Here is a 57,671-nt window from a genome sequence, read left to right as displayed (position 1 = left end):
CCTTGAACTCGGCCAGCGTCCTAAGGCTATAGAAATATTTCTTTGCGTTGGTGTTCTGCAACATCACCGCGCCGCGTTTGTCATCGGCGTTGGAGATGGCAAAGGCATCGGAGGGTAAGGAGTCGAAGAAGGATTTCTTCACCCGGATATACTCTTCAAAAGTCTTGTGATAGTCGAGGTGGTCCTGGGTGATATTGCTGAAGAGGCCTCCGGCGTACCGGAGTCCGGCGATGCGGTGCTGGTGGATGGCGTGAGAGCTCGTCTCCATAAATACATGGGTGCAGCCTTCGTCCACCATTTGTTTCAGCAGGGCGTTGAGATGCAGCGCATCGGGCGTGGTATGGGTAGCCTGGAGGACGCGTTCGCCGATATGGTTCTGGACCGTGCTGAGGAGACCGCATTTATACCCCAGGCCGGAAAAGAGCTTAAACAATAAGGTCGCGATGGTCGTCTTTCCGTTGGTGCCGGTGACGCCGACCAGCTTCAGCTTTTCGGAAGGCTGGCCATTGAAGTTATGAGCGATGATGCCGGCCGATGCGGCGCTGTCTTCCACCTGGATGTAGGTGATGTCCTCTCTTTGTTCGGCGGGAAGGTCTTCGCAGACGATGGCGACAGCCCCGGCAGCGATCACGGCGGGGATATATTGGTGTCCGTCCGTGAGCGTACCCCTGAGGGCGATGAACAGGGTACCGGGTCCCGCCAGCCGGGAGTCGGTCTGGATATTGTCGATGGTCCTGTCCCGGGGGCCGAGAATGCTCCGGATGCTTACCTTATATAATATGTCCTGTATATTAGTCAAGTTGAATTAGTATGGTTTCACGTCGTTGTAATGGGCTTCCCGGTTCCAGGCTTTGGGATCGTACTCTTCCGCTGCCCCGTACCGCCACCTTCAGGTCCATCCTTTCAAGGGCATACAGTGCATCCTTTAAACCCATCCCTTTTACGTCAGGCACCGTTCTTTGCCCGGCGGCCTGGGGGTTGGGTGTTGCCGCGGGAACGGATGCAATGAGGGCATTGGGGTTCACGGGCCCTGCCGAATCCGCGTAGTTCAGGCCCTGTTCCACACTGGCGCTCATCAGGTGGTCGGCCACTTCGCGGAAGACGGGACCCGCCACTTTGGCGCCCAGATAATTCTTTGCAAAGGGTTTATTCTTGATCACCACGATGCAGGTGTACTTCGGCGCCGCGGCGGGGAAATAACCGACAAAGGAGGACTGGTAGATATGATCGGCATAGCCCCGGCCTTTGTTAGCGACGAGGGCGGTGCCGGTTTTACCGGCCACATTATAAAAGGCGTCTTTGAATAGTTTTGCGGCGGTCCCTCCCTGTTCCTGGCAGACGCCGTTGAGACAGTCCCTGAGTTGCCGGAGGGTTTCGTCGCTGCAGATCTTCTCCACGATGGCAGTGGGGCGGGTCTCTTTTATCCGGGTGCCGTTCTCCTGGATGGCGCTCACCAGATAGGGTTTCATCATGCGGCCGTTGTTGGCAACGGCGTTATAGAGAGTGAGCGTCTGAAGCGGCGAGATCAGCACCGAATAGCCAAAAGCCATCCAGGGGAGGGCCGTGGCGCTCCAGGTGCGGGATCTTGGAGTAACGATCAGGGGGTTGGCTTCACCGGCGAGATCGATACCCGTGGGGCGATCCAGGTGAAGCTTTCGGAGGTGATCGATGAATTGTCCGGGATTATTGGAGTAGTGAGCAACGGCCAGTTTTGCCATACCGACATTGGAGCTGATCTCAAAGGCTTGTTTTACGGTGAAGAGCCGGTTGTCATGAGGTTCGGCATCGTAAACGGTGCGGTTGGCGATCTTCCAGTGGCCGCCTTCCAGGTTTAGCGTTTCGTCCAGGGAGACCTTTTTGTCTTCGAGCAGGGACAAGAGGGTTGCCAGCTTGAAGGTCGAGCCTGGCTCGGTCGCGCGGATGGCATAGTTGAGGTCTTCCCAGTAGCTGCCGTCGGACTGGCGGCCGAGGTTGGCGATGGCCTTGATCTTGCCGGTGGCCACTTCCATGACGATGCAGGTGCCGTGTTCGGCCTCATTTTCGATCAGCTCTTTTTGCAGGGCGTTCTCGACGATGTCCTGGATGTTGACGTCGATAGTGGTGACGATGTCCTTACCGTTCTCCGATTCGATCTCATAGCCTTCGACGGGGATATAGGCGCCCCCGGCGATATAGCGGACGAGGCGGCGGCCGGTCTCCCCCTTCAGCAGGGTGTCATAGGTGCGTTCGATGCCGACGTTCTGGGCATTCGCTCTTGCCAGGCCAATGGTACGATTGGCCAGCAAGCCGAACGGATTCAATCTTTTATTATTCACTTCCGCGATGAAGCCGCTTTTGTTCCGGCCCTGGCGGACGAGGGGGAAGTCGCGAAGTTTTTGATATTTTTCAAAGGATACATTGGATTGCAGCTCGTAATAGCGATCGACGGTCTTGTAGCCTTTCTGGAGGATCTTCTTATAAGCGGCGGCGGATCCGTCGCCGAACAGGGTGGCGAGGCAACCGGAGAGCGAGTCGAGATTCTCGAAGAAGCGTTTGCCGTTCTTTTCGCGAAGACCGTCGGCGCCGAAGTCGATATAGATGTTGAAATAGGGGATGGACGTGCTGAGCATGCTGCTGTCTTCGCTGTAGATGGTGCCGCGTTCGGCATCCAGCTCGATGAATTTCTGGTGCAGGCTGTCGCTGAGTCCCTTCCAGTAGGAGCCCTGGACGCGTTGGATATACACGACTTTCCCCAGCACCACGAGCGACAGCGCTACGATGCCGAGAAAGCAGAGGTATACCCTCCATAATATATCGCGTTTGACTTCCATTCTTGTTTTATTTCACACTATCCTTTAGCACGTAGGGAGGCCGGATCAGTTCTTTCAATCCAAAGGGTTCGACGGCTTTTGCGAGTTCGCTCTGCTTGCTGCGGAACATCACTTCGCTCTTCAGGGTTTTGTATTCATATTGTAGTTCCTTCAGCTGTTTGTTGGTCCGGGTGATATCCCGGGATATTTTGTCGGCGTAGTGGCCGTTGTAGATGTATACGACTGCCAATGCGGCGAGGAAGAGGAAGAATCCGATGTTCCTCATGATCCAGCGGTAGCCCAGCAGGGATGGTTTCCATTTGCTCATAACTTGTTCACTTTTTATCTGCGCGGATAGGGCTTTGCCCCATCCGTATTGGGCTAATGTTTGCCCTTCGGGCGATCCGCCTCCGGCGGCTCTTGGCGTTCGGCTACCCGCAGCTTGGCGCTGCGGGATCTTGGGTTTTGGCGTAATTCAGATTCGCCGGGGACCACCGGTTTTTTGGTAATTACTTTTAATAGGGGAGGTGCCGTGCTTTGTCCGAAGGGATCCGACAGGTCTTCGTCTTCGAACGATCCTTTTTTGAAGAAGTTCTTGACGATCCTGTCTTCCAGGGAATGAAAGGTGATGATCGCTGCGCGTCCGCCTATAGAGAGGAGGCCGGGCACCTGTTGCAACATTTCTTTTAATGCTCCCAACTCATCGTTTACCTCGATACGAAGGGCCTGAAATACCTGGGCAAAGTATTTATTGGGATTTCCTTTCACCACGCTATTCAGCGCTGATCTGAAGTTGGGGATGGTCTTTAGCGATACCGTCTTTCGTACTCCGACGATGGTGCGGGCCAGCGTTCTGGCATTGGTAACCTCGCCATACTGTTCGAACAGCTTATGCAGTTGCTGTTCGGACCAGGTATTGACGACATCGTATGCCGTGAGTGTCTGACGCCGATCCATTCGCATATCCATATCCCCTTCAAACCGGAAGGAGAAGCCGCGCTGCCCTTCGTCGAACTGATGGCTGCTCACCCCCAGGTCGGCCAGGATCCCGTCGACGGGAATCGCTTCATGCAAGCGCAGGAAGCGGCCCACGTGGCGGAAGTTGTGCGGCAGGAAGGTGATGCGGGCGTCATCGGGCAGATTTCGGCGCGCATCGCTGTCCTGGTCAAAGGCGAACAGTTTGCCTTTTGGCCCCAGTCTTTCGAGGATGCCGCGGGAATGTCCGCCGCCGCCGAAGGTCAGGTCGACATAGATGCCGTCGGGTCTGATGGCAAGCGCGTCGAGCGTTTCCTTTAGAAGGACCGGCAGGTGGTAGGCGTTCGGCTCCTGCGAGTCCTGGCTAGTCGGGGTACTCATGACGTGAGCCCTCCGGGGTTCATCACCTGTTTTGCCAGGCTGCTGAATGCTTCCGGTGAAAAAGATTCAAAGAACTGTTGGTACTTACTTTTATCCCAGATTTCGATCTTGTCTACTCCTGCTGCCAGGACGATGTCCTTGTCCAGACCTGCGTATTCCTTCAGGTTTTGGGGGATCAACAACCGCCCGGCGGAATCCAACTCAGCCATTATCGCTCCGTTCAGGAAATATCTCCTGAATTGCCGAACTTCGGGTTCAAAATCATTTAATTGGCTTACCCTGGCGAAGATGGGTTCCCAGCTTTTCATCGGATAGAGGCTCAGGCATTTTTCAAATCCGCGATTGATGACAAACTGGGTGGGACCCTCTTCCGGCAGCTGCTTTTTGAAGCCGACCGGAAGCAGGAAGCGACCTTTCGAGTCCAAAGTAGCTTCGTATTCGCCCAGAAAACCAATCATTTATGAGGAGTTGAATCAACCTTTATTAAAACTAACACAAAATAACACTTTTTCCCACTTTTTTAGGGGAAATCGGAAAATTTAATTTTTCCACAATAGTGCATTGGGTCTCTGTGTGTTGTCTATCTTTCAGTTGGACTGGTATGGATGGCCGTGAGGGTGTTTTCGTCCGTGAAATGGGCGTGAATTGCGGTGGATAAGCAGTGGATAAGCGGCTTTTTGCTGTGCATAACCTAAATTAGCCATAATGAAACATGTTATCGTCAAGGCCAAGGTCAATTCCGAAACAATCAAAGGGTTAGACGACGAGCAGCTGGAAGCGCTTGTTTATGAGAAAGCCTGTCAACTGGATTCAGGGACCTTCGGAGAGCGCTTTACCCGGAGTGAGGGTCACGTTCTCTTGTGCGAAATTTTTGCCACAGCCGTTCTGGATGGGGAGGTCCATAACGGCGGTTTCGACCAGTTTTTTTATCAAGACAGCAGGCTTTTGCCCTTCGCCGTTGAAGGATTGAAGAAGATAGGTGCGGGCGCCCATGCCGAGCTGCTGGCCAGGGCTGCAAATATCTATGCAGAGAATGAAGGCAGAAAAGAACCGGCGAACGATACCGATGAAGGTGATAGCGGTCGCATCCATGAATTGGATCCGCTTGATGATGAATATTATGCATTGGAAGAAACTTTTCCACTGCGGGTACGATTCGTTCGCGCGAACATCGAAAAATTCTTTGATTAACTATGGCGGCTGCAGGTTATTCCGGAACCCCGCTGGTCCGGAAGTTGGGGATCAAACCCGGATGGAAGATCCGGCTGATCGGGGCGCCGGCCGATTATTTCCGCTGGCTGGAGACCGACCTTTCGGGTCAGGTCTGTGGGGCGCGGGAGGTGCCGGACTATGTGCATTTGTTTGCGGCTTCGGTGAAGGAATTCGAGAAAGGGATGGGAGTTGCGCTGCCATTGGCGGCGAAGAACCCGCAGCTGGTGATTTGGGTCTCCTGGTATAAGAAAAGCAGCGGCAAGGCAACTGATCTGACCGAGAATATCATCCGCGATCATGCACTGGCCAATGGGCTGGTGGATATTAAGGTTTGCGCCGTCAGCGAGGAATGGAGCGGGTTGAAACTGGTGGTGCCGGTGGCGAAGCGATAGAATTGTACCTTTGCGGTCAGATGCAGCCTCAAGATATTCCCATCACGGATTACACTTACGATCTCCCTTCTGACAGAATAGCTTTTCATCCCCTCGCGGAGCGGGATGCCAGCCGGCTGCTGATCTATCGTGGCGGTGGTATCGACGAAGACATTTACAGGAGCATCGCTGCGTACCTGCCCGCGGAAAGTCTGTTGGTGTTCAACAATACAAAGGTCGTCGAGGCGCGGATCGAGTTCCAGAAGCCGACGGGCGCGCGAATCGAGATCTTCTGCCTGGAACCGCCGCCGGAATATGGCGGTATCGCCAATGCGCTGACACAGACGGGACGGGTGAACTGGCGTTGCCTGATCGGCGGCGCCTCGAAGTGGAAACCGGGACAGGTGCTGCGAAAGGAGATGCCGGGTGGACTTGTGCTGGAGGCCCGCTATATAGAGAAGCAGGGTGACAGTTTTCTCATTGCATTGTCCTGGACGCCGGCGGAGCTGTCCTTTGCGGAACTGCTGCACCGGGCCGGCTTCATCCCTCTCCCACCCTATATTCATCGTCAGGCGGAGGCGGCCGACAGCCAGCGATATCAAACGATCTATGCGCAGCAAGACGGGTCGGTAGCCGCGCCGACGGCGGGGCTTCATTTCACCGAGGCGATCTTTCAGTCGCTGTCGGCAGCGAAGATCCATCACGACTTCGTTACCCTGCATGTCGGCGCAGGAACGTTCCTGCCGGTGAAGTCGGCAACCCTGGGCGGTCACATCATGCACGTCGAATTTATCGATGTGAGCCGGGAGTTGATCCTGCGGCTCCGCGATACCCTTGCGGCGGGGCGGCCGGTGATCGCGGTTGGGACGACATCGGCGAGAACGCTTGAAAGCCTGTATTGGCTTGGGATTGGCGGCGAAGACCTTGTCGTCAGGCAGTGGGACGCATATGGGGGACAGGATCGCGGGATCGCCGCGACGGAAGCGCTTGCACGGCTTTTGGACAGGATGGAGAAGAACGGCGTCCAACGGCTGGTAACGACGACCCAATTGTTGATCAGCCCGGGATATGAATGGAAGATAGTGAGCGGCCTGGTGACGAACTTTCACCAGCCGGAATCGACGCTATTGCTGCTGATCGCCTCGTTGATCGGGGAGGACTGGAGGAGAGTGTATGCCTATGCGCTGGAACATGGATTCCGTTTCCTCAGTTATGGGGATGGTTGCCTGCTGTTCAATCGAGCTTCAACGGGAATTCGAGTGTAAAGCTGGTGCCTTTGCCGATGGTGCTGTCCACTTTTATACGGCCTTCGTGGGCTTCGACAATGGTCTTTACATAACTAAGTCCCAACCCGAATCCTTTTACGTTGTGCAGATTGCCGGTGTGTGCACGGTAGAATTTCTCAAAGATGCGGCGCTGGGTCTCCTTGCTCATCCCGATACCGTTGTCTTCGATACGGATCACCAGGTTCTTCGGCGTGCTATGGGTGGTGATCTTTATGAAAAGATTCTCTTTCGAATATTTTACGGCATTGTCGATCAGGTTGGTAATTATGTTCGTAAAATGCACTTCATCGGCAAAGATCTGATCGTCTTTTGCATTGAGCTGCAGTTCTGACCTTCCGCCTTTTCCTTCCAGCTGCAGCTCGAAATTCTCCAGGGCTTCCTGGATGATGACGTGCGCATGCAGGGATTTCCGGTTCAACTGTTGTTCCTGCCGGTCGAGCAGCGATGCCTGCAGGATGGTTTCCACCTGTTTGTTCATCCGCTTGTTCTCTTCCTTGATGATGCCCGTGAAATATTCGGACTTGGTACGGTCCTGCACTACTTTCTCATTGCGCAAGGCGTCCACGGCCAGGGAGATGGTCGCGAGGGGCGTCTTGAACTCATGGGTCATATTGTTGATGAAGTCGTTCTTTATCTCGCTGAGCTTTTTTTGCCGGACCAGGGCGTTTACCGTCACATAGAATGCGGCGATGATCACTAAGGTGAAGAATATCGCGCCGGCGATCATTACCTGCATTTCTCCGAGCACGGTCTTTTTATAATCCGGCACGACGACGACGAGCAGCTCGTCCGGAAGCGTGCTGCTGGCGTCCGCGTTCTCGGGGGCCAGCAAGGGCATGATCACGGAAAAGTTGTTGGAAGTATCGAGTATCTCTCTGAGGAAGTTGCGGGACCGCAGCTCCAACGGATGTATGTTCAATGGGGAGCCGCCTGGATCGGACGAGACCGAGAACTCGAAGCGGGTGTTCTTCATGCCGACCAGGTTGAAGGCTTTCCGCAACTTATCGCCGATATCTTCCACCGTATAGCGTTCGGCGACGGTAGGTACCCGCATCAGCTCGGTTGTAAAGGGATCGGAGGGTCTGAAGAACCCGGGTTTGAGTCTCAATACTTTCCCCGCAGGTGAACTCCGCTGCGATACAAGTTCCTGCGCTACGTAGTTCGTGGCATCCCGGAGCTTGTGCTTAAACTCTTCCTGTTTGTTTTCCAGCATCGTCAATATCCAATTGATCTGGATATAGATGCTGCCGATCAGGGAGAGGGAGATCAATACAAAAATGACAGGGAAGATCTTTTTCAAACCCATAGTAGATTTTGGTCCATCTGTAAAATTATTCAAAAGGGTGGAGGCTGCCCGATTTCATGTTTTTGTGGGGGACGATTTAACGAAGCTTTCACAAAGAAAGGGGATTTCAGGGGAAAAAATGCTATATTTAGATGATTGCCATTGAAGAAACTCATTTTTTGCGGAGGCCTTTTGAATTCCACAGGATTCTTTAATTTAGACGGTATGGAGAGCCCGGCACCTGGCATATTATTGATCGCTGATCCCTTTTTGAAAGACCCGAATTTCATGCGCACGGTGGTGTTCCTCTGCGAGCATCAAGATGAGGGGAGCTTTGGTTTTGTACTGAATAAGAATTACGAATATACTCTCGACGAGCTGGTCAGCGGACTGGACGATCTGAAGAAGATCCCCGTGTACCTGGGCGGCCCCGTCCAAATGGACACCATTCATTTCCTCCATCAATACCCGGACAAGATCGCCGGCGGTTACGAGATCATCGACGGCGTGTTTTGGGGCGGCAACTTCGAAACTGCGATCGACCTGATCCGCAACGGGGAGATCGATATGACGAAGATCCGCTTCTATATCGGCTATTCCGGCTGGGGCAGCGGACAGCTGGACGACGAGCTGAAAGAGAAATCCTGGCTAACGGTCCCTGCCAGCCGGCCACTTGTCTTTCACAAGAAGCCCTCGGAGGTGTGGAAGGATGCGCTGCGCCATCTTGGCGGAGAATATGAGATGATGGTCAACTTCCCGATCGATCCTCAACTGAACTAATGCAACGGGACGCTGATGCCGGCGTGCACGCCCCAATTGTTGAGATTTTTAAAGCCATATTCTTTGAACGGCGCATAATTGTAGCTGCCGCCGATGCGCAGCGCGGTAGTGCTATAATTACTCAGCGGGATGAGTATTCCCAATTCTCCGCGGGCGGCCAGTTTGGTAAAGTTAACCGGGTTGTCAAATTCCCCAAGGTATTGGTCGAAGCCGATGAAATTGATGCCAATGCCTGCACCGGCGTATGGCCGGACAAACCCTTCCTTTAGTATCGTGTAGTCGACGGTTGCCAACAGAGGCAATTGCTGAATGGAGTTGCTCAGTACGGCGGAGATGTCGGAGCCCGGTCCATTGGAATATACCTGCCGGGGATATTTCTGGTAATAATCGTTGTACCCGAAACTGACCCCAATGCGTAGCCGGTCCATAACCGGCCAGGCGAAGCCGGCGGTAAACCCTTTGTAGGCGGGCTTGTTGACCAGGTCCTTGAAGTCGGTGCTTGCGGGGAAGTTGATGTTATAGTTGAAATTGAACTCGAGGCTATGCTGTGCCATGGCTCCGGTGGCGGTGATCGCGACCAGGGTGAGAGCGAGCGTCAGTTTCCGTATCGATTGCATGGCTATTCAAATTATTTTTTAAGATAGGCGGATTGTGAGAACAACATGGATACCTCGCTGGATGCATTGTTTGGGCTGAAGACCTGCTCGCCTCTTGCAAGGCCGGTCCAGACGCCCACCAGCTTGTTCCCATTGGCGGAGGCGTTCTTCAGGTCGAGCAGATCGATCTCCAGGCCGCCGCTGTTGACTGTATAGGCGCCGACCGCGTAGGGGTCGTAGTATCCATAACCGGGGTAACCCCAGTAATAGGGGTCATAATAGCTTCCGTAGTAATCCCAGTAATCGGTGTAGCTGAAGAGCACGGTTGAAGACGAATACACGCGGGAGATGTTGATGGCGAGGTCGGGGCTTGCCGACTTGTTCACCAGTTGGTAGCCGCGCTGGGTCATCGTCTGGGTCATTGCGTTGACGATGTTGGCGTCATAGGCATCATAGCTGCGACCGGCGAACTGGTTATCCTGGACGATGGTCACGCTGTCGGTAATGCTGAAAGTGGTGTAGGCGGAGAAATTCGCGGTGGTGTCGTAGTTGGTGATATAGATGCGGCTTTCCCCGTTCGTGAGATTGTTGAGAGGATCTTTCTTGCAGCTGTCGAGCAGCAGCATCAGCAGTGGCGCCCCGATCAACAGCAAGCGTTTCAATCTGTCCATAAAGAAGGGTATTTGACAAAATCACTGCAAATTAAGTGCCGCCCAAACGAAAAACCCCGGCGGAAGCCAGGGTTTAACTAACATTTCGTCTTCTGAGGCTCGTCTGTGGTGCGTGTTATGATCTGCCTTCGACAGGTACTGCGCCTTCAACCAATACGGTTACCTTATTATGGATCACTTCCACGAATCCGCTTTGGATCGTGAAAAATGCCAGGTGATTGCTTTTATCTTTCAGGACCTTTACCTGGCCGGCCTTCAGCGCGCTCACCAACGGGGCGTGGCGATCGAGGACCTCGAACAGGCCGTCCACTCCGGGCAGCTGCACGCCGTAGACATCGGCGCTGAACAGTTTCTTTTCGGGAGTTAATATCTCTAGGTTCATTTTTCCTTTGTTTAACCTTTGGACCCTAGCCGCGCGCCTGGGCGAGAAGCTTCTTACCTTTTTCGATAGCGTCGTCGATGGTTCCGACCAGGTTGAAGGCTGCCTCGGGATATTCATCTACTTCGCCGTCCATGATCATATTGAAGCCGCGGATGGTCTCGTCGATGGGAACCAGCACACCCTTCAGACCGGTGAACTGTTCGGCCACGTGGAAGGGCTGGGACAGGAAGCGCTGTACTTTACGTGCGCGCGCGACGGTCATCTTATCTTCGTCGCTCAGCTCATCCAGACCGAGGATGGCGATGATATCCTGCAGCTCTTTATAGCGCTGAAGGATCAGCTTCACGCGGTTTGCGGTGTTGTAGTGAGAGTCACCGACGATCTTTGGAGTTAGGATACGGGATGTAGAGTCGAGGGGATCCACCGCGGGGTAGATACCCAAGTCAGCGATCTTACGGCTCAATACCGTCGTCGCGTCGAGGTGGGCGAAGGTGGTAGCGGGCGCGGGGTCGGTCAGGTCATCCGCGGGCACGTATACGGCCTGAACGGAAGTGATGGAGCCGTTCTTTGTAGAGGTGATCCGCTCCTGCATGAGACCCATTTCCGTTGCGAGAGTGGGTTGATATCCCACGGCGGAGGGCATCCGGCCGAGCAGCGCCGATACTTCGGAACCTGCCTGGGTGAAGCGGAAGATGTTGTCGACGAAGAAGAGGATATCGCGACCCTGGCCTTTGCCGTCGCCGTCACGATAGTACTCGGCGATGGTGAGACCGCTGAGGGCCACGCGGGCGCGGGCGCCGGGAGGCTCGTTCATCTGGCCGAAGACGAAGGTGGCTTTGGATTCGGACAGCTCCTGCATGTTCACCTTGTTCAGGTCCCAGCCGCCATGCTCCATGCTATGTTTGAAATCGTCGCCGTATTTCATAATACCGGCTTCGATCATTTCACGCATCAGGTCGTTCCCTTCGCGGGTACGTTCCCCTACGCCGGCGAATACGGACAAACCGGAATAGGCCTTTGCGATGTTATTGATCAGTTCCTGGATGAGTACGGTCTTCCCTACGCCGGCGCCGCCGAACAGACCGATCTTACCGCCCTTTGCATAGGGTTCGATCAGATCGATGACCTTGATCCCGGTGAACAGCACTTCGGTGCTTGTGCTCAGGTTCTCGAATGCCGGGGGCTTGGCGTGGATGGGGCGGCCATTGGTCTTGGAAACGGGAGGCAGGCCGTCGATCGGATCACCCGTTACGTTGAACAGGCGGCCCTTGATCCCTTCACCCGTAGGCATGGCAATCGCGGCGCCGGTGTCGACGACATCAAGTCCGCGGACGAGGCCTTCGGTACCGTCCATGGCGATACAGCGTACGCTGTCTTCCCCGAGGTGCTGCTGAACTTCCAATACGAGGGTTTCGCCGTTGGACTTCTTCAGTTCCAGTGCGTTATATATCTCAGGGAGTTTGCCTTCAAACTGCACATCGATAACCGCGCCGATGATTTGTTTGATCTTACCGTTACTTGCCATATTCGTATTTGTCAATTTTGCCGCAAAGGTAAGGGGACGAGAGGAAAGTTAAAAATACTATATTTGATGTTTTACGACCAACAGCAAGGCTATGCAACTGATCGAAGTGACCACTGCGGAACAGGCGAAGGAATTCATCCGGGTGAATGTGGAGCTGAACCGGACCGTCCCGGGTTATATTCGCCCTATCGACAAGGAAATCAACGAAGTATTCGACAAGAAAATAAACAAGGCCTTCCGCCATGGGGAGGTGACCCGATGGATCCTCCAATCGGAGGATGGGCGCCTGATCGGCCGGATAGCGGCCTTTGTGAACAAGAAATACAGGAATAAGGGGGATGATGTTCCCGTTGGTGGGATGGGCTTTTTTGATTGCATTGATAATCAAGAAGCTGCGGATATGCTGCTGGATGTTGCCCGGCATTGGCTGGGGCAACGAGGGATGGAGGCGATGGACGGGCCGATCAATTTTGGGGAGCGGGACAAATGGTGGGGGCTACTGGTCGAGGGTTTCCGCGACCCACTCTGGTCGATGAATTTCAATCCACCTTATTATAAGGAGTTGCTGGAGAATTATGGTTTCAAGCCTTATTTCCACCAGTTATGCTTCGGACTGGACCCGATGAAACCGTTGACCGCAAAGATCAAGCAGCGGCATGACGCCGTGGCGGCGGACCCCATGTACAGCACGCGGAAGATCGAGAAGAACAATCTTGAAAAATATGCCGGCGATTTCGTCGAGATCTATAATGCGGCTTATGCCGGTCACGGTGGCCTCAAAGAAATGAAAAAGGACCAGGCCCTGCAGCTGTTCAAGAAGATGAAGCCGTTGATCGATGAGGACATCACCCTGTTTGCTTACTATGGCGAGCGGCCGATCGCGCTCTTCCTGAATATCCCTGAGCTGAATCAATACTACAAACACTTCAATGGGAAGGTCGGCTTGTTGCAAATGCTGCAGTTTGTCTGGCTCAAGTGGCGGGGCGCCTGCCGGCATTTCACCGGGGTCGTCTTTGCGCTGGTCCCGGACTTCCAGGGAAAGGGGGTGGATTCCTATATCATTCAAGAACTGGCCGATATCGTTCAGCCCGCGGGATTCTACGTTCACTATGAGATGCAGTGGATCGGGGACTTCAATGTGAAGATGGTCAATGTCGCGAAATCGCTTGGGGAGACGTATGTGAGCCGGAAGTTGACGACCTACCGGTATCTCTTTGATCGAAGCAAAGAGTTCAAGCGGCATCCGATGGTGGGGGTGTAAGAGAAAGACCGGCTTACGCTGGTCTTTCTCTTTTATTGAGGAGCTTGTAAAGCACCGGCGTCACGACGCGGGTAAGGATGGTGGAGCTAAGCAGGCCGCCGATGATGACCAAGGCGAGTGGCGAATAGAGGGGATTGTTCTCTGCCACAAGAGGAATGAGGCCGCCAATGGCAGTGAGCGTGGTGAGGATGATGGGGACGAAGCGGGTTTCGCCGGCTTCCTGGATGGCTTCGTCGAGGCCCATCCCGCCCTTTCGCAACTGATCGGTGTAATCCACGAGCAGGATCGAGTTCTTTACCTCTATGCCGACGAGGGCGATGAGGCCGATGACCGCCACGAAGGAGAAGGTGTTGCCGGTGGCCAGGAGCATCAGCACCGCGCCGATGATGCCGAGGGGCACGACGGAGAGCACGATGAGGGTGCCGCGGAAGGTTTTGAACTCGAGGATGAGGATACCGAGAATACCGAACACCGTAATGAGGATGATGGGCCCGAGTCCGCCGAAGCTCTGCTCCTTGCTTTCCACCTCGCCCGCGGCCTTGTAGCCTGCGCCTGCAGGAAAGCGCATGGTGTCAAGATCCTTTAGGATGCCTTCGGTCATCCGGGTCGTATTGTAGCCGCTGCGCACAAAGGCGGTGACGGTCGTATAGCGATCTTTATCATAGTGCCGGATGCTGGTAGGGCTGCTCTGGAAGCCGATATCGGCAATGTTGCTGAGCGGAACGGAGGCGCCGGTGGCCGTATTGACATATACTTTGTTCAGGGCGTCGAGGGTTTGCCGCTGATGGCGGGGCAGGCAAACGTTGATATTATAGTCATCGCCTTTCTCGTCCTCCTTCCGGAATTTGCCGATGTCCAATCCCGCGACGGCGAGGCGAACCGTGCGGTCAATCTCGTTGACCGGTACACCGAGTATACCCGCCTTCTCTTTATTGACCCGGACCTTGATATCGGTTTTGAGCGTCGTCAGCTCGTTATTGACGTACATTGTCCCATCTGTCTTTTTCAGCAGCTCTTCCACGCGGAAGGCGAGGCTGCGCAGCGTGTCGAGGTTTTCGCTGAAGACGCGGATGGCGATGGGCGCTTCTATTGGCGGGCCTTGCTCGAAGTCCTTGACCTCGATCCTGGCTCCGGGATAGTCCTTAAAGCGCTGCCGCAGGCTGTCGATCATCTGGCGCTTCCGGAAAGATGGTGTCTCTTTCAACTGGATGAAGATCTGGGCATAGTTGCTGACCTCGTTCTGAGGGATCACGTTGTAATAGATGCGGGGGTTTCCGCGGCCGACGTTGGTGGCATAGTTCTTCAGATCAGGCAGGTGGTCGATCTGGGCTTCTACATAGCGGGCCACCGAATCGGTTGCGGGAAGGCTTGTGCCCAGTGGCGTGGAAATATTGATCAGGAACATCGGCTTTTCCGATGACGGGAAGACGCTGAAGCCTACGCGCGGGATCAGTGCGAGGCAACCGATAAAGATGCCGAAGGCCACCAGAAGGGTCAGGATGGGCCTGGCGATGGCGGCATGCAGCAGGCGGCGATAGCTGCCGTTGATAAATCGCCGAAGTCCGCGGAGGAAGAAATTGCCTTCCGGATGTTCATGCCCGCTGAGAATGCGGCTCGAAAGGAAGGGGACGATCGTCAGGGACACGAAGAGCGATGCCAGTACGGTGGCGACCACGGCGGCAGGCAGGCTGCGGATAAAGTCACCGGGCGCTTCCGGCAGGAACATCAGCGGAAGGAAGGCGAAGATCAGCGTCGCGGTGCAACCCAATACGGCCAGGCCGATCTGGCGTGTGGCCGCGATAGCGGCCTCCTTTTTCGAATAGCCCATCCGCAGATAACGTTCAATATTCTCCACTACGACGATGCTGTCATCCACCAGCAAACCGAGCGCGACGACCATGCCGACGATGCTCAATTGATTGATGGTAAAGTGAAAAAGGTCGAGGAGGAACAGGCCTATCAGCAGCGACAGCGGGATGGAGACCATGACCACGATCGAGGCCCGGGGTCCCAGCGGAAGCAGGGTAAGCAGGACCAGAAAGATGGCGATCGCGAAGTCGCGGGCGAAATGACCGAGCCGGGTGTGGACGCTTTCGGCGTTGTTGAAGCTCTGCTCAAATGCGATGGCCGGCGGCAGCTCGCGTTTGAACTGAGCGATCACGGGGTCCATTGCCTGTTCTACGGCGAAGATATTGGTGCCGGATTTGCGGCTGGCGGTGACGAAGACGCCGCGCTTGCCGTTCAGCCGGCCGATGTAATTCTGCTCTTCGTAACTGAAGGAGACGTCGGCGAGGTCTTTTATATAGATGATCTTGCCGCCGGCGCTGCTGACGATGGTGTTCTTTATCTCTTCTACGCTCTTATAGTCGCCGCTGGTCTTTACATTGAACTTGCGGGTACCCATTTCGACGCTTCCGGCGGGAATATTTACATTCTCGCGCTGGATGGCCTGGAGGACGGCGTTGAGGGGAATATGGTTCTGCGCCAGCTTCTCCAGGTTCAGGGAGACGCGGACCTGTTGCCGGGGGAAGGCCCAGTTATCGACGTTTTTCAGGGTCTTGATCTTTTCCAGTCTTTCTTTCAGCTTCTTGCTCCACTCTTCCAATTGGCTATAGGGGGCAGTCTCGCTGAGCAGGGCCACCTGCAGGATATTGACGTCGGAGGGCGAGAAACGCTGGATCTCGGTGCTGAGGATATCCGCGGGCAGTTCCGGCCGAACGGCATTCAATTCCCGGATCACATCCTGGTACTTCTTATCGGGATCGGTCTCGTATTTGAATTCGATCTGGATGACGGCGAGGCCGTCGTCGATGGATGAACGGATGCGTTTGACATCGTCCATCTCGTTGAATCGCTTCTCGATGGGATTGACCACCAACTCTTCCATGTCTTTTGGACTGGTGCCGGGATAGATCACGATGGCCGAGAAGGTCGGCGCCTCCGTGTCGGGGTCCTCTCCGCGGGGCATATTGAAGAGGGAGCTGACCCCGATAAGCGCCAGCATCACGAACACGATGAGCGTGAACTGGTAGTTGCGAACGGAAAAACTCGTAATGTTCATGGCCGTGATTTTATTTGTTGATCAATTTTACCACGGACTTTTCGGTGAGATAGCCAACGCCGTCGGCGATCACTTCCCCGACCGTGTCCAGGCCGGTGCTGATTGCGATCCGATCGCCCTGCAGGTAGGCGATGTGAACGGGAATGCGCCGTACCGTGTGTTTGTCTGCGTTTAGCGTGTATACGAATCCGTTATTTCCGTCGCCTTCGGCGAGGGCCGAGGCCGGGATAAAGGCCAGGGAGCGTTTGCCGGGAGGCTGCAGTTGCAGAGTGCAGAACAGGCCGGGGGCCAGTTTCCTGCCTGCGGCGGCAACGGTCACCTCAACAGCATAAGTGCCTCCGCTGGCATCCGCGCCTTCGGCCAGCTTTGTGATCACACCCGTGAACCGCTCATCGGGGTAAGCGTCGATGGTGATGGAAGCTTTGTCGCCCTTGTGCAGGACGGCCCAGTCTTTGTCTGAGACCCCAAACCTCACCACCCAGTCGTTTTGGGCGGCGCCATTGAATACCAGCACTGCGGTTCCGGCGGAAGCATATTCCCCTTCGTTCATCAGCTTTTGAAGAATGGTTCCTCCGGCGGTGGCGCGGATCTGGGCGTACTGTTGGTTGAAACGGGCGATACGGAGGGCTTCTGTCGATACCGTTGTCTGGGTATGGGCGTTCTGCACCTGTTCGAGGGAGGCGACGGTGTCGCGGTAGAGGTTATTGGCGCGGGTCTCGTCGCGCTGTGCTTTCTGCAGATTTTGCGAAGCTTGTTGCACCTGGGCGTTGATCTCCGTCAGATCGAGGGTTGCCAGCAGCTGGCCGGCGACGACATGGTCGCCCTCTTTTACATAGATGCGGGAGATGATGCCGCCGATCTTGAAAGAAAGACGGGCTTCGGAATTGGAGGCGATGAGCCCGGAATATTGAAGGGTCTTGCCTTCGCTGGCGGTAATCACCGGCTGTATCTTTACCGGGATCGGTTCGTCCGCGGGCGGTGTGGTGGCGGCGTGGTTCTCTCCGCACCGGACCAGGCTGAAGGCGATCAGCACTGCGAGCGGGAAGCGGAGTGAAGAGAGAATTCGCGTATTCATAACGTTATTTTTGGATGTGGAGGAATAAGTGTCAGAATTTATATGTGGCATTGGCTCTTTCGAGATCGGCAGCCCGGTTGAGCGCCGCCAGGCGGCCGAGGGAATAGCGGATCTCGGCGTTGGTCATCTGGGTGCGGGCGTCGATCAGTTCCACCTGCAGGGCCTGGCCTTCATTGTATCTTCTTTCGGCCAGGCGGTAGGCTTCTCTTGCGCTCCCAGTCTCGTCGGCCAGCGCCCTGAGAGCCTGGAGTGCGGAGCGATAGTTGTTGGCAGCGGTTTGCTGTTCGAGTGTCAGCTGTTGGGTCAGTTGCCGGTATTGTTCGTCGACGGCGTCGATATCGATCTGCGCCTGGCGGATCTTGTATCTGTTGTCGTTTGCTTTGAAGAGCGTCCAGTTGAGCTGGATGCCGCCCAATTGATAGAACTGCGTGGAGTTGAGATGGATGCCAAAGCCCTGGTAGCCGATGTCATAAAAGGCGGTGAGCTTTGGGATGAGGTAGTTGCGATCCCATTTCAGGTTGGATTGAAGGATGCGTTGGTAACCTTTGAGGCGGCTGAGCTCTTCCCGGTTTGTGATGGCGCCCGAGGCAGGGCCGTTCTCTTGAGTGGGCTCATTGACCAGGGAGGAGTCGGTGTCGATGGGGTAATCGAGGCTGCGGTTGAGGAGGAAATTGAAATAAGCCGCGGCGTTTTGCCTGTCGTTCTCCGCTTCGATGAGTGAGGATTCGACCTGGCTTACCTGTGCCTGGCTGCGTAGGACGATCTCGCGGGTTGCGATGCGGTTCTCTACAAATTTTTCGCTGACGCGGCGGTTCTCCTTTACCAGCACCAGGGCCGTGGTATAGATCTCGACGGCTTTTCCTGCCTGCAAATATTGATAGTAGGCCTGGCGGATGCTGCGGACGAGATCGCGGCGATAGACCTCATAGTCGGCCCGGCGCACGTTGACCGTGGCATCGGAGACCTCTTTGTTATGCAGCAGATCGGTGTTGAGGATGGGCAGGGAGACTTCCAGTTTGGTATCGTGGAAATCGTTTGGAAGGAACTGGATGGACTGGTTGCTCACCTGCGGGAACTTGTTGCTTGCCGTGAGCTGGTTGAGTGTCGAATAGACATTGTTGAGCAGGTCGCCGACGGGTATCGCCTGGGTGCGGCCGCCGTTCGCCAGGGTATACTGGGAGCTGAAGCCTGCCTGGGGATAGAAGAATGACCTTGCGCGTTTGAGATCGAGCCCGGCGCGTTGCCAGTCGAAGTTGCGTTGATGAAGAGCGAGGTTGCTATCGAGGCCAATGCGGATGTACGTATCGAGAACGGTCTGCGCCGATACCCGGGTGGCGACGGCCATCAGCAGCAGGAAAAAAATTCGTTTTGGCATGATGTTCTATTTGTTAATTATATAAATAAACTTAACATTGTTCATTTCAACGGCAAAAAAAACGCCCTTTTGGGCTGCCGTGCCGGGCATGCGGCTGAATTATTCTTTTGCAGACGTATTACCGGCCTCTATATTATTGACAAACCAGTTGAGACTCGCTTTCATGGTGGGCAGGAGCATTTCTTTATGGGGTATGAACTTCTCCAGCCGGCAGCGGATGGACAGGGACATCAGGCCATGGACAAAGCTCCAGATCGAGAGGCTGACGACCAGGGGGTCGTCCTGTTGGAGATAGCCTTTTTCCATGCATTCGATGACGGTGGCCTTTAGCCGGTTGATGGCGGCGTCGCCGGGTCTCCACTCCTCGCAGCCTTCCTCGGCGAGTTTGTCCATGGGCTCGGTATCAATGAACATCAGGCTGTAGTATTCGGGGTTCTCCATCCCGAACTGGAGGTAGTTCTCCCCCATCTTATGCAGGCGTAGCAGTGGGTTTCGGATGGTATCGAGATCCTTGTTGAACTCCGCCATTTTCTGAAAACCGATATCATGCAGGGCGGCGAAGATCTCGTCCTTGTCCTTAAAATACAGGTAGACGGTGGTGGGGCTGTACTCGATGAGCTCGGCGATGCGCCGGATCGTGACGTTTTCAAACCCCTCTTCCACAAAGAGTTTCATGGACGCATCCAGGATCAGCTTCCTGATCTCCAGCTTTTGTTTCTCTTTTCTTTCCTGAATTCCCATGATTGATTCAATTAACAATACAAATTTACTTAACAACGTTAATAATCCAAATTTTCCCGGGATTATTTTTTCGAAGGTACGAAATCGCGGGTGGGCCGGGCGGCGGAAAAAATCGTACGTTTGCCATAGGAGATGCAAATGGATAAATTTATCGTTTCGGCCAGAAAATACAGGCCCCAGGATTTTTCGACGGTGGTGGGGCAGTCTCATATTACAACAACTTTAAAGAATGCTATCAGGAACAAGCAGTTAGCGCATGCTTTCCTGTTCTGTGGTCCGCGTGGGGTGGGCAAGACAACCTGTGCCCGTATCCTTGCAAAGACGATCAACTGCGAGAACATTACGCCGGACGGCGAGGCCTGCAACCGGTGTTCTTCCTGCGTATCCTTTAATGATGGGGCGTCCCTGAACATCCATGAGCTGGATGCCGCCAGCAACAACTCGGTGGACGATATCCGGACGCTGGTGGAGCAGGTACGATTTGCACCCCAGGCCGGTAAATACAAGGTATATATCATCGATGAGGTGCATATGCTCAGCACCTCGGCCTTCAATGCCTTTCTGAAAACGCTGGAGGAGCCGCCTCCTTATGCGATATTCATCCTGGCGACGACGGAAAAACATAAGATATTGCCCACGATCCTGTCGCGATGCCAGATCTTCGACTTCAAGCGGATCACCCCTGCCGATACGGTCGAGCATCTGCAGGACATCTGCACCAAGGAGGAGATCACGGCCGACAAGACCGCGCTGCAGGTGATCGCACAGAAGAGCGAGGGTTGTATGCGGGATGCGCTGAGCATTCTCGACAAGATCGTCAGCTTTACCAACGGCGAGCTTACCTATTCCAATACGCTGGAGCATTTGAATATCCTGGATGCGGACTATTATTTCCGGATTTTGGACGCCATGCAGCAGCAGGACCTTTCGGAGGCCCTGCTGGTCTACGATTCGATCAACCGGAAGGGATTTGAGGGCGACCTGGTGCTCAACGGGCTGGCCGAGTTCATCCGGAACCTGCTGGTCTGTAAGGATGAAAAAGTGGCGATGTTGCTGGAAGTGGTGGAGAGTTTCCGGGACCGGTATATTGCCGCGGGACGGGGAGCCGATGCGGGCTACCTGGTGAGCGCGCTGAATGTATTGAACGAAGCCGAGATCAATTATAAGTCCGCCCGAAATAAGCGCCTGCATGTGGAGCTGGCGCTGATCAAGCTGTGCTACCTGGCTCAGGCTTTGCAGGTGGTAGACGGCGGGAAAAAAAAACCTGAGACGGTGAGAGCGGTGTCCTTCCGGAATATCCCGGCGATGGAACTGGTTGTGCCGCGTGGTGGCGCGAAGCTGATGGTGGAGACCGGGATTGCGGAGCCGCAAGCGGCCCCGGTGAAGGAACCCGTCCGGGAACCGGAACCGGCGGCAGCAAAGAAGGCTATCCCCGGAACGGGGGCGGCTTCGGGGGCGGCTTCGGCGGCGCCATCGCTGGGGGCCCTTTCGAAGATCCGGCAGCAATTCAGCTCGAAGCAAGGGGGTGACGGGGCGGTGAGCATCCGGCCGTTGGAGCCGGAGGCACTTCAGAAGGCCTGGCAGCAATATGCCGATCAGCTACGGGAGAACCGAAATCCGGCGGTTCAGTCGCTGGAACTGGCCACCCTGCGGATCGTCGACGGGAACAGCTTTGAGGTGATCACGAACAATCCCCTCGAACAGAAGTTCGTTGAACACGAGAAACGAACCTTGTCCGAGCACCTTCAGAACGTCTTTTCGAACAAAATGATCTCTTTTACGGTGGTCGTCGTCGAAAGGGAAGATACGGAGGAGGGGCCGGCGGATCGACCACTGAACAAGCGGGAACAGTTCATTCAGATCGTGGAGCAATACCCGCTGGTGAAGGAACTTAAAGATAGGTTAAAGCTGGAACTGGATTACTGACAACTACCTGATTGGCGGGGATTTTGCCAATATGTACTGTATCTAAATCTATGACAGGCAACTCGACACCTCCTTCTACAACCCAGATCTTCCAAACAAATTCATCAGGCCGCTGGCAGCGGCTAAAGTGGGGTGGCAGGATCCTGCTGTTCTTCCTGGTCCTTGGGGTAGTCATCTTTTCGATCGCGGTCTCCCGGGACTATAAGCCCGCCCTTCCGCGGATGAAGGAGCAAAGCCAACTGTACAAGAAGGTGTTGGACACCAATAAGAGCATCCTTTTCAAGAACACCCTTATCGAACAATACGGAGGATTCCGGAAATATATTAACGAGAAGGTACCCTATCGGGGAGGGGCTTATCCCGGTGAATCCAAAAAGGATTCCGAGAAACTGGCCCAGCAACGGTCCAAAAAGGCCGATACCAGTTTCCGGTCGTTTACAAAATTCCCTACCGGGATCAGGGCCGCCTTCTATGTAGACTGGGATGCCCAGTCCTTTCTTTCGCTTCAACAGTATATCGACAAGATGAACCTGGTGATCCCCGAATGGATCTTTGTCGATCCGACCGCGGACACGATCTATACCGATATCGATTCCCGGGCCTGGGGAGTGATGAAGAAATCGGGGGTGAAGATCCTGCCGATCCTTTCCAACAACTATAAGGAGCTGTTCCGGGGTGACGCGGTGCACCGGATCATCAACGATCCGGCCAAGAAGCAGCGGCTCATCAACGACCTGATCAGGATCCTGGAGAGGAACAATTTCATCGGGGTGAATGTGGACTTTGAAGAGCTGGAGGAGAAAAGCGACGAGAAGCTGGTGGAATTCCAGAAGGACCTCTATGAGCAGCTCCATGCCCGGCACCTGCTGGTGACCCAGGATATCATTCCATTCAACGAAGATTACAACGTCAAGCAGTTGTCAAAATACAACGACTATGTACTCCTGATGGCCTATGACCAGTATTCCGACAATTCGGGTCCGGGGCCTATTGCCCACCAAAAATGGATCGAGGGCGCGGTCGATGCCGCCGTGAAATATGTTCCGGAGAGCAAGTTGATCCTTTGCCTGGCGGCCTATGGCTATGACTGGCGGCTGGGTAAGGAGATGTCGAGCCGTACGGTGAGCTATCAGCAGGCGTTGTTCACGGCAAAGGATAACGACGCCAAGATCGATTTCGACAATGACTCTTACAATCTGCACTACGATTATGACGACGAGGACAATGTGCGTCACCAGGTGCAGTTCACGGATGCGGCAACGACCTTCAATGCCTTGCGGTTTGCCACGGAATACGGGCTGGCTGGGACATCCCTTTGGCGGCTGGGGGATGAGGACCCGCGGGTGTGGGATTTCTATGACCAGGACATGCAGAAGTCGTCGGTGGCGCATTTCAACTTCGCCGCGTTCAGCAAGGTGGATGCGATGGCCAATGCGGATTTTGTGGACTATGAGGGGAGTGGAGAGGTGTTGGATGTCATTGGGACGCCGACCAACGGGCGGATCACGCCGGAGGTGAATACGGGAGAGATGCTGATCAGTGAGGAGAGCTATGACAGTCTGCCGTCGCGATTCGTTGCCCGGAAGTACGGAACCACCGACAGCATGAAGCTGGTGCTGACGTTTGACGATGGCCCCGATCCCGACTATACGCCCAAGATACTCGATATCCTCAGCCGGTACCATGTCCCGGCAACTTTCTTTGTCGTGGGCATCAATGCGGAGAACAATATTCCCATCGTGAAGCGGGAGTTCAAGGAGGGGCATGAGATCGGCAACCATACGTTCACCCATCCGAATATCGCCAAGGTCAGTACGCGGCGGGCCATCCTGGAGATGGAGTCGACGCGGCTGCTGATAGAGTGTATCACGGGCCGGAGCACTATCATGTTCCGGGCGCCCTACAATGCGGATTTCGAGCCGGAGAAATGGGAGGAGCTGATCCCCGTGGCCATTGCGCGGAAGAAGAACTACCTGGACATCGGGGAGTCCATCGATCCGTTGGACTGGGAGCCGGGCACCCCGGCCGACAGCATCGTTGAACGGGTGATCCGGCGCAAGAACGAGATGACGAAGGCGGGTCTCAGCGGGAATATCATTTTGCTGCATGATGCGGGTGGCGAGGGCCGGGAATCGACAGTCGAGGCGCTGCCCCGGATCATCGACTATTTTCAGAAGCGGGGCTTCCGGTTCACCACGGTGGCGGATATCCTCGGCAAGACGAAGGACGAGATGATGCCGCCCGTGCCGAAGGGAAGCGGTTATTACCTGTTGCAGATAAACTATTACTTTGCGGAGATCGGCTATTGGGGAAGTCATATCCTGTTCTCCGCCTTTGTCGTGTTCATGATCCTGTCGGTGAGCCGGGTTCTGTTCATCGCCGTTATTGCCACGAAGGAGCATTTCCGGGAAAAGAAATATGGCTACCAGCCCTTCTGGTCGGTGAGTGGGAAAGACGCGCCGCTGGTGAGCATCATCGTGCCGGCCTATAACGAAGAGGTCAATGCCGTCGGCAGTGTGCAGAGTCTGCTGAAGGGGAATTATCCGAATATCGAGATCATCTTTGTCAATGATGGCAGCCAGGATGCGACCTATGAACGGGTGCGGGAAGTCTTTGCCGGCAATCCCAAGGTGAAGGTGTATACAAAGCCCAACGGCGGGAAGGCTTCGGCGCTGAATTTCGGTATCAGCCGGAGCGAGGCGGAGTTCGTCATCTGTATCGATGCCGATACGAAGCTGCTGCCCAATGCCGTGTCGCTGATGATGGAGCATTTTGGCGAGCGTTCGGGGAAACCGAACCGGAATGAAGGGCCGGTGGGTGCGGTGGCCGGCAATGTTAAGGTGGGTAACCAGGTGAACCTGCTGACACGCTGGCAGGCCATCGAATATATCAGCAGCCAGAACTTCGACCGGAAGGCGTTCTCTTATTTAAACGCCATCACGGTGGTGCCAGGGGCTATCGGTGCGTTCAGAAAGCAAGCTATCGAAGAAGCGGGTGGATTTACGACCGACACTCTGGCGGAGGACTGCGACCTGACCATCCGGATCCTGCGTTGCGGGTATGTCATCGAGAACGACAACCGGGCCATTGCGATGACGGAGGCGCCGGAGACGCTGAAACAGTTCTTCAAACAGCGGTTCCGGTGGAGCTATGGGGTGATGCAAACCTTCTGGAAGAACCGGGATGCGCTGATGAACTGGAAATACCGGTGGCTGGGCTGGGCAGCGTTACCGAATATCCTGATCTTTCAATATGTCATCCCCTTTGTCATTCCGTTGGCCGATTTCTTTATGATCGTGGGGCTGCTGACGGGCAATGCTTCGAAGATCGGTGGTTATTACCTCGTCTTTATGCTGGTGGATCTCGCCGTGGCGCTGCTGGCTTTCTCCTTTGAGCGGGAGAACCTGGCGCGGCTGGTCTGGCTGATCCCGCAGCGGTTGATCTGGCGCTGGCTGACCTGGCTGGTGTTATTCAGGGCCGTTCGCCGGGCGTTGAAAGGCGAGCTGCAGCATTGGGGTGTGCTGAAACGCACGGGCAATGTACAAGTGGTGTAGGCGGAGGATGCGGTTGATGGGCTAATTTTGCCCAGGCCGTCAACCGCAACCAAAATTGTGTTAATTTCACGGCTCCAAATACTAAAATTTTTTATGGCTGAAGTTATTTTAATGCCCCGGTTGAGCGATACGATGACGGAAGGGGTCATCGCGGCATGGCATAAGAAAGTGGGCGAATCCGTCAAGAAAGGCGAGCTGCTGGCGGAAGTAGAAACGGACAAGGCGACGATGGACCTGGAGAGTTATAAGGACGGTACGTTATTATATACAGGTACGGATAAAGGCGGCAAGATCCAGGTAAACGATCTGCTGGCCATTATCGGCGCTCCGGGGGAAGATATCAGCAGTTTGGTCAAGGGTGGTGGTGCAGCGCCTGCGCCCAGGTCTTCGACTGTTCCGGCGGCGGCACCTGCGCCGGCGGCGGCTCCGGCCGGCGGCGGCATCGATGTTTCCAAACAGGAAGAGGTGATCCTGATGCCCCGCCTGAGCGATACGATGACGGAAGGGGTCATTGCCGACTGGCATAAGAAAGTAGGAGATACGGTAAAGAAAGGGGATATTCTTGCTGACATCGAGACGGACAAGGCGACAATGGAGTTGGAAAGCTATAAGGAGGGAAAGCTCCTGTTCATCGGCGCCCAGAAAGGGGAAAAGATCGCCGTGAACGATCTGCTTGCCGTGATCGGCGACGAAAAGAAGGTGAATCTGGATGCAATTGTTGCGAGTTCGAAAAATAAGGGTGTTGCGGGTCCGGTTGCCGCTCCTGCGGCGGCCCAGGGTGCGGCGGCGCCTGTGGCGGCCCAAGGATCAGAGCCTGATCATGCGGGTCTTTCGGTTAGCGCCGATGGCCGGATCAAGGCTTCTCCGCTGGCCAGGAAGCTGGCTGCGGAGAAGGGGATCGATATTTCGAAAGTTGCCGGCAGTGGTGATAACGGCCGGATCGTGAAGAAGGATGTCGACAGTTATACGCCTTCCAAGGCCGCTGCGACGGCGGCACAGCCGGCGTCGGCAGGTAAGCCTGCCGGCATATCGGCCGGTCAGGGGGTGGTTCAGGGCCAGGAAAGCTTTGAGGAGGTACCGGTCTCGCAGATGCGGAAGGCTATTTCGAGAAGATTGTCGGAGAGCAAGTTCACCGCGCCGCACTTCTACGTTACGATGTCCATCGATATGGACAGCGCGGTACAGGCTCGGGCAAAACTGAATGAGACCTCGCCGGTAAAGATCTCTTTCAACGATCTGGTGCTGAAGGCGGTGGCTATTGCCCTGAGACAGCATCCGGCTGTCAACAGCAGCTGGAGGGGTGAGACGATCCGGGTAAACCATCATGTACATATCGGGGTGGCGGTAGCCATCGAGGATGGGTTGATCGTGCCGGTGGTACGGTTCGCCGATACGAAGAGCTTGTCGCAGATCGCCGGGGAAGTGAAGGACCTGGCGGGTCGTGCGAAGAGCAAGAAGCTGCAGCCGGCGGAATACGAGGGAAGCACCTTTACGATTTCCAATATGGGGATGTTCGGCGTGGAGGAATTCACGGCGATCATCAATGCGCCCAATGCGTGTATCCTTGCCGTTAGTGCGATCCAGCAGGTGCCTGTTGTCAAGAACGGGGCGATCGTTCCGGGTAATGTGATGAAGCTTACGCTGAGCTGCGATCACCGGGTTGTGGATGGGGCTACGGGTTCCGCGTTCCTTCAGACGGTGAAGAGTTTCCTCGAGGAGCCGCTGCGTATGATGATCTAGGTATAGATAAATTTCTATAAAGGCCGATGAGTGTTCCCATTTATCGGCCTTTCTTTTTGGGATAGGGGAATCTGCTTTTTGTTATTTTGAGTTGGGTTAGGTGCTTCTGAGGGGTAGCGATAAAAAAATCCTATTATGAAGCATTACCTTAGCCTTCTCCTCCAGCTTGATCAATTTATCCGTCAGAAAGGGACCGGTTCTCCGCCTGAGTTCGCCCGGAAGATGGGCATTTCCGAGCGCAGTTTATATGAATACCTGAAAGTGTTGAAGGAACTTGGGGCGCCGATCCGGTTCTCGCGCCAGGATCATTCCTACTATTATGAGATCGAGGGCCAATTCCATGTAAGCTTTCAATGAGACAGGCCGTCTCTGGACAAAAAGTAGACGGCCTCATAATGTCCGGTTTCGCTTCGCTCACTGGTAAATCAGAAGTCCCCTCATAGACATGAGGGGACCCTTTAAACCTTATCCTTTCGAGTCCTCTGTAGAAACAGACGGCTCTCAAGAACTGTGTCCTTGCTGTTCCAACCAAACTTTAACTGTTAGAAAAATTTTGAACGGCCAGCCATCCCTTTTTCTGACCGGCCTGTGGCCGTTTATCGGAGCCTTAACCTGGGTGGCTGTGTTGAGTGAACCGTTGTTGAAACAAATATAGGACAAAAATGACATGCGGACCAAAAAGACCGCAATATTTTTTCCAATTTTTTGGCTTTTCCCTGGATTTTCTTCTAATGTGTTGATTGTCAATTATAATCGGAGAAGTTGGCTATTCGCTATCAATGTGCTAACTTTGCGTCCGTTATATTCCTTTCTAATCACTTTCGTGACAACCTTCTGTATATACTCCTGAAGGATATTGCTGAGTAGATGGGCTTTTTTCAATATTATAAATAGAATCATTTTGTCATTTCAAAATCTCAATCTCATTGAGCCTTTGCTAAAGGCTTTGAACGATGAGGGATATTCGACACCCACGCCTATCCAACAACAGGCTATACCGATTATCCTTGAACGAAAAGACCTGCTGGGCTGTGCCCAGACGGGCACGGGCAAGACTGCAGCGTTTGCTCTTCCCTTACTCCAATTGTTATGCGAAGATGCTGCCGGCGTGAACGAGAATACCCGTCATGGGGGGGCACGGACGGTCAAGGCCCTGATCCTTACGCCGACGCGGGAGCTGGCGATCCAGATAGATGAGAGCTTTGCCGCATACGGCCGGCATACGGGCGTACGGCATACGGTCATTTTCGGCGGAGTGCCGCAGAATCCGCAGGTGCAGGCGTTGCAACGCGGCGTAGATGTGTTGGTTGCGACCCCGGGCAGGCTGCTCGATCTTTGTGATCAGAAGCTGCTTCGCCTGGACTCGATCAAATATTTCGTCCTGGACGAAGCCGACCGCATGCTGGACATGGGTTTTATCAACGATGTCCGCAAGATCCTGGCGCGTTTGCCGCAGAAGAAGCATTCGTTGTTCTTTTCGGCCACGATGCCGCCGGAGATACAGAAACTGTCGGGCTCGATCCTGGTCAATCCGTCCAAGGTGGAGGTGACCCCGGTCTCTTCTACGGCCGATACTATCCAGCAATCGATCTATTTCGTCGATAAAAAAGATAAGCGGAGTCTCCTGCTGCATATCCTGAAGAACAGCGCGATCCCTACTGCCCTTGTGTTCACGCGAACCAAGCATGGGGCGGACAAGGTAGCGCAGGGTTTGACGCGGGCGGGTATCCGGGCGGAGGCCATCCACGGCAACAAATCGCAGAATGCGAGACAGCGGGCGCTGGAAAACTTCAAGAGCCGGCATACGCGCATCCTGGTGGCGACCGATATCGCGGCGCGGGGGATCGACATCGACGACCTTACGCACGTGATCAATTTCGAGCTTCCCAACGTGCCGGAGACTTATGTTCACCGCATAGGCCGTACCGGTAGAGCCGGCGCCAGCGGCACGGCCCTGTCGTTCTGCGATGGCGAAGAAAAAGAATTCCTGCGGGACATCCAGAAGCTGATCTCCCGGCAGATCCCGGTGGTGGAAGACCATCCGCATGCTATGCATGCTTCGCTGGCTACGCATAGCCCGGTATCGGAGGATGTCGTCGCCCGTGCGGAGGCCAACCGGAATCACGGGGGCGGCAACGGCGGCAGAAGTAACCATGGCGGCAACCGGAATCGTGATAAGCAGCGGAGACCCGGTCAGTCTCAAAACAGTCAGCAGCAGGGTCGTCCGCCCAGGCGCGATTCGCAACCGGCCCAACGCCGCGAGCCGGTTCAACGGCCCGAGCCGCAGCCCGGACAGGCGACGAGTGAGGCGCCCGGACTTCTCCTGCATGAATCTCAGCCTGAGCAGCAACAGGAGCAACGGCGGGATCACGGGCCTGAGCAACGGCGCGACCGGCAGCCTGAGCAGCGCAAGGGCGAGGGCGGTGGCCGTGGACGCGATCGCCAGTCCGAGCGTGGCAAGGGCGAGGCCACCGGCGTTCGGAAGCCCCGGCCCAATCCCGAGCAATTGGCTAACCCCGGAGAAAAGAAGAAATTCGAGGAAACCAATTTCTCGGTGAAGATCAACCGGAGCGAAGGCGACGAAAAATGGTAGATTTTGCCTAGTTTTGAGCGGCATGCAGGTTCTCATTCTTTGTTTTGCAGCGTGGGTCCTGGCGGGACCGGTCACTCCCTCGGATCGAGACGGGTCTTCCGGCGTCGCGGACTTGCTGACCCGGCAGCAGTATGAGCGGTTTTTTCCACATCATGATCGCCTTTATACGTACGAGGCATTTATAAAAGCGGCGGCCAGTTTCCCTTTATTCGCCGGAGAAGGTTCTCCGGATGTGCGTAAGCGGGAACTGGCCGCTTTTTTTGCGCACGCCGCGCACGAGACCACCGATGGTGGGCCCGGATCGGCGGGCGGCCCTTATGCCTGGGGGCTTTTCTATACAGAAGAGGTGGGTTGCAAGGATGGACATTGTACCGTCTACAATACCGGCGGCACCAGCCCGTATCGGCCGGCACCTGGTAAATCCTATTACGGCCGCGGACCGCTGCAGCTGAGCTATGCCTATAACTATGGCCAGGCCGGAGCGGATATGAACCTGCCGTTGCTGGCCAGACCGGAATTAGTGAGCCAGGACGGGGTGATCGCTTTTCGGGCGGCCCTGTGGTTCTGGATGAAGCCACAGCCGCCAAAACCTTCCTGTCATGATGTGATCTGCGGCAAATGGACGCCTGGCGCCGAGGATCTGCGGTTGGGGCGCAAGCCGGGTTTTGGAATGACGATCAATATCATCAACGGCGGTATCGAGTGCCGTGGCAACGAGCCGGCAATAAAAGGGAACCGGGAGGACCGGATCGGCTTCTACCGGCGCTTTGCCCGACTATTGGGGACTACGGTGGAGTCGGATTGCGATTGCGCCGATATGAAGCCTTACTAATAGCGCAATTTGACGCCGATCGCTGATGTCTGGCCTTCGGCCGATGGGCCCGCGGCCCATCAAGAGGCAAATAAATGTAAACTATGACCTCAGCCAAAACGAATCTTCTTCGCATCTGGAAGTCCCACTCTCTTTCGATCGCATTTCTCGGCTATCTACTGATCACGATCATCGCCACCACTCAGGGGCTCACCGCAGGGTTGAAGGTGTATGTGCCGGGAGGCCGGGCCTATATCGACTACAACAATTTCCGCATCTTTAAATTCTCGTTCTACCATCTTATCCATAACCAGGATATCTACCGGTTGTTCCCCGACGACCACTGGGACCTTTACAAATACAGTCCGGCTTTTGCGCTATGTTTCGGCTTTCTTTCCTGGATGCCGGATATCTTTGGGCTGTTCCTGTGGAATATGATCAACTCTTTTTGCCTGTTGGCGGGCATTCGCCTGTTGCCGGACCTCTCCGATGAGAAGAAGAGCTTTATCCTGCTCTTCTGCCTGCTGGAGATGTTGCTGTCGATCCAGAATACCCAAAGCAACGGGCTGATGGCCGGGTTGATCGTGCTTGCCTTCGCCTTCGCCGAACGCCGGAATTACCTGCTGTCAACCCTTTGTATCGTTTTCTCGTTCTATATAAAAATCTACGGCGCCCTGGCCTTCGTTATGTACCTATTTTATCCCGGCAAGCTTCGCCTGTTCGGCTGGTCGCTCTTCTGGATGGCGTTCTTTGCGCTGATCCCGCTGGTGGTCGTGAGCGGGCCGCAGCTGCTGTTCCTGTATAACAGCTGGTGGCATCTGCTGATCGATGACCGGTCTGCTTCCACGGGGGTTTCCGTGATGGGCATTATGGTCAGCTGGTTCCATCTTCCGGGCGCCAAGAATTGGGTCACGCTGGCCGGCATTGGGCTGTTCCTCTTACCGCTGGTCCAGGTCCGCCGGTACAAAGAGCTATCCTTTCGTTTTCTCTACCTGGCATCGATGCTCATCTGGATGGTGATCTTCAACCACAAGGCGGAGTCGCCCACGTATATCATCGTCATGAGCGGCATCGGCATCTGGTACTGGTCGCAGCAGCCCGCCAGTATGACCGACCGGGTATTGCTGATCCTCTCCTTCCTGCTGATCACCATGTCTGTTTCAGACCTGGTGCCGGCGCCGGTACGAAACGGCTTTATCCGGCCTTATGGGATAAAAGGGGTGATGGCTATCGTCGTCTGGGTGTGGATCGTCCGGCAACAACTTTTTACCAATTCATCACTAAAGCCTGCCCGGCGATGAAAAAAGCCCCCTCTTCCACCCTGCAGTTGTTGCGCCTGCCATTCTCCTTCTTCCTGATGCCGGTGTATTGGTTCGCGTTAAGCCAGGTGGTGGAGGGCAGGGATTGGGCCCGGGCCTTGCTGATCTTTTTTATCCTGCACGGCCTGGTCTATCCGGCCAGTAACGGTTACAACAGCTATATGGACCGGGACACTACGCCGATCGGCGGACTGGAAAATCCATTGCCGCCGACGCGCGAGCTGTTTTGGGTGACGCTGGCGATGGATGCGGTGGCGCTGGTCCTCGGATTCCTGATCGGGTTTCCGTTCGCAGCGGGGCTGGCGGTGTATATTCTTGCTTCGAGGGCCTACAGCTATCGGGGAATCCGGCTAAAGAGGTACCCTTTGACCGGTTGGTTGACGGTGATCAGCTGCCAGGGTGCGTTGATCTTTTGGATCGTTTACCAGGGGAGCCACAGATCCGGGGCGCCGGCGGATGTTTCTTCCGTCGCCCCAGCCATGCTTGCCGCTTCCCTGCTGCTAGGTGGTTTTTACCCACTTACGCAGATCTACCAGCATGAGGCCGACCGGCAGGATGGCGTACGGACCCTAAGCATGGTATTAGGCTATCGCGGCAGCTTTGTCTTTACGGGATTGATCTATGGGGTCGCCTTCGGGGTCCTGGCCTATTATTTCCTATCCACCCTGCAGGTCAAAGAATTTTACGTACTGGCAACCTGTATGCTTCCTGTAATCGTTTATTTTTGGATATGGGCCATCAGGGTCTGGCGGGACCCGGCGGCGGCTAATTTTGCCAATACCATGCGAATGAACCTGCTGGCTTCGATCTGTACCAATGCCGGATTCATCGCCGTGCTGGTAATGAGTTAACGCGGGTGGTCCCATCTTTGCGGGTTTATCCCTGCATATATACCATCAATCACAACTATTGAGTAAGATCATTTCTATCGGAACGGCGGTACCGGCCTATCAGCATCGACAGGAAGACATCCTGCCCTTTATGCAGCGGATCTACGGCCTTGAGCGGGATTCGGTGCGGAAATTGAGATATCTCTATCATCAAAGCGGCATCCGGTCGAGGTACTCCGTTATCCCGGACTATTCGCGGCCGGTAAGACAATGGCAGTTCTATCCGCCGACGGAGAACCTCGAGCCTTTTCCCTCGCTCGAGATGCGGATGCGATGGTACCAGGAGCATGCTGCACCGCTGTCGTTGTCGGCCATCCGAAATTGCCTCGACGACGTGCTGGACTTACACGAGATCACACACCTCATCACGGTCAGCTGTACGGGTATGAGTGCGCCGGGACTGGACCTGGAGCTGGTGGAAGCATTGGGTCTGCCGGCCACGCTTTTCCGGACGTCCATCAATTTCATGGGCTGCTATGCGGCGGTCCATGCCCTCAAGCTGGCGCATGCCCTGGCGGGCGCCGGATCGGGAGCCCGCGTACTGATCGTATGTACCGAGCTGTGTACCCTGCATTTTCAGCAGGAGCCTACGCTGGACAATATGCTCTCCAGTCTGCTTTTTGCGGACGGTTCCGCCGCCGCGCTGGTCACTTCCGACGATCATCCGCGAAAAGGTTTGCAACTGAAGCATTTCTATTCGGAGATCATGCCGCGGGGACAGGTAGACATGACCTGGGCCCTTTCTTCGACGGGATTCCGGATGACGCTGACCAGCTATGTTACCGATATCATCCGGGCCGATTTTTCGAAGCTGGTCCGTCATGCGCTGGACCAATGTGGCCTCGCCCGGGAGGATATCCATCATTGGTGCATCCATCCCGGCGGAAAGAAGATCCTGGATGCGATAGATAAAAGCCTCTCCTTTACCAGCGGCCATTTGGACCATAGCTATGCCGTGCTGGAACAGTTCGGCAATATGTCTTCGGCCACTCTTCTTTTTGTGCTGAAGCGCATCCTGAATGACCCTTCCAATACAGGGTCAAATTGTATATTCGGGGCGGCCTTTGGCCCGGGTCTCACGATGGAGACCTTCGTCGCGGAACCGACTTAAACCAATCGATATGCCTGGCAAACCCGATCTCTCGAAGCGCAGTTATGAAAAGGAGCTGCTGGACGGCGAGGGCTTGCCTTTTGCGGCAATAGAAAGGAATATGCTGGAGTTGGATTTTATCAATACCTGGCTCGGCGGGCATGCCATCAGTATCCGTGGGCTTGCCGAGTTGGCCGATGGATGCCGCCGGTGTCATATCTGCGAGATCGGGTGTGGTGGCGGCGATAACTTACGTGTACTTGACCGTTGGTGCCGGCGGCGCGGGATCGAGACCCGCATCACCGGTATCGACAGCAACGAACATTGCATCGAGGTAGCGCGGCAACGCTGGAAGGGGGACAATGCCAACTGGGTTCATTCGGACTACCGGGCGGTATCCTTTGGCGGCGAGCGACCCGATATCGTGTTCTCTTCGCTTTTCTGCCATCATTTTAGAGATGAGGAGCTGGTCCCGCAACTGCAGTGGATGGAAGGGCAAGCGCGGGTGGGATGGTTCATCAACGATCTTCACCGGCACCGGACGGCCTATCATGCGATACGGCTGTTGACGGGCTGGTTCTCTTCGTCCTACCTGGTAAAGAACGATGCGCCGTTATCGGTGTTGCGGGGTTTCCGCCGGGGGGAATGGGAAGGTCTGCTTAGGCAGGCCGGCGTCGGCGGATGGTCGGTAAAATGGCAATGGGCCTTTCGGTGGCTCATCGTCGCGCGAACGGGAGGGAAGGTCTATGTATGACGTCATCATCGCGGGAGGAGGGCTGGCAGGGCTTGGGCTTTCGATCCAGTTGGTCAGGGCCGGCTATCGTGTGGCCTTGTTCGAGAAAGAGAGTTTTCCATATCACAAGGTATGCGGCGAATATATCAGCCTGGAGAGCTGGAACTTCCTGGAAGAGCTGGGTCTGCCGCTCAGCGACTGGAACCTTCCGATCATCCGGACACTGCGGATGTCGGCGCCGAACGGCCGTGCGCTGGAGCAGGAACTGCCGCTGGGCGGTTTTGGCATCAGCCGTTACAAGCTCGATGCGGCGCTGGCGGATATCGCCCGATCGGAAGGTGTGGAATTGTATGAGGCTACCCGGGTGACGGATATCGTTTTCGACCGGGAGGTCTTCACCGTTGTCACTTCCATCGGGTGCTTTTCGGCCAGGGTAGCCTGTGGCGCTTTCGGGAAAAGAAGCAATCTCGACGTTCGGTGGAAGCGCGCCTTTATCCGCAAGCGGTCGACGCGGCTGAACAATTATGTAGGCGTAAAATACCATGTCACGGCAAACTTACCGGCCGACCTTATCGCCCTGCATCATTTTCCCCATGGCTATTGCGGCATCTCGAAGATCGAAGACAACCGATATTGTCTTTGCTATATGACGACGGCCGCCAATCTCCAGGCCAGCGGGAACTCCATCGCCGAAATGGAAGCAACCATCCTGCGCACCAATCCGTACCTCGATGAATTGTTTGCCTCGACGGCAAGGCTCTATCCGCAGCCCGTAACCATTGCCCAGATCAGCTTCGAAAAAAAGACCCAGGTGGAAGATCATGTCCTGCTGATCGGCGATTCGGCGGGGATGGCGCCGCCTTTGTCCGGTAACGGAATGAGCATGGCGCTACATGGGAGCAAGATCGCATTTGGATGTATCAACGACTTCTTAAACGGAGAAATAGCCCGCTATCAGCTGGAACAGGAATGGATCGATCGATGGAACAGGGAGTTCGGGAGACGGTTATGGATGGGACGGCTTCTTCAACGTTGGTTTGGGACTGTGTCGCGTACGAATCTTTTGCTATATTCGCTGAAACCTTTCCCAGGATTGGTTTCCTTTTTGATCAGACAAACACACGGCCAACCGTTCTAAGACGTCCATTCTCCTGTTTAGCACAAACCGTAACCCTTTATCCCACCGAAGACCTCGATGATTTTTCCTTGACTGTCAATTAATTGCAAATTAATGACCATGAAACTCGTTGCAACGGGAGTATTTTTCGTCTTAATCTGTACGTTCCAGGGTCTTGGGCAGAACTATCAAGCCATCAACGGGTCGCCTTTTGCGGGCGCGATGGGGGCTGCCAATAACCCGGCGGCCATCCTGAGCACGCCCTATCCCTGGGATATCACAGTTTTCTCTACCCAGCTGAAGAATACCACCAATGCGATCACCTTCTCCGATCTTTCCTATATTTCCCATAAGGACACAGTAGGCTACAAATGGAAGACCGGGTTTCTGAAGCGGTATGCCGCATTCAACTACAATGTTCATCTTTTGAATGTCCGGCTGAATATCGGGCGGAACCAGGCTATTTCCTTTGGCGCCAACGTGCGGGGTTATGTGTCCGCAAGAACGTCCAATGTCAATTATAACGACACGTTGCAGGACATGAACCAGTTCTTCAGCATCAACGATGGGACCACCTATGCGGCACGGGTGGTGGGCAGCAGCTGGCTGGAATTGTACGGCACCTATAGCCGGACAATATGGGACGATGCCATTGGCCGGCTGAATGCGGGTATCACGCTTCATGCCCAGCGGGCACTTGCAGGGGCCTTTGCGCAACTCACCAACAGCACGGTGAAGCGTAACGTGGTGGATACCGTGACCTTCTATACGCTGCAGGCGGGAAGCGCCAGGTATGGTTATTCGTCGAACTTCGACTCCTGGCACAGTAACCGAAGCACCAATGACAACCTGAAGGATATTTTCAAGCAGTCCCGTGCGGGGGCGGCCGTCGATCTGGGCGTTGAATACCTGGTGAAGCCGCAGGGCGTTTCCATCGACGGTCATGAAGACGACTATTATGACTATGACTGGAAGATCGGCGTCTCCCTGATGGACCTCGGCGCCAATATGTTCCAGTATGGATCGGAGAGCCGTGAAGTGAGCAATCCCAAGACCGCCACTTCCGACTTCGATCTGAACAATAAATTCAATTATGTCTCCAGTTTCCGCGAGTTCAATGACAGTCTCTCGACGGTGGTGAATTCGGTGGCGCGCCTGCATGGGCGTTTTATCATCTGGAATCCCGCACGGGTCGTGATCAATGTGGACCGGATGCTTCCGGAGCATTTTGCCCTCAACACGGAGCTGACGCTGAACCTCGGCGGCAATGGTCCGCGGCTGTTCACAAAGGAGATCACGCTGTTCGCACTGACGCCCCGATGGGAGACCCGGAGCCTGGGCGGCTATCTGCCCATGACGGTGACCACGGATGGCCAGGTTTGGGTCGGCGGGGCCGCCAAGCTGGGTCCGTTGCTGTTTGGCGTGCATAACTGGGCGACGGTATTCTCCAAAACCAAGACCCAGAATGGAGGTTTTTATCTGTCGGTGGTGATCCGGCCAGGGAAGAAAGGGTTCTCGGCCCGTGAGGATAAGCAGTATACCTGTCCGAAACTGTAGTTGCGATTTTGCGATCGGCCGGAGGAAGTGGCTTGTTTTCAATTATTCTTGAAAGTTTCGAAATTTTATTATCTTTGACCATGCAACTGGCAGAAGCAAAAGCCCGGTTTATTGCGGACTGGGGAAGATTCGGCACCAACTGGGGTATCAATCGCACGATGGCGCAGATCCATGCGCTGTTGCTGATCAGTCCCGACCCGCTGAGTGCGGATGCCGTTATGGAGGAGCTGGCGATCAGCCGGGGGAATGCGAATATGAATCTCCGGGAGTTGATCGACTGGGGGTTGGTGCGGAAGGTGTTGATCCCAGGGGAGAGAAAGGAGTTCTTTTCGGCGGAGAAGGATATCTGGAGGGTAGCGCGGCAGATCGTCAAGGAGCGGAAGAAAAGGGAGCTGGACGTGATGATCCCGGTGTTACAGGAGTTGAGTGATGTGGAGGGGGACAAGAAGGATAAGCATGTGAAGACCTTCACCGACACGATCAACAATATCCGCAAGTTCAGCGAGCAGGCCGATAAGACGCTGGATACGATGATCAAGGCGGATGAGCATTGGTTTTTCGGGAGCCTGGTGAAGCTTTTTGCCGGGAAGAGTTGATTGTTGATGATTGTAGGTCAAGCCGCCGTCGCGGCTTTTATTTGGCGTAATTTATTTCAATTTATACTGAAAATTCAGAAACATGGAAAACAAAAAGATCATTATTGCGGGGGGAACGGGATTCATCGGGCGGGCGCTGGCGGAGCGTTGGGGGAGGGATAATAGTGTGATCGTTCTTACCCGGCAATCTCTAACGGCAAGGGGTAAATACAATATCGACTATCGGCATTGGGACGGGCGGACGGTGGAGAGGCATTGGGTTGGCGAGTTGGAAGGCGCCGACCTTGTGTTGAATCTTGCGGGGCGCAGCGTCAACTGTCGGTATACGGCCCGCAACCGCCAGGACATTTCCGATAGCCGTGCCGATGCTACGCGGGCACTCGGGCAGGTGATCCGGGAGGCAGTGGTGCCGCCGAAGCTTTGGGTCAACGGGAGTTCCGCAACTATTTACCGGCATGCCCAGGACCGGCCACAAGATGAATATACAGGAGAGATTGAGGATGATTTTTCGGTACGTGTTTGCAAGCGCTGGGAGAAGACCTTCGAGGAGCAACGCACTCCATTTACCCGCAAGGTCGCGTTGAGGCTGGCGATAACGCTCGACAAGGACGGACCGATGGTTCGTTATACGAACCTGGTAAAATTTGGGTTGGGGGGTCAGCAGGGGAGTGGCCGGCAGATGTTCAGCTGGGTGCATATCGAGGATGTGGCCCGTGCTATCGAATGGTTTCTCGATCACTCTGAGCTGGAAGGCACTTATAATCTTTCTTCGCCGATGCCTGTTACGAATCGCTTTTTTATGTCGACGCTGCGTAAGACAGCCGGGCGGCGTTTCGGGTTGCCGATGCCGGCGCCGCTGTTGAAACTGGGAGCAGCTCTCATTGGCACCGAAACGGAGTTGTTGCTGAAGAGCCGGTGGGTGGTGCCGACCAGGCTGCTGCAGACGGGATTCCGGTTTCGGTATGAAAAGCTGGAAGAGGCAGTATGCGAGATCACTGATGCGAGGGCCGATGAACAAATCGTGCGTTCGATTGTATAATTCATATGCCTGCTCCTGTAAAAAAGACGTTGATCCTTGGAGCCTCCGACAATCCGGGGCGTTACAGCTACCTGGCCATGAACCGGCTGCGCGGCAACGGTCATCCGGTAGTCGCCATCGGGCGGAAGCCCGTTGCGGTGGGGGATGTGACCATCGAAACGGAGAAAAAGGATTTTCCCGGGGTCGACACCGTGACTCTCTATCTCAATCCGCGCGGGCAAAAAGAGTACTACGACTATATACTCTCCCTTCGCCCCAAACGGATCATTTTCAATCCTGGTGCAGAGAATGAAGAGTTTGCGCGATTGGCGCAAGCAAACGGCATTCAACCGATCGAGGCCTGTACACTGGTACTGCTCAGTACGGGTCAATATTAGGCGGAACAGTTAGCTTTAACGAGCATCCGCAGGGCTTAATAATACATTAATGTGCAGTCGATTTTGTCAATCAGCGGTTTTTCATTAAATTCGAAAAACCCTTTATTATTATGCTATGGCGAAAATTTAATGGGGACGTCATCGAACTCCCCATCATTGAAGCCGTTGAGAACGCGATCCGCCGCGAGACCGAAAAAGGTTACCGGCTGAAGGTCTGCATCGGCACCGACTCCCAGGTAAAAGGTTTGGAAACGGAATTTGCCACTGTCATCGTCTTTCTTCGGGAAGGTCATGGCGGGTTCATGTTCATTCACAATGAAAAGACCCGGCACCAGTACACGATCAAGGAAAGAATGTTGGTCGAGGTGGCAAAGAGCATCGAGATTGCTTATGAGCTTTGCAATCTTTTCAGCAAGTATAATGTCGATATGGAAGTGCATGCCGACATCAATACGAATCCGCATTTCAAGAGCAATGATGCGCTGAAGGAAGCGATGGGCTATATCCTTGGGATGGGCTTCGCTTTCAAGGCCAAACCGGAGGCGTTTGCGAGCAGCAGCTGCGCAAATAAGGTTGTGAACTAGTCCGTCCCGCCGTCTATCCGCGAACGGTAAATGGTCGTGAAATCACGACCCATGGGATCTTCTCCCCTCTTCGAACTCCTTGTTCATCTCTTCGATCACTCCCAGTATCTTATCTCTCCCCATTCTTTTTACGGCGCTGGTGACAAAATGCTGTGGCAGGAATTGCCAGGTTTCCCGCATCTTTTCCAGAAAAGCTTTCACGTTCGCACTGACGGTGCGCTGATTCTCCTTGTCGGACTTTGTAAAGACGAGGGTGAAGGGCACCCGCCACCCGCCGAGGCGGTTGATGAATTCGAGGTCGATCTTCTGAGGAGAATGACGGCTGTCGAGGAGGACAAATACATTGACGAGATTCTCTCTTTTGCGCAGGTAGTCTTCGATCATCTTCTCCCATTTCTTTCGCTGGGCCTGGGAGACCTTTGCAAAGCCGTAACCCGGCAGGTCGACGATGTACCACTCGTCGTTGATGCTAAAATGGTTGATCAGCTGCGTTTTGCCCGGGGTTCCGGAGGTCTTGGCCAGCTTTTCATTGTTGGCCAGCATATTGATCAGCGAGGATTTCCCGACGTTGCTTCGGCCGATGAAGGCGTATTCCGGGCGATCGGGTTTTGGCGCCTTTGTGTGATCCGGGCTGCTGATGACATAGATGGCGGTGCGTATATCCATTCTGCGGGAATAAGCCCGTAAGATACGTACCTTTGCCGTCCTATGGCTAATTATTCGCATGACCGGATCGTTCCCTTCAAGGATTCGCAGCTGGGCAAGAAGCAGCAGGTGGCCGAGATGTTCGACAAGATCGCCTTTCGCTACGACTTCCTGAACCGATTTTTGTCCGGGGGGATCGATATCTACTGGCGGCGAAGAGCGATCCGCGAGGCAGGGGCGGGGATCGGCGCGGGCGGAGCGATCCTCGATGTAGCCACGGGTACGGCGGATATGGCGATCATGATGGCGCGGTACTTGCCCGCTGTTCGCATTACCGGTGTTGATATTTCCAATGGCATGTTGGAGATCGGGCGGCAGAAGGTCCAGCGTCTGCAGCTTGGCGAGAGGATCGACCTGCAGGCCGGCGATAGCGAATCGCTTCAATTTGCTGATGGGTCCTTTGATGCGATCACGGTGGCTTTTGGCGTTCGCAATTTTGAGAACCTGGAGAAAGGATTGAAGGAGATGTTGCGGGTGCTGAAGCCGGGCGGGAGACTGGTGGTGCTGGAATTCTCCCAACCCCGGACGCCGGGTCTCCGGCAATTCTATGACCTTTATCTCCGGTTGGTCGCTCCGAATGTGGGGAAAATGGTGTCGAGCAGCCGGGAAGCTTACCAATACCTGAACGATTCGGTCAAAGCCTTCCCGGAAGGCGCCGCCTTTACCCGGATCATGGACGGCTGCGGGTATATAAATACCCGGCTGCGGCGGCTCAGCCTCGGCATTTGCACTCTTTATATTGGTGAGAAGGGCAATTAATCGACTGTTCCAACGTTATTTACACTTACTTCAAAAAAAGCCTATCGAGATTATCTACCCTCAAAACCTGACCAAGACCGGCAGGAAAGCTTTATCTAATTGATTTTAAAGAGATTATGAAAAGGGTAGTAATTTTTTCCGTACTTTTTTTCGGCTGTTTACTGGCGGGCGGATCTGTTTCGGCTCAGTTGAGGGATTATCTCAACCTGCCGGATCATGACAGCAAGAAATATTACATCGGTATCGGGTTGATGTATACCAATTCGCATTTGCAGGTAAGCGCGCATCCGACCTTCCTTCAAAGCGACAGCATCCTCTATGTCACTCCGGGAAATTCCGGGGGATTCGGGGTATCCGGGATGTTCACCTTTCGCCTGATGGATCATCTTGAGTTTCGCTTTGCCTTCCCGGAGTTCATCTTTGCCAACAATACGCTGGCTTATCATGTCAACCATCCGCCGGCGGGGGAAACGAATGTTGCGACCAAACAGATACAATCGTTGCTGCTGGGTTTTCCCGCGCAGGTGAAATTCCTGTCCGATCGCATCAACAATTTCCGTGTCTACATGATGGGCGGGATCAATTACCGCTATGACCTGGCGTCTAACTCATCGGCCCGTAAGGCGCAGAATTTGGTCAAGCTTCTTCCTTCCGATATGAGTATCGAGGCCGGGGTCGGCTTCCAGATCTATCTTCCCGTGTTCATCCTGACGCCAGAGCTGAAGATCAGCGAGGGCATCAAGAATATTCACAGCCGCGACGCCAATCTGCAGTATTCAAACGTCATCGATAAACTAAAATCAAGGATGATTGTTTTTTCGTTGATATTCGAGGGCTAGACTTCCCTTCTTATCACGCTTTGATCGTTGACTGTTGCGGTGCTACCGGCGATGTGAGGCTAGCTCCAGTCGAATTTCACCACCCTTCCATTGAGACGCCATTTTTCCGGCTGCGGTTGTGTGAGCCAGTCGAGCGGTTCGCCCAGGGGCTGTACCCGCGCGGCCATCGCGAAACATTGCTTTATATAGGCTTTTTGTTCCTGGCCGATGGCTTCCGGCTGTGCGGAGATGAACAGGGGTGCGCTGCTTTCGGCAAGCAGTTGCATCCATTGCCGGTTCTTTGTCCAGGGGATCTGTGTTGTCACTCCTACGCAGTCGCCATCCGCTGCATAAAAAGTGTTATGCTGGGGTAGCCGGAAGCCCATCGTATTGACGCCGTATTTCCCTACCCGTGGCCATTCCCGGCCACTGGTGTCATCGCCGATGCGATTCAGCTCGAAAAGTCCCGCCGAGAGATGACTCATCGTGTTGCAGCCGATGATATACAATGGTCCGGCGGCTTTGCGGATGGTCCGGTAGAGACGGAGGATGATCTCGGCATTGGTCAGGGAGCGGTCATAGCAGTGCCATCCCGGCACTGTCAGTTCTTCGTTCATTCGAGAGCCCCAGCGGCCGAGGAGATCATAGGTGGAGTAGTCGTGTTTGACCATCTCGAAGCCCCAATTCCTGTATAGCGCGATCGTTTCGGCGATACGCTCATCATTTTCGGGGATCGTGGGATCGAGATAGCGTTCTTTCGAATCCTCCTGGCCTTTTCGGACGGGGAGCAGGCGGGTTACGGACTCCTTCTCTTTTGCCAGGAGGGGGCGGGTCCACAGGCCGGGGCGCATTCCAATGTTCTTTATCTCTGCCGCTACGGCGGACATATCGCCAAACTTTGCATTCGGGCGTTGGAAGTCATCGGTCTCCCAGCCGTCATCGATGACGGAAAAGGGCCGGTTCCGATTGTCGGGGGCAAGACCGGCCATGCTTTTTGTTGTCTCGAGTATCAGTTGCCGGGAGTTGTTCCCGTAGGCGAAATACCAGTCGTTGATGCCATAGACCGGCAGGGCCGGAAGGCGGGGGCTGTCGCATAGCAGACGGCAGAAACGGTGGTCGGTGGCAAAGGGAGTCTCACCCGGCCGGCCTTTCATCGTGACGACAGAGGCCGCATGCAGGGTGCGGTCGCCAAGCAGGACGCCAGCGCCACCGGAATGGGTGTCCAGGACCAGGTTTAATTCCCGTGGTGCGACCTCCCAATCGGCGATGGTGCGGGCGCCCGTCTTTACTCCAACGCACACTGTTTCCCTGCCGTCGTTGATCAGGATATACCAGGGCGCCTTTCGCGGCGCTGTAATGGGACTCCATTGCAGATCGCCGTAGCTGCGCTCCCACTGGTCACCAAGAAACCTGGCGCCGGCATCAAATATCCGTTCCCAGGTCAGCTTCACTTTTTCGAGTTCTTTTCCCGGGGCCCGCAGCCGTATATCGAGGGCGGGTCCCGTGTGCTGGAGCGAAACTTCGAAGGGTCCACCGGCCCAGCGGTCCCCGGATCTTTGCAAGACCGTCCACTGGCCGTCGCTAAGCACCGATACAGAGCCCGGTAGATCGAGGGCTTCTGCCGGACCGGCGACAGCGCGTTGCATGAATAAGAGGGAGGCTGCGGAAAATCCGGTAAACTGGATAAATCTTCTTCTGTCCATTCCGCCAATATACGGAAGAAAACGCGTCCCGAAGCTGGGGATGCCGATCAGTAATCATATTCCCGCCGGAACATATTGATCCGTATCCCGGCCGAGAACATCGTGGAGTTGTTGCTGCGATAGAAGCCACTGGGGTCGTGCACGGAATAATTGCGATATTGGGCGGAGAGATCGATAAAGAGATTTTCCTTCCATTGATAGCTGACCAGCCCCGACACCATAAAGCAGTTGGCCGGAACGCCGCTGCCGATCTGGAAACCATAATCGCGGGGGCGGGTATCGTAGCTCTCGAAGATGTTGCTGCCGAAATTCTCGCCGGCCGAGTCCAGCCCCTGCCTGTAGTAGATGATCTTTCCTTCGAGATTCCATTTGTAGGCCGGTTGGTAGTGTGCGATGGCGATGAACTCATCGAAGTTAGCTCCGAGAGGGTGTGCCAGTGGCTGGTTATAGTGGCTGAAATTGGATACGGTATCGTTGTGCGTATAGGTGAAGGGACGAACGATGTTTGTCTCGAACTGCAGATCCAGGTTGTTCACGCTGAAGGCGTCCACATATTTCAACCCCAGCTGGAGGCCTTGCTTGTTGGCCCAGTACCCTTGCCCGTAGTGCAGGATCTGGTGAAGGATGAACTCATTGATCACCAGCTGACCATAGAACTGCACGGCATGCCCGATATTGGCCTTCCAGTCGATGCCGGCGGTGGTCTTATCGGGGCTGCCGTTCTGCTGCTGCGCCGAGACCAGGAAGATGACGGGATTCAGATACGAGAAGTCATAGTGGTCGGCGCGGCTGAACACCACGTTCTCGTAGAGGCCTAGGTTGAGCCATGGGGTGGCGTTGACGTTGAGATGATGGACCACCGCATACTTCTTGGGATATTGGTAGTCATTATGGATGTAGTGCTGGCTGACCAGCTCCATATAGATGGTCTGGTAGTTGAGCTTCCAGATGCGGGTGTTGAACTTCAGGAAAAGATAAGGAGCGGCGTAGTCACTGAGGAACAGGCTGCGATAGCCGTTGCCGATGAAATTCTTATCATAGCCGAATTGCCAGTCGACGTATTTCCAGGTGTTGAAGTAGATGGAGGCACGGTTGTCGAAATAGTCGAAGCCCGTCTTTCCGAACGATTTGTAATACCCGGCTCCCGGCACCGCGTTGAACGCGGCCACGCGCTGCTGGAAATAGCCCGGACCGCGTTCCTGGTTGTCGGTGAGCCAGGCCGAAAAGCCCAGTTTATTGGCGATGAGTCCCCGGAGGGTGATGCCTTTTGAATTATAGAAGACCCGTTGTTTGTTGCCGGATTCGTAGGATTGGGTCTGCTGGATGGCCGGGTCGACGACGAGGAAGAAATCCTTATCTTCCACCTCATAGAAATTGGCCTTATTGCGGTAGAAGGTATTCCAGATCGGGTGTTTGCTGGCGAAGCTGTCCTTTTTCTTCGTGACCCATTCGATATTGTTCATCTCCAGCGAGAAGAGATTGGCGCGATCGACGCTTGTCAGGTGATAAAAATAATCGTAGGGATACTGTTTGTCCAGGGAGTCCGCGGTCTCGGCCACGCGGACGGCCAGGCGGCGGCTGATGGGCTTGGCTGTGCTGATATTGAGGTCGGGGTTGGTTTGCAGCTTGATCTCCATCCTGTCCAGGAAGTGGTCGAATTTCGATCCCTGGGGCAGGTAGCTGGATTGCGCATGGGCCCTGGCCGGCAGCAGCGCGGCCAGCGGCAGGGAAAGAACAAGAAAGGTCAGGGAGGATACAGACAGTGCTATTTTTTTCCGGCGTCTTACAACGGTTTTAATAAATTGCGTCATAATGCTATCAAATAAAGGGAGGATCTATTATTCGTTATGCGTAATTACCTGATCAAGAACGTCGCCATAGTAAACGAAGGTAAGATTAGTACGGCAGATTTACTAGTGAAAAACGGGCGCATCGAAAAAATCGGGACGGAGTTGCAGCCTGCCTATGCCGTCACGGAGGTGAACGGAGAAGGACTTCATTTATTGCCCGGGGTCATCGACGACCAGTGTCATTTCCGGGAGCCGGGACTAACCCACAAGGCTACCATCTATACGGAAGCCCGGGCAGCGGTTGCCGGCGGGGTCACTTCTTTTATGGAAATGCCCAATACGCTTCCCCCGGCTTTTACCCAGCAGCTGTTGGAGGAGAAATACACCATCGGTGCGAACAGCTCACTGGCCAACTATTCCTTTTACATGGGGACGTCCAACGAGAATACCGAGGAGGCGCTGCGCACCAATGAGAAGAAGCGGGACGTCTGCGGGATCAAGATCTTTATGGGTTCTTCGACGGGGAACCTGTTGGTGGATAATTACCTTACCCTCGACAGGCTTTTCCGGGAGAGCGAGGTCCTCATTGCGACGCATTGCGAGGACGAGAAGATCATCCGGCGGAACCTGGAACGTTTGAGGGCGGAAGGGCGGGAGCTGGTGGCGGCCGATCACCCGGTGATCCGGGATGAAGAGGCCTGTTTCGAGTCGTCCTTCACGGCCATCCAGTTTGCGAAAAAGCACAATAGCCGGCTGCATGTTTTTCACCTGACCACGGAGAAGGAAATGCAATTGTTCGGCAATATGCTGCCGCTGGCTGAAAAGCGGATCACGGCAGAGATATGCGTTCATCACCTGCATTTTACAAGCGAAGACTATGCCAGATTAGGGAATAAGATCAAATGCAATCCGGCCATCAAGGCGCCGCATAACCGGGAGGCTTTGTGGAAGGCGATGCTGGACGACCGGCTGGATGTCATTGCTACGGATCATGCGCCGCACACTCTTGCCGAGAAAGAAGGACCCTATGAACGGGCTCATGCGGGGCTTCCGCTGGTCCAGCATTCGCTCCTGCTGATGCTGCACTATGTCCGGGAGGGCCGTATCCCGTTGGAGAAAGTGGTGGAGAAAATGAGTCATGCCGTGGCCACCTGTTTTCGTATCAGGGAACGGGGCTTTATCCGGGAGGGGTACTTTGCCGATCTCGTGCTGGTGGACCTCAACCGGCCTTCGTCCGTGACGCCAGAGTCCATTCTCTACAAATGTGGCTGGAGTCCGCTGGAAGGATTTACCTTCCCTGCGACGGTCGTAAGCACTTTTGTCAACGGGCATCTTGTTTATGGAAATGGCCGCTTTGATGAATCTCAATGGGGACAACGCCTGCGTTTTGACTACTAAACCGTCTTTTCATCATCATGGAAATCGACAATACGACGTACGAGGACCTTTCCCTTTTCAGCAAAGAGGAGGAATTCTCCATTTTCCACAAGCTGGATTTTACCCGAACCCGCGGCGGGAAGGATCTTCTATTGGAATATTTCACCCATCCCTTCAGCACGCCGGGGCCAATCCTCGCCACGCAAAAGATCCTTGGGTTGATCCTTGCGAGGATGGGGGAATGGCCTATGGCGGTGAGCAACGGGACGATCATGGTGATGGAGCGTTTCTACGAGACCCAGATCGATGAGATCCCGCATGGCCAGAACCTGCCGGCGGCGCTTAGCTATAAGATCTTTCACGGCCCCGATTATGCGGTGGTGAGATATTCTGTGGGGCATTTCGGCGATTTTGTGCGGGGTATGAGCCAGATCCTTGCGCTGCTTGGGAGTGCGGACTGTCCGCCGCTGCTGAGTGAGCTGCTGGAAAGGGCCAGGCGGCTGCTCGACGAGGATATCCTTCGTCAATTGGCCAAAACGGGATCCAATGTGAAGCTGAACCCGGTGCAGGTGATCTATTTCGGGCATTATCTCCGTCACCGGTTCAAGACCGCCATGACCTCGCTGATCGATATCCACAACCGGCTCGATGCCTGGTATTCGATGGCGACCGCCATGCAGCGATTCCAACTGAGCTTTCCCGAGTTTTTGGAACAGGAGGACCCCTACCTGGAGGCCGAGCGGTTGTATCATCTTTTGCTTCCCAATCCCGTCGCCTATGATATCCGGCTGGACCGCAATACTAATTTTGTCTTCCTCACGGGGGCCAATATGGCGGGTAAGAGCACCTTTATCCGGAGCGTAGGGGTCGTCGTATTCCTGGCGCATCTGGGAATGGGCGTTCCGGCCCGGTCGATGCGGCTCACGCTTTTCGACGGTATTCTGAGCAACATCAATGTCGTCGACAATATCAGCAAGGGTGAAAGCTTTTTCTTCAACGAGGTGCAGCGTATTCGAAATACATTGGAGAAGATCGGTTCGCAAAAGAAGTGGTTGGTGCTGATCGACGAACTTTTCAAGGGCACCAATATGCAGGATGCGATGAAGTGCTCGAGTACGGTGATCAAGGGGTTGATCCGTATCCGCCGGAGCCTGTTCATCCTGTCGACGCATCTTTATGAGATCGGGGAAGAGCTGAAGGAATACCCGAACATCCTTTTCAATTATTTCGAGACGACGGTCAAGGATGACCAGCTGGAGTTCAGCTACCAGTTGAAGCCGGGGATCAGCAACGATCGCATTGGATACTTGATCCTCAAGAGGGAGAAGGTGGTGGAGATGTTGGAGCGGCTTTAGGCGGCCCGTGGAACATTTTTCTGTGAAACATCGTTGCGTTTTTTTTATCGGCGCGTCGAAATTTTGTCTAGCTTCATCGGCTAAACCTTATGGATATGTTGGTGAAGACGTTTGGAAGTGCGGTGTATGGAGTAGAGGCTATCACCATCACCGTGGAAGTGAATGTGACGGAAGGACTGCACACTTTTATCGTCGGCCTCGCCGATAGCGCGGTGAAGGAAAGCATTCAGCGGATCGAGAGCGCAATAAAAAGCAATGGTTTTTACATGCCCCGGACCAAGATCGTGGTCAACCTGGCGCCTGCGGGTATCCGAAAATATGGCTCTGCCTTCGATCTGCCTATCGCCATCGGCATCCTTGCCGCCAGCGAACAGATAGCCAACCCAGAGGTGCTGAGAAACTATCTCATTATGGGGGAATTGGGGCTGGACGGCAGCATCCATCCCATCAAAGGCGCTCTACCCATTGCCATTCAAGCCCGCAAAGAACATTTCACAGGGCTGGTCGTTCCACAGCAAAACGCTTCGGAGGCAGCGATCGTCAATCAATTGCCGGTGTTTGCCTTTGGGCATCTTCGGGAGGTGATCCGGTTTTTCGAGGATAAGAGTTCGACCTCCGCGGTGGTTGTCGACGCCCGCCGTTCGTTTCTCGAGCAGGCCCCATTACCGGAGCTGGACTTCGGCGAGGTGAAGGGGCAGGAAAATATCAAGAGAGCCCTGGAGATCGCCGCTGCGGGCGGTCATAATGCGATCATGATCGGGCCGCCGGGGGCTGGAAAGACGATGCTCGCCAAGCGGCTACCGGGGATCCTGCCACCGCTCAGCCTGCAGGAAGCGTTGGAGACGACGAAGATCCACAGTGTGGCGGGCAAGCTGCCGGAGCGTACGACCTTGCTTTCCCAGCGGCCGTTCCGGTCCCCGCATCACACCATTTCGGGGATGGCGTTGGTCGGGGGCGGCAGCATTCCCCAGCCCGGGGAGATATCGCTTGCGCACAATGGGGTGTTGTTCCTCGACGAGCTGCCGGAGTTTACCCGAAGTACGCTGGAAATGATGCGGCAACCGATGGAGGATCGCAAGGTGCTGATCAGCCGGGCGGCGCTTTCCGTAGAATTCCCATCCTCTTTTATTCTTATTGCCTCGATGAACCCCTGCCCCTGCGGCTACTACAACCATCCCGGGAAGGAATGCACCTGTCCCGCCGGCGCGGTTTCCAAATATCTTAACAAGATCTCGGGTCCGTTGCTGGACCGCATCGATCTGCATGTGGAAGTGGTCCCCGTGTCCTATTCCCAATTGTCAGCATCGGCCAGCGGGGAAAGTTCACAACGCATCCGTCAGCGGGTGATCGCTGCGCGGGAGATCCAGCGCCATCGATATGAAAAAGGGGGGCATGGCATCATCCACTGCAATGCCCAGATCGGCGGCCGGTTGCTCAGGCTGTACTGCCCGATCGATCAACCCGGTGAGGAACTGGTTCGGATGGCGATGAACAAGATGAAGCTGTCGGTGAGGGCGCATGACCATATCTTAAAGATCGCCCGGACCATTGCCGACCTGGCCGCCAGTGACTGTATCCGGGCCGAGCATCTTGCCGAAGCGATCCAGTTCAGGAGCCTTGACCGCGAGGGATGGGCCGCGTGAATGCCGGAACTTCGGTTAAACCTCCTTCGCCAACGGGAAATCGATCGGGATCTTTGCCAGCCGGAACGCGTAGTTGGTAAGGCTCATCACATTGATCAGCACCAGCAGGTCCATGATGGCGGCATCGCCGAAACCCAGTGCGGAGAAGTCGTGGAGCAGGGCGTCGGGGACTTCGCCGCGGTTGTCGAGGACCGAACGAATGATCGCATAAAGTACCTGCCATTTCTTATCGGGATGGGCGCCGGCGCGGAGGGTAAGCGTGTCCTCTTCCTTCCAGCCGGCCTTGATCGCGGAGGCGGTGTGGGAGGCCAGGCAATATTCGCAGCCGTTTATCTGGGAGACGATGAGGTAGATACCTTCGCGGTCGCGGGCGTGGAAGGTATTCTTCACCTGTCCGCGGACATACTGGGTATACGTTGCGAGGGCATTGGCGGAGTAGCCGATCGTGGCATACAGGTTGGGCATTTTGCCCGTGGCTTGCACGAACTGATCGTAGATGGCCTGGGCATCGGGGGTCAACTGGTCGCGGGAAGGAACGGTGAAAGGGAGCATTGTGTGGGATTTTGCGTGTGAATTTACCAATCGTTCTTGAGAGCGAGGTTGGTTCGTTCGGGGGACTGAGCCGCTTTGGCGGCCCAATCGCGATCGTACCATACGAAGAAATTGAGCCAGATGGTCCGCGACAGCCGCATCAGCGGGGGCTGCAGCACCAGGAGCAGGAGGCCGTTCACCCCCATCCACCAGAACAACCGGTTGTCGTGGAGAGACATCCCGATCAACACTTTCCACGCGATGAACGATGCGACGCTGACGGCTACGGCCAGGGCGTAGCTTACGAAGCCCGTGCCATACCAGAATCCTACTTCTATTTCGAAGGGCTGCCCGCAGACGGGGCAGGTCTCATTCATCTGCATAAACCGTTTCAGATGATAGGCATTGCCATCGACAAAGAGATGGCCCCGGCGGCAACGCGAGCACCGGTTGCGCAGGATGCTTATGATGAGACTGGGTTTGTGAGCGGAGCCGTGGTCATGGGATCTGTCGGCACACATATGATTACGTATTTATTACCACAAAGTTATCATGGTTTTGCCAGGAGCCGGTTGTCCTTTTCCTCCGTTAAATGGTACTTTTTATTTCTTCTTCCGTCGTGACGCCACGGGTGTGACTGTCTTTTTGCCGCTTTTGGTAAGGACCGACCGGGTTGGGGCGGGAGCAGGCTTGCCGGAGTTGGGAGAGGCAGGGGCGGCGGCAAGGCCCCATTTGCCCGGAGTGTTTTCCCAGCGACTGATGGTCTGTGAGAACCGGATCAGCAATTCGTTGTTGGCGAGATAGAAAAGGACCAACGGCAACATCTTGAACATCGCGCGTTTGGTCGTTTCATTGAGATTCATCATCGGCAGCAGCCAGCCCAGCGCGCCGAGACCGATATAGAGGACGACGATGGCATAGAGCCAGTTGCGGGCTTCCCGGTTGAATCGTCTCAGGACGATGGCTTCGGCCAGGAACAGGATGGCAGTAAGATAAAAGATATACCCCCAGAGGTGGATGGCGATCTCCCCGGTCAGCAGGCGATTGAAGATGTCACCATACCGCTGGAACAGCGGGCGAAAGGAAGTAAGATCGTTGTTGACGAGTCCGCCGATATCATAGTGCACAGGGAGATAGTGATTTATATAGAGCTGGGAAGGCAGATAGTAACCCAGGAAGGAGGGCAGGAGGAAGAGTCCGATGGCCACCAGGATCTGTTGTACGGGCATTTTCCGCTTCCGTTGGACGAGGAGGATCAAGGGCAAAAAGAGCAGTGCCAGGGCCAGGGTCTCGCTGCGAATATAGGTGGCGATGCCCATCAGAACGCCGCTGAAGAAGAATTGGTTTGCGGCGCCTGTTCCCGTCCAGGCAAACAGGAAATACAGGCTGAGGAAAAAGAAGATCATGTTGCTGTAGTCATACAGGATCATGAATGTATAGGCATACATCTCCGGCGTCATGATAAACAGCAGCAGGAGCAGGCCGGCGAGCAGCGGATGGAGCCGTTCGCGAAGGGCGTGATAGATGAAGACGGTGATGCTGACAAAGAGGATGCTCAGCCAGATTTGTCCGAAAGGAAAGCCGGCCAGCTTATAGATCACCTGGAGCGATATCAGGAAAGGAGATTTGAACTGGTTGTTCGTAGTCCAGAGGTCGATGCCAAAGAAGGAATTGACGAGGGTATGTTCGGATATGGCGACCTGGGCGATGGCCTCCGGTCCCGAAAGGGCGTCACGGGAGGTAGGTGGAAGATACCAGGCGCGCCAAACGCTGACGAAAATAAGGAAGCCGATGATGACGAAAAAGGGGATCTCATAGGGACGCACCTGGAGGGAAGGGCGGGGAAGCGACTGCCGGAAGGCGGCAAACCCCTGTTTCCGGATGTGGTAGAGAACCGGCCCGCCGAAGGCGACGGCGGCCAGCGCCAGGGAGCCAAATACGGAAAAAGGCGTGATCCCAATGTAAAGAAGCTGCAGTAAAAAGGGAAGGAAAGACGCCACCGCGAGACCGAGCAACAAAGAAAGGGTGACCGTATAAGCCGGCTTCAATTGTATTCTGAAGAGGAAGAGAATGCCATATCCTGTGACCAGGTAACAGAGGAGCAGCAGTAAGAAGGCGATAAGCGGCATAGATGATTATAGGATAGGTGGATATTTTTTATACCGGGCGAGAATCTCCTGCAACTGCTGAGGCGAACGGATGGTGTCGAGTGCGGCCCCATTCCGGGAGATACGCAGGAGAAAATTCGCCTTGTTCACATGCGGGGAGTTGGTCCATACGCCCTCGAGCCCGGTGTAATAGTAAAATACCGCAGGCTCCGGGGCGTGAACATTCGGATAGATATGCAGGGAGTCGCGATAGTAGCTGTTGGGCTCGAACAGGATGACTGCATGGGTTATATTCTTCTTCCGGATGGCGTATAGCACGCGCATGCTGATGGTGTAGGTGATGCCATAACGTTGCGCCCTGACGGTATATTCCCCGACGGTATCGTCTTTTTCCTTCAGGAAATCCGACCAGTATTGCAGGGGTTTGACGCGAAACCATTCCTGGTAATAGCCGAAGTTGAGGACCAGCAGGATAACCCCAAGGGCAATGACCGACAATAAAAAACCTTTCATGGTGTTCGTGGTTTTCACGTGTGTCCAAACATCTTTATGGCGTGGTCCACCGCGCGGGCTGTCATTGCCATATAGGTCAGGGAGGGGTTCTGGGTCGAAGTGGAGGTCATGCAGGCGCCGTCGGTGACGAATACGTTGCCGCAGGTATGGAGCTGGTTCCACTTATTGAGCAGGGAGGTTTTGGGATCAGTGCCCATTCTGACCCCGCCCATCTCATGGATGTCGAGGCCGGGAGCCTGGCCCGAGTCGCCGGTGCGGATATTGGTGAATCCCGCGGCGGTATACATCTCGGTCATCTGTTTGAAGAAATCCTTCAGCATCTTCTCGTCGTTGTTGTCATAGGCGATGTTGATCCTGAGCTGCGGCATGCCCCATGCATCTTTCAGCGTATCGTCGAGGCTTACGGTGTTGGTCTCTTTGGGGATCGTCTCGCCCATCATGTGAGAGCCTACATGCCAGGGGCCGAGGCTTCCCCGGTCCAGGTGCTGCTTCAGCGTCAGCCCAAATCCTTCGGTGGGCCGGTCAAAGCTGCGGAAGGCGGAGAACCCTGCCGCATAGCCACGGAGGAAATCGGCATCCTTATCCTGTTGAGCGACGTTGCGGAACCTTGGGATATAGGCGCCGGTGGGCCGGCGACCGTCCGTGGTACTGTCAAGGAACCCGTTGTACTCGGCGGAGATGTGACCGCGGTAGTTATGAAAGGCTACATATTTTCCCAGCAGTCCGTTGTCATTGCCCAGGCCGTGGGGGAAGCGGGCGGAGGTGCTGTTCAGGAGGATCAGGTTGGTGTTCAGGGCGCCGGCGTTCACAAAGATCAACGGGGCCGTGTATTCGAAGGTCTCTTTGGTGTTGGCGTCGATCACGCGCACGCCGCCGGCTTGTTTCTTTTTCTCGTCGTACAAGATAGAATGTACGATGCTGAAGGGCCGTAGGGTCAGGTTGCCGGTGCGTTCGGCCCAGGGTATGGTGGAAGAATTGGAATTGAAGTAGCCACCGAATGGGCATCCGCGCTGGCATAAATTCCTTTTCTGGCATTGTCCCCTACCCTGTTGCAGATGCAACTGAGTGGGTTCGGTCAGATGGGCGCAGCGACCATAGATGACGTGACGGTCTTTATAGGTCTTTGCCACGAAGTCCTTGAAATAGTTCTCTACGCAGGTAAGTTCGAGCGGGGGCAGGAATTCCCCATCCGGAAGATTTGGGAGCTGATCTTTGTTGCCGGAGATTCCCACGAATTTCTCTACATAGCTGTACCAGGGTGCGAGGTCGTTATAGCGGATGGGCCAATCGATGGCAAAGCCGTCCCGGGCGGGTCCTTCGAAGTCGAAGTCGCTCCAACGCTGTGTCTGTCTTGCCCAAAGGATCGATTTACCGCCTACCTGGTAGCCACGGATCCAATCGAAGGGTTTTTCCTGCACATAGGGGTGATCTGTGTCTTTTACAAAAAAATGCATGGCGTCTTCCCGGAAGGCGTAACATCGGCTAACGACGGGGTTTGCCGTCTTTATCGCGTCGGGTATCTCGCCCCGGTGTTCAAATTCCCAAGGCATCCAATTGGTGGTGGGATAATCCTTGAGATGGCGAACGTCCCTGCCTCTTTCGAGGACGAGGGTTTTATAGCCTTTTTCCGTGAACTCTTTGGCCGCCCAGCCGCCGCTCATTCCGGAGCCGATAACGATCACATCGAAATGGGTATTTTTCAGTATATCTCCCATTGAAAATATTTGTTGGTATTTTTTTGTTCAACTGGCCTGTCCGGCTTTTGTCTTCACGGGAACGCAACCATGCCATCGGCCGGGCACCAACTCGTATACCTGTACTTTCGTCAGGAAGTACTGTGAAGAAGAATAAGCGAGGATCGTAAGCCTTTTTGCAGTAGAGTAGAAAAATCCAAGTTCATCGCCGGGTATCTTCTTTGCCTCGATGGCGGACAGCAGCGCCTCGCGGCCGGCGGGGGCCAGGTTCACAAAGGATGTGCCTCCGGAGGTCTTTGCGGCGGCGTCGAATTGCTGCAGGCCGTTGAGGAAATTAGAGCGGTCGGCGTCGGTGGCGCAATCGTCGAGCATCTTCCAGACAAACCGGTCGGCCGATACTTCTTTCGCGCCGGGAGTGTCGGTTGTCGGGATCAGCGTGGTCGTCAGCGTCTCAAGCAGTTGTTGCTGGTCGCCAGTGACCTTGAAGTGGTTGAGTGAGATGCCCTTGCCGGATGGCTGCCGGAAGCAGGAAGGCAGCAGGGTCGCGCCTGCTGAGATGAGTGCCAGGTGCCGGATGGCGGTGCGTCGATTGATGCTCACATTCGAATATACGACAAAATTGAAATGGAGTTAATGGCCTCCTACGCTATCTTTTTAGCGGATACCAGGGGTTCCGAATTATAAACGGGCCGATTGTTATCGAGAGGGACGGGCTGATCCTTATGAAATAAGGACCGCATCATCAGCAAGGCTGTTCCGATCATGATCTTCATATCCAGCGTGAAGCTGACATTGCGGACATAATACGAATCCCATTGGTAGCGGCGGAAGATGCTTTCGAAAGTAGTGGCGGGACCACGGTACCCCCGGACCTGCGAGAGCCCGGTAATGCCGGGACGGGCCATATTACGAAACTGGTAATTGGATACCAGGTTGGAAAATTCATTCGTATCCTTTAACATGTGCGGGCGCGGGCCTACGATGCTCATATGCCCTAAGAGGACATTGATGAACTGAGGTACCTCATCGAGACAGGTATTGCGCAGAAACTTGCCGACGCGGGTTACGCGCGGGTCGTTGCGGGCAGCCCGGCGGGTGTCGGCATAGTCGTTGACGTACATGGTCCTGAACTTATAGCACCAGAAGGTCCGGCCGAGGAAGCCGACCCTTTTTTGCCTGAAGAAGACGGGCCCCTTCGAATCCAGCCTGATCAGAATGTAAAGAATCGGAAACAACCAGGGGAAGACGAGAAGAATGACGGCGAGTGAAGTCACGACGTCCATTATCCGCTTATAAATCAAATAATTGTATCTATCATTCCAATACTCACGAATGAACTGCCATTTTCCTTTTTCCCAGTTTTCCGGACAATGAACGGACGATTCGACAATTGTGCTCTGCATGTTACGAAGGATTGGTTTTTCTCAACATGATAACGCTTCACTGTGCAACCATATGCTGTTCGCTCTGTAAAAGCAAAATCCTTGTTAATTCATATTATGAATTTCAATGCTCCACTGTCTAGTTAGCAAGAACGGTGCCATTGAAACTCATAGCCGGGTCCGCGCGGTGCGGTTGGATTTCTACCGGAGGTCGGGGTAAAGCTTATCTACGAGGCCTTTGACAAGGCATACCGTAAAAACGTTGCATTGTAATCTGTTAATTAAAAGAAACCCGGAATCCGTTGTGGGACTGGATTTTAGCTCATTTTCCACAGTTTACACGCTCGTGGTCCGGAACTACACGAAAAACCGTGAATCTGACACGTTCATCCTTTGTGGAGTCTGCTAAAAAAGCTAAAGATCAGTTGAGAACATTTTTGGGTTCGATCCACTCGGGATTGATGGCTGAGGGGACCTCATCGATGACGATGAATTTGCTGAGAAGATAAGAGAAGGTCTGCATGGCGGTGCTATGGATGATGCGGATATCGAGCCAGAAGTTGGCGTTGCGAACATAGAAGGCATCCCATTGGTATCGGCGGAAGATCTTGTCGAAGCTTTGTGCCGGACCGCGATAACCTTTTGCCTGGGCCAGACCGGTGATCCCGGGCTTCATCAGGTTGCGCAGTTTGTAAGCATCGACTACTTTGGAGAAGTTCGCGCAATCCTTGTACATGTGCGGGCGGGGGCCTACGATGCTCATGTGGCCTGCCAGTACATTCAGGAATTGAGGAATCTCATCCAGGTTGGAGTTGCGAAGAAACCGGCCCACCCGGGTAATCCGCGGATCATCGTCGGTGGCCTGTTTCGTATTAGCTTCGGCATTCACATACATTGTCCTGAATTTCAGGCAGGGAAAAGACTTTCCAAGAAAGCCTACCCGCTTCTGAACGAAGAAGATGGGCCCCCGCGAATCAAGTTTGATCAGTATGTAAAGGATTGGAAAAAGCCAGCTGAATACCAGGATGAGGGCGCAGAGGGAGAACAGGATATCGAAGATTCTCTTTGTGATGAGATAACTATGTTTTTCGCTCAAGTAGCTTCTCAGTAGGACGGTTTGATTGTGGGTATCTACGTTTCTTTTAGGATATATAAGGCCCTTGGTTTCAACCATAAGACGAGATTTAATGATTTCCTTTTTATTGAATCGAGCGCTAAAGTACAGAAAATTAATGAATTACACCTAAGTAAATCCCAAACACACCGTTAGATGGCGAACCAGGCGCCAAGTTTAAAGACCCTATAACACCTTTTATTATTTCTTTATTGCGGTCAGGTCTTAAAATTATTCAGTTATGGACAAGAAAAGCATTAAGAGAATCAGACATATAAGAGCCCGTGCAAAGGAACGACAATTTATCTGGAATAAGAATACCACTAAGTGGTAGGCTGGCGGAGTATAAAATCCATTGCAGGAAGTTTGCATTTATTTACTTTTACACCTTTATAAAACAAAACCAATATCGAATGTCGTTCAATGTTCTTGTAACCGGGGGCGCCGGTTTTATAGGGTCCAATATCTGTGAGAGGCTGCTTCGAAT

General features: G+C 54.6%; 52 protein-coding genes (2 of these 52 only partly in view). 27 read left to right on the top strand and 25 right to left on the bottom strand.

The genetic code is table 11. The features are described from left to right. The 5 genes in view from VHE34_RS28805 to mraZ are tightly spaced (at most 53 nt apart) and all read right to left on the bottom strand, a layout consistent with a single transcriptional unit that may run on beyond the window. Positions 1-799: the 5' portion of a UDP-N-acetylmuramoyl-L-alanyl-D-glutamate--2,6-diaminopimelate ligase gene (locus VHE34_RS28805; protein WP_325594580.1), read on the bottom strand. It extends 668 nt beyond the left edge of the window; 799 of the gene's 1,467 nt are visible here — the first part of the coding sequence; the start codon lies at positions 797-799; the stop codon falls past the left edge of the window. Beyond that, the gene (locus VHE34_RS28800) at positions 792-2,810 is read right to left on the bottom strand and encodes a penicillin-binding protein (protein ID WP_325594575.1); all 2,019 of its coding nucleotides are present in this window, start codon (positions 2,808-2,810) and stop codon (positions 792-794) included. The genes VHE34_RS28805 and VHE34_RS28800 overlap by 8 nt, the downstream gene beginning before the upstream one ends. A gap of 7 nt (positions 2,811-2,817) precedes the next feature. After that, positions 2,818-3,117, bottom strand: a complete 300-nt coding sequence (locus VHE34_RS28795; RefSeq protein WP_325594573.1) for an FtsL-like putative cell division protein — start codon at positions 3,115-3,117, stop codon at positions 2,818-2,820. 53 nt (positions 3,118-3,170) lie between these two features. Further along, positions 3,171-4,145 carry a 16S rRNA (cytosine(1402)-N(4))-methyltransferase RsmH gene (gene rsmH, locus VHE34_RS28790; RefSeq protein ID WP_325594571.1) on the bottom strand — a complete coding sequence of 325 codons (975 nt, stop codon included), beginning with the start codon at positions 4,143-4,145 and terminating at the stop codon, positions 3,171-3,173. After that, positions 4,142-4,603 (bottom strand): division/cell wall cluster transcriptional repressor MraZ, encoded by a 462-nt coding sequence (mraZ, locus tag VHE34_RS28785; protein WP_325594569.1) that lies wholly within the window; start codon positions 4,601-4,603, stop codon positions 4,142-4,144. Before mraZ ends, rsmH begins: the two co-directional genes overlap by 4 nt. A gap of 247 nt (positions 4,604-4,850) precedes the next feature. On the opposite strand from mraZ, the gene VHE34_RS28780 reads away from it, so the two are divergent. From VHE34_RS28780 to VHE34_RS28770, 3 genes are read left to right on the top strand one after another with little or no spacing between them, the layout of a single operon-like run. After that, complete coding sequence (locus tag VHE34_RS28780; RefSeq protein ID WP_325594567.1) at positions 4,851-5,336, top strand: DMP19 family protein; 486 nt, start codon at positions 4,851-4,853, stop codon at positions 5,334-5,336. Between the two features lie 2 nt (positions 5,337-5,338). Then, positions 5,339-5,749, top strand: coding sequence for a hypothetical protein (locus VHE34_RS28775; protein WP_325594565.1), 411 nt, complete (start codon positions 5,339-5,341; stop codon positions 5,747-5,749). A 20-nt stretch (positions 5,750-5,769) separates the two neighbouring features. Next, entirely contained in the window at positions 5,770-6,993 is a 1,224-nt protein-coding gene (locus VHE34_RS28770; protein WP_325594563.1) for an S-adenosylmethionine:tRNA ribosyltransferase-isomerase, read from the top strand. On the opposite strand, the gene VHE34_RS28765 is transcribed toward VHE34_RS28770, so the two are convergent. After that, the gene (locus VHE34_RS28765; RefSeq protein ID WP_325594561.1) at positions 6,962-8,320 is read right to left on the bottom strand and encodes a HAMP domain-containing sensor histidine kinase; all 1,359 of its coding nucleotides are present in this window, start codon (positions 8,318-8,320) and stop codon (positions 6,962-6,964) included. The genes VHE34_RS28770 and VHE34_RS28765 overlap by 32 nt on opposite strands. A gap of 204 nt (positions 8,321-8,524) precedes the next feature. Here VHE34_RS28765 and VHE34_RS28760 point away from each other — a divergent pair, with 204 nt between their 5' ends. Then, complete coding sequence (locus tag VHE34_RS28760; RefSeq protein WP_325594559.1) at positions 8,525-9,079, top strand: YqgE/AlgH family protein; 555 nt, start codon at positions 8,525-8,527, stop codon at positions 9,077-9,079. On the opposite strand, the gene VHE34_RS28755 is transcribed toward VHE34_RS28760, so the two are convergent. The 4 genes from VHE34_RS28755 to atpD form a co-directional block, all read right to left on the bottom strand. Next, positions 9,076-9,696, bottom strand: a complete 621-nt coding sequence (locus VHE34_RS28755) for a hypothetical protein (RefSeq protein ID WP_325594557.1) — start codon at positions 9,694-9,696, stop codon at positions 9,076-9,078. The genes VHE34_RS28760 and VHE34_RS28755 overlap by 4 nt on opposite strands. 11 nt (positions 9,697-9,707) lie before the next feature. Further along, positions 9,708-10,346, bottom strand: a complete 639-nt coding sequence (locus tag VHE34_RS28750; RefSeq protein WP_325594555.1) for a DUF4136 domain-containing protein — start codon at positions 10,344-10,346, stop codon at positions 9,708-9,710. A 115-nt stretch (positions 10,347-10,461) separates the two neighbouring features. Continuing rightward, complete coding sequence (gene atpC / locus VHE34_RS28745) at positions 10,462-10,728, bottom strand: ATP synthase F1 subunit epsilon (RefSeq protein ID WP_325594553.1); 267 nt, start codon at positions 10,726-10,728, stop codon at positions 10,462-10,464. Between the two features lie 25 nt (positions 10,729-10,753). Beyond that, on the bottom strand, positions 10,754-12,253 hold the full coding sequence (gene atpD / locus VHE34_RS28740) for a F0F1 ATP synthase subunit beta (protein WP_325594551.1): 1,500 nt from the start codon (positions 12,251-12,253) through the stop codon (positions 10,754-10,756). A gap of 91 nt (positions 12,254-12,344) precedes the next feature. Here atpD and VHE34_RS28735 point away from each other — a divergent pair, with 91 nt between their 5' ends. After that, a complete protein-coding gene (locus VHE34_RS28735; RefSeq protein WP_325594549.1) occupies positions 12,345-13,514 on the top strand; it encodes a hypothetical protein in 1,170 nt (389 codons plus the stop codon). Between the two features lie 13 nt (positions 13,515-13,527). Here the strand turns inward: VHE34_RS28735 and VHE34_RS28730 are convergent, their stop codons facing one another. From VHE34_RS28730 to VHE34_RS28715, 4 genes are all read right to left on the bottom strand, one after another. Further along, a complete protein-coding gene (locus tag VHE34_RS28730; RefSeq protein WP_325594547.1) occupies positions 13,528-16,575 on the bottom strand; it encodes an efflux RND transporter permease subunit in 3,048 nt (1,015 codons plus the stop codon). Positions 16,576-16,585: 10 nt separating this feature from the next. Next, positions 16,586-17,650, bottom strand: a complete 1,065-nt coding sequence (locus VHE34_RS28725) for an efflux RND transporter periplasmic adaptor subunit (RefSeq protein WP_325594545.1) — start codon at positions 17,648-17,650, stop codon at positions 16,586-16,588. A 31-nt stretch (positions 17,651-17,681) separates the two neighbouring features. Next, entirely contained in the window at positions 17,682-19,025 is a 1,344-nt protein-coding gene (locus VHE34_RS28720; protein WP_325594543.1) for a TolC family protein, read from the bottom strand. Positions 19,026-19,124: 99 nt separating this feature from the next. Then, positions 19,125-19,766: a TetR/AcrR family transcriptional regulator gene (locus VHE34_RS28715; protein WP_325594541.1), complete on the bottom strand. Its 642-nt coding sequence runs from the start codon at positions 19,764-19,766 to the stop codon at positions 19,125-19,127. Between the two features lie 138 nt (positions 19,767-19,904). Between VHE34_RS28715 and dnaX the strand changes: the two genes are divergently transcribed. From dnaX to VHE34_RS28635, 16 genes are all read left to right on the top strand, one after another. Beyond that, positions 19,905-21,692: a DNA polymerase III subunit gamma/tau gene (gene dnaX / locus VHE34_RS28710; RefSeq protein WP_325594539.1), complete on the top strand. Its 1,788-nt coding sequence runs from the start codon at positions 19,905-19,907 to the stop codon at positions 21,690-21,692. A gap of 50 nt (positions 21,693-21,742) precedes the next feature. Beyond that, complete coding sequence (locus VHE34_RS28705; protein WP_325594537.1) at positions 21,743-25,246, top strand: polysaccharide deacetylase family protein; 3,504 nt, start codon at positions 21,743-21,745, stop codon at positions 25,244-25,246. 93 nt (positions 25,247-25,339) lie between these two features. After that, entirely contained in the window at positions 25,340-26,986 is a 1,647-nt protein-coding gene (locus VHE34_RS28700; protein ID WP_325594535.1) for a pyruvate dehydrogenase complex dihydrolipoamide acetyltransferase, read from the top strand. A 135-nt stretch (positions 26,987-27,121) separates the two neighbouring features. Beyond that, positions 27,122-27,343 carry an HTH domain-containing protein gene (locus VHE34_RS28695; protein ID WP_325594533.1) on the top strand — a complete coding sequence of 74 codons (222 nt, stop codon included), beginning with the start codon at positions 27,122-27,124 and terminating at the stop codon, positions 27,341-27,343. Between the two features lie 544 nt (positions 27,344-27,887). After that, the gene (locus tag VHE34_RS28690) at positions 27,888-29,579 is read left to right on the top strand and encodes a DEAD/DEAH box helicase (protein ID WP_325594531.1); all 1,692 of its coding nucleotides are present in this window, start codon (positions 27,888-27,890) and stop codon (positions 29,577-29,579) included. A gap of 22 nt (positions 29,580-29,601) precedes the next feature. Further along, on the top strand, positions 29,602-30,411 hold the full coding sequence (locus tag VHE34_RS28685; protein ID WP_325594529.1) for a chitinase: 810 nt from the start codon (positions 29,602-29,604) through the stop codon (positions 30,409-30,411). An 83-nt stretch (positions 30,412-30,494) separates the two neighbouring features. Beyond that, the gene (locus VHE34_RS28680) at positions 30,495-31,691 is read left to right on the top strand and encodes a glycosyltransferase family 87 protein (protein ID WP_325594528.1); all 1,197 of its coding nucleotides are present in this window, start codon (positions 30,495-30,497) and stop codon (positions 31,689-31,691) included. After that, positions 31,688-32,560 (top strand): UbiA family prenyltransferase, encoded by an 873-nt coding sequence (locus VHE34_RS28675; RefSeq protein WP_325594526.1) that lies wholly within the window; start codon positions 31,688-31,690, stop codon positions 32,558-32,560. Before VHE34_RS28680 ends, VHE34_RS28675 begins: the two co-directional genes overlap by 4 nt. A gap of 58 nt (positions 32,561-32,618) precedes the next feature. Continuing rightward, positions 32,619-33,710 (top strand): type III polyketide synthase, encoded by a 1,092-nt coding sequence (locus tag VHE34_RS28670; RefSeq protein ID WP_325594524.1) that lies wholly within the window; start codon positions 32,619-32,621, stop codon positions 33,708-33,710. 10 nt (positions 33,711-33,720) lie between these two features. Next, positions 33,721-34,443, top strand: a complete 723-nt coding sequence (locus VHE34_RS28665; protein ID WP_325594522.1) for a methyltransferase domain-containing protein — start codon at positions 33,721-33,723, stop codon at positions 34,441-34,443. After that, entirely contained in the window at positions 34,436-35,560 is a 1,125-nt protein-coding gene (locus VHE34_RS28660; protein WP_325594520.1) for an NAD(P)/FAD-dependent oxidoreductase, read from the top strand. Before VHE34_RS28665 ends, VHE34_RS28660 begins: the two co-directional genes overlap by 8 nt. A 99-nt stretch (positions 35,561-35,659) precedes the next feature. Next, on the top strand, positions 35,660-37,096 hold the full coding sequence (locus VHE34_RS28655; RefSeq protein WP_325594518.1) for a hypothetical protein: 1,437 nt from the start codon (positions 35,660-35,662) through the stop codon (positions 37,094-37,096). Between the two features lie 80 nt (positions 37,097-37,176). After that, on the top strand, positions 37,177-37,692 hold the full coding sequence (locus VHE34_RS28650) for a GbsR/MarR family transcriptional regulator (protein ID WP_325594516.1): 516 nt from the start codon (positions 37,177-37,179) through the stop codon (positions 37,690-37,692). Positions 37,693-37,774: 82 nt separating this feature from the next. Beyond that, positions 37,775-38,731 carry a TIGR01777 family oxidoreductase gene (locus VHE34_RS28645; protein WP_325594514.1) on the top strand — a complete coding sequence of 319 codons (957 nt, stop codon included), beginning with the start codon at positions 37,775-37,777 and terminating at the stop codon, positions 38,729-38,731. Positions 38,732-38,736: 5 nt separating this feature from the next. Then, a complete protein-coding gene (locus VHE34_RS28640) occupies positions 38,737-39,108 on the top strand; it encodes a CoA-binding protein (protein ID WP_325594512.1) in 372 nt (123 codons plus the stop codon). 110 nt (positions 39,109-39,218) lie between these two features. Further along, a complete protein-coding gene (locus VHE34_RS28635; protein ID WP_325594510.1) occupies positions 39,219-39,692 on the top strand; it encodes a ribonuclease H-like YkuK family protein in 474 nt (157 codons plus the stop codon). Between the two features lie 42 nt (positions 39,693-39,734). On the opposite strand, the gene yihA is transcribed toward VHE34_RS28635, so the two are convergent. Further along, complete coding sequence (gene yihA, locus VHE34_RS28630) at positions 39,735-40,358, bottom strand: ribosome biogenesis GTP-binding protein YihA/YsxC (protein WP_325594508.1); 624 nt, start codon at positions 40,356-40,358, stop codon at positions 39,735-39,737. Positions 40,359-40,400: 42 nt separating this feature from the next. On the opposite strand from yihA, the gene ubiE reads away from it, so the two are divergent. Both ubiE and VHE34_RS28620 read left to right on the top strand, forming a co-directional pair. Then, positions 40,401-41,156 (top strand): bifunctional demethylmenaquinone methyltransferase/2-methoxy-6-polyprenyl-1,4-benzoquinol methylase UbiE, encoded by a 756-nt coding sequence (gene ubiE / locus VHE34_RS28625; protein ID WP_325594506.1) that lies wholly within the window; start codon positions 40,401-40,403, stop codon positions 41,154-41,156. Positions 41,157-41,272: 116 nt separating this feature from the next. Next, entirely contained in the window at positions 41,273-41,995 is a 723-nt protein-coding gene (locus tag VHE34_RS28620; protein ID WP_325594504.1) for a PorT family protein, read from the top strand. A gap of 59 nt (positions 41,996-42,054) precedes the next feature. Here VHE34_RS28620 and VHE34_RS28615 read toward each other — a convergent pair whose 3' ends face one another. Both VHE34_RS28615 and VHE34_RS28610 read right to left on the bottom strand, forming a co-directional pair. Next, positions 42,055-43,677 carry a hypothetical protein gene (locus VHE34_RS28615; RefSeq protein WP_325594502.1) on the bottom strand — a complete coding sequence of 541 codons (1,623 nt, stop codon included), beginning with the start codon at positions 43,675-43,677 and terminating at the stop codon, positions 42,055-42,057. 47 nt (positions 43,678-43,724) lie between these two features. Next, entirely contained in the window at positions 43,725-45,488 is a 1,764-nt protein-coding gene (locus tag VHE34_RS28610) for a hypothetical protein (RefSeq protein ID WP_325594500.1), read from the bottom strand. A 36-nt stretch (positions 45,489-45,524) separates the two neighbouring features. Here VHE34_RS28610 and VHE34_RS28605 point away from each other — a divergent pair, with 36 nt between their 5' ends. The 3 genes from VHE34_RS28605 (at position 45,525) to VHE34_RS28595 (ending at position 49,842) form a co-directional block, all read left to right on the top strand. Beyond that, positions 45,525-46,865 carry a dihydroorotase gene (locus VHE34_RS28605; RefSeq protein WP_325594498.1) on the top strand — a complete coding sequence of 447 codons (1,341 nt, stop codon included), beginning with the start codon at positions 45,525-45,527 and terminating at the stop codon, positions 46,863-46,865. 17 nt (positions 46,866-46,882) lie between these two features. Continuing rightward, a complete protein-coding gene (locus tag VHE34_RS28600) occupies positions 46,883-48,199 on the top strand; it encodes a MutS-related protein (RefSeq protein WP_325594496.1) in 1,317 nt (438 codons plus the stop codon). A gap of 95 nt (positions 48,200-48,294) precedes the next feature. Next, a complete protein-coding gene (locus VHE34_RS28595; RefSeq protein ID WP_325594494.1) occupies positions 48,295-49,842 on the top strand; it encodes a YifB family Mg chelatase-like AAA ATPase in 1,548 nt (515 codons plus the stop codon). Positions 49,843-49,857: 15 nt separating this feature from the next. Here VHE34_RS28595 and VHE34_RS28590 read toward each other — a convergent pair whose 3' ends face one another. The 8 genes from VHE34_RS28590 to VHE34_RS28555 form a co-directional block, all read right to left on the bottom strand. Continuing rightward, complete coding sequence (locus tag VHE34_RS28590) at positions 49,858-50,394, bottom strand: carboxymuconolactone decarboxylase family protein (RefSeq protein ID WP_325594492.1); 537 nt, start codon at positions 50,392-50,394, stop codon at positions 49,858-49,860. Positions 50,395-50,417: 23 nt separating this feature from the next. Beyond that, positions 50,418-50,894, bottom strand: a complete 477-nt coding sequence (locus VHE34_RS28585) for a DUF983 domain-containing protein (protein ID WP_325594490.1) — start codon at positions 50,892-50,894, stop codon at positions 50,418-50,420. A gap of 81 nt (positions 50,895-50,975) precedes the next feature. Beyond that, a complete protein-coding gene (locus tag VHE34_RS28580; RefSeq protein WP_325594488.1) occupies positions 50,976-52,502 on the bottom strand; it encodes a hypothetical protein in 1,527 nt (508 codons plus the stop codon). Positions 52,503-52,508: 6 nt separating this feature from the next. Continuing rightward, positions 52,509-52,994: a hypothetical protein gene (locus VHE34_RS28575; RefSeq protein WP_325594486.1), complete on the bottom strand. Its 486-nt coding sequence runs from the start codon at positions 52,992-52,994 to the stop codon at positions 52,509-52,511. A gap of 14 nt (positions 52,995-53,008) precedes the next feature. Continuing rightward, on the bottom strand, positions 53,009-54,709 hold the full coding sequence (locus tag VHE34_RS28570) for a GMC family oxidoreductase (RefSeq protein ID WP_325594484.1): 1,701 nt from the start codon (positions 54,707-54,709) through the stop codon (positions 53,009-53,011). A 27-nt stretch (positions 54,710-54,736) separates the two neighbouring features. After that, a complete protein-coding gene (locus VHE34_RS28565) occupies positions 54,737-55,288 on the bottom strand; it encodes a gluconate 2-dehydrogenase subunit 3 family protein (protein ID WP_325594482.1) in 552 nt (183 codons plus the stop codon). 41 nt (positions 55,289-55,329) lie between these two features. Continuing rightward, on the bottom strand, positions 55,330-56,091 hold the full coding sequence (locus VHE34_RS28560) for a sugar transferase (RefSeq protein WP_325594480.1): 762 nt from the start codon (positions 56,089-56,091) through the stop codon (positions 55,330-55,332). A 400-nt stretch (positions 56,092-56,491) separates the two neighbouring features. Continuing rightward, positions 56,492-57,244, bottom strand: a complete 753-nt coding sequence (locus tag VHE34_RS28555; protein WP_325594477.1) for a sugar transferase — start codon at positions 57,242-57,244, stop codon at positions 56,492-56,494. Between the two features lie 353 nt (positions 57,245-57,597). On the opposite strand from VHE34_RS28555, the gene VHE34_RS28550 reads away from it, so the two are divergent. Next, positions 57,598-57,671: the start of an SDR family oxidoreductase gene (locus VHE34_RS28550; RefSeq protein ID WP_325594475.1), read on the top strand. 928 nt of this gene lie beyond the right edge of the window; the window shows 74 of its 1,002 coding nt (coding positions 1-74); its start codon is at positions 57,598-57,600; the stop codon falls past the right edge of the window.

This window comes from Puia sp., from assembly GCF_035546395.1.
In the GTDB taxonomy this organism is placed as follows: domain Bacteria; phylum Bacteroidota; class Bacteroidia; order Chitinophagales; family Chitinophagaceae; genus Puia.
The sequence above is the reverse complement of the archived record's forward strand: the minus strand, read 5'-3'. Positions and strand labels throughout refer to the sequence as shown.

What these genes read in the sequence shown, in the direction of transcription:
- VHE34_RS28735 (WP_325594549.1), top strand. Translation starts at nt 12,345, where the DNA reads ATGCAACTGATCGAAGTGACCACTGCGGAACAGGCGAAGGAATTCATC.
- VHE34_RS28675 (WP_325594526.1), top strand. Translation starts at nt 31,688, where the DNA reads ATGAAAAAAGCCCCCTCTTCCACCCTGCAGTTGTTGCGCCTGCCATTC.
- mraZ (WP_325594569.1), bottom strand. Translation starts at nt 4,603, where the DNA reads ATGATTGGTTTTCTGGGCGAATACGAAGCTACTTTGGACTCGAAAGGT.
- VHE34_RS28650 (WP_325594516.1), top strand. Translation starts at nt 37,177, where the DNA reads ATGCAACTGGCAGAAGCAAAAGCCCGGTTTATTGCGGACTGGGGAAGA.
- VHE34_RS28615 (WP_325594502.1), bottom strand. Translation starts at nt 43,677, where the DNA reads ATGGACAGAAGAAGATTTATCCAGTTTACCGGATTTTCCGCAGCCTCC.
- VHE34_RS28595 (WP_325594494.1), top strand. Translation starts at nt 48,295, where the DNA reads ATGTTGGTGAAGACGTTTGGAAGTGCGGTGTATGGAGTAGAGGCTATC.
- VHE34_RS28570 (WP_325594484.1), bottom strand. Translation starts at nt 54,709, where the DNA reads ATGGGAGATATACTGAAAAATACCCATTTCGATGTGATCGTTATCGGC.
- VHE34_RS28770 (WP_325594563.1), top strand. Translation starts at nt 5,770, where the DNA reads ATGCAGCCTCAAGATATTCCCATCACGGATTACACTTACGATCTCCCT.
- VHE34_RS28705 (WP_325594537.1), top strand. Translation starts at nt 21,743, where the DNA reads ATGACAGGCAACTCGACACCTCCTTCTACAACCCAGATCTTCCAAACA.
- VHE34_RS28580 (WP_325594488.1), bottom strand. Translation starts at nt 52,502, where the DNA reads ATGCCGCTTATCGCCTTCTTACTGCTGCTCCTCTGTTACCTGGTCACA.
- VHE34_RS28730 (WP_325594547.1), bottom strand. Translation starts at nt 16,575, where the DNA reads ATGAACATTACGAGTTTTTCCGTTCGCAACTACCAGTTCACGCTCATC.
- VHE34_RS28685 (WP_325594529.1), top strand. Translation starts at nt 29,602, where the DNA reads ATGCAGGTTCTCATTCTTTGTTTTGCAGCGTGGGTCCTGGCGGGACCG.
- VHE34_RS28640 (WP_325594512.1), top strand. Translation starts at nt 38,737, where the DNA reads ATGCCTGCTCCTGTAAAAAAGACGTTGATCCTTGGAGCCTCCGACAAT.
- VHE34_RS28660 (WP_325594520.1), top strand. Translation starts at nt 34,436, where the DNA reads ATGTATGACGTCATCATCGCGGGAGGAGGGCTGGCAGGGCTTGGGCTT.
- VHE34_RS28765 (WP_325594561.1), bottom strand. Translation starts at nt 8,320, where the DNA reads ATGGGTTTGAAAAAGATCTTCCCTGTCATTTTTGTATTGATCTCCCTC.
- VHE34_RS28775 (WP_325594565.1), top strand. Translation starts at nt 5,339, where the DNA reads ATGGCGGCTGCAGGTTATTCCGGAACCCCGCTGGTCCGGAAGTTGGGG.
- VHE34_RS28715 (WP_325594541.1), bottom strand. Translation starts at nt 19,766, where the DNA reads ATGGGAATTCAGGAAAGAAAAGAGAAACAAAAGCTGGAGATCAGGAAG.
- VHE34_RS28635 (WP_325594510.1), top strand. Translation starts at nt 39,219, where the DNA reads ATGCTATGGCGAAAATTTAATGGGGACGTCATCGAACTCCCCATCATT.
- VHE34_RS28645 (WP_325594514.1), top strand. Translation starts at nt 37,775, where the DNA reads ATGGAAAACAAAAAGATCATTATTGCGGGGGGAACGGGATTCATCGGG.
- ubiE (WP_325594506.1), top strand. Translation starts at nt 40,401, where the DNA reads ATGGCTAATTATTCGCATGACCGGATCGTTCCCTTCAAGGATTCGCAG.
- VHE34_RS28605 (WP_325594498.1), top strand. Translation starts at nt 45,525, where the DNA reads ATGCGTAATTACCTGATCAAGAACGTCGCCATAGTAAACGAAGGTAAG.
- VHE34_RS28610 (WP_325594500.1), bottom strand. Translation starts at nt 45,488, where the DNA reads ATGACGCAATTTATTAAAACCGTTGTAAGACGCCGGAAAAAAATAGCA.
- VHE34_RS28725 (WP_325594545.1), bottom strand. Translation starts at nt 17,650, where the DNA reads ATGAATACGCGAATTCTCTCTTCACTCCGCTTCCCGCTCGCAGTGCTG.
- VHE34_RS28795 (WP_325594573.1), bottom strand. Translation starts at nt 3,117, where the DNA reads ATGAGCAAATGGAAACCATCCCTGCTGGGCTACCGCTGGATCATGAGG.
- VHE34_RS28755 (WP_325594557.1), bottom strand. Translation starts at nt 9,696, where the DNA reads ATGCAATCGATACGGAAACTGACGCTCGCTCTCACCCTGGTCGCGATC.
- VHE34_RS28720 (WP_325594543.1), bottom strand. Translation starts at nt 19,025, where the DNA reads ATGCCAAAACGAATTTTTTTCCTGCTGCTGATGGCCGTCGCCACCCGG.
- VHE34_RS28655 (WP_325594518.1), top strand. Translation starts at nt 35,660, where the DNA reads ATGAAACTCGTTGCAACGGGAGTATTTTTCGTCTTAATCTGTACGTTC.
- atpD (WP_325594551.1), bottom strand. Translation starts at nt 12,253, where the DNA reads ATGGCAAGTAACGGTAAGATCAAACAAATCATCGGCGCGGTTATCGAT.
- rsmH (WP_325594571.1), bottom strand. Translation starts at nt 4,145, where the DNA reads ATGAGTACCCCGACTAGCCAGGACTCGCAGGAGCCGAACGCCTACCAC.
- VHE34_RS28665 (WP_325594522.1), top strand. Translation starts at nt 33,721, where the DNA reads ATGCCTGGCAAACCCGATCTCTCGAAGCGCAGTTATGAAAAGGAGCTG.
- VHE34_RS28620 (WP_325594504.1), top strand. Translation starts at nt 41,273, where the DNA reads ATGAAAAGGGTAGTAATTTTTTCCGTACTTTTTTTCGGCTGTTTACTG.
- VHE34_RS28780 (WP_325594567.1), top strand. Translation starts at nt 4,851, where the DNA reads ATGAAACATGTTATCGTCAAGGCCAAGGTCAATTCCGAAACAATCAAA.
- VHE34_RS28700 (WP_325594535.1), top strand. Translation starts at nt 25,340, where the DNA reads ATGGCTGAAGTTATTTTAATGCCCCGGTTGAGCGATACGATGACGGAA.
- VHE34_RS28575 (WP_325594486.1), bottom strand. Translation starts at nt 52,994, where the DNA reads ATGAAAGGTTTTTTATTGTCGGTCATTGCCCTTGGGGTTATCCTGCTG.
- yihA (WP_325594508.1), bottom strand. Translation starts at nt 40,358, where the DNA reads ATGGATATACGCACCGCCATCTATGTCATCAGCAGCCCGGATCACACA.
- VHE34_RS28680 (WP_325594528.1), top strand. Translation starts at nt 30,495, where the DNA reads ATGACCTCAGCCAAAACGAATCTTCTTCGCATCTGGAAGTCCCACTCT.
- atpC (WP_325594553.1), bottom strand. Translation starts at nt 10,728, where the DNA reads ATGAACCTAGAGATATTAACTCCCGAAAAGAAACTGTTCAGCGCCGAT.
- VHE34_RS28600 (WP_325594496.1), top strand. Translation starts at nt 46,883, where the DNA reads ATGGAAATCGACAATACGACGTACGAGGACCTTTCCCTTTTCAGCAAA.
- VHE34_RS28750 (WP_325594555.1), bottom strand. Translation starts at nt 10,346, where the DNA reads ATGGACAGATTGAAACGCTTGCTGTTGATCGGGGCGCCACTGCTGATG.
- VHE34_RS28585 (WP_325594490.1), bottom strand. Translation starts at nt 50,894, where the DNA reads ATGTGTGCCGACAGATCCCATGACCACGGCTCCGCTCACAAACCCAGT.
- dnaX (WP_325594539.1), top strand. Translation starts at nt 19,905, where the DNA reads ATGGATAAATTTATCGTTTCGGCCAGAAAATACAGGCCCCAGGATTTT.
- VHE34_RS28760 (WP_325594559.1), top strand. Translation starts at nt 8,525, where the DNA reads ATGGAGAGCCCGGCACCTGGCATATTATTGATCGCTGATCCCTTTTTG.
- VHE34_RS28800 (WP_325594575.1), bottom strand. Translation starts at nt 2,810, where the DNA reads ATGGAAGTCAAACGCGATATATTATGGAGGGTATACCTCTGCTTTCTC.
- VHE34_RS28590 (WP_325594492.1), bottom strand. Translation starts at nt 50,394, where the DNA reads ATGCTCCCTTTCACCGTTCCTTCCCGCGACCAGTTGACCCCCGATGCC.
- VHE34_RS28695 (WP_325594533.1), top strand. Translation starts at nt 27,122, where the DNA reads ATGAAGCATTACCTTAGCCTTCTCCTCCAGCTTGATCAATTTATCCGT.
- VHE34_RS28560 (WP_325594480.1), bottom strand. Translation starts at nt 56,091, where the DNA reads ATGCAGAGCACAATTGTCGAATCGTCCGTTCATTGTCCGGAAAACTGG.
- VHE34_RS28555 (WP_325594477.1), bottom strand. Translation starts at nt 57,244, where the DNA reads ATGGTTGAAACCAAGGGCCTTATATATCCTAAAAGAAACGTAGATACC.